This is a genomic window from Varibaculum massiliense, assembly GCF_900106855.1.
GTDB lineage: Bacteria > Actinomycetota > Actinomycetes > Actinomycetales > Actinomycetaceae > Varibaculum > Varibaculum massiliense.
This window is the reverse complement of the sequence record NZ_FNWI01000004.1, coordinates 807,401-865,071: the sequence shown is the minus strand read 5'-3', so window position 1 is coordinate 865,071 and position 57,671 is coordinate 807,401. Positions and strand designations below refer to the sequence as shown.

Sequence of the window (57,671 nt, the reverse complement as noted above, 5' to 3'; positions counted from 1 at the left end):
CGTCCTCCACCGAACCGGTCTGCACAATCTTTCCGCCCTCCAGCAAGGTAACGTGGGTGCAAATCTCGCGGACTACGCTCATCTCGTGGGTAATAATCACCACGGTTACACCCAGACGGTCATGCACATCCTTAATTAAATGCAGAATCTGTTGAGTGGATTCAGTATCCAAAGCGCTGGTGGGCTCATCGCACAGTAACACTTGCGGCTCATCGGCCAGCGCCCGGGCGACCCCTACTCGCTGCTGTTGCCCCCCGGAAAGCTGAGAAGGATAAGAGGAACCCCGGTCATGCAGTCCCACCAAATCCAGGAGTCTTTGCACCCGCTCGTGGCGATCTCCGCGTTTTTGCCCTGCCAAATACAGGGGGTAGGCAATATTCCCGGCGGCAGTACGCGAATCCAGCAGATTAGCTGCCTGGAATACCATCCCGATAGAGCGGCGTGCCTCGCGCAAATGCTTTTCAGAAAGGGTGGAAAGATTTTGTCCTGCCACCAGGATTTCCCCGGAAGTTGGATGCTCCAAGGCAGTTAGGCAACGAATCAGCGTAGATTTTCCGGCGCCCGATTGCCCCACGATACCGTGGATTTCTCCGGCACCAATTTTTAGGGAGATGCCGTCGAGGGCGTGCAGTTTGTCCTGCTTTTTGCGGGGATAAATTTTATAGACGTCCCGCAGCTCAATCAGCGGATTTTCCGCTTTAGCGTTGCTCATAAGTTCCTTCCCATCGGTCCTGGCATTAGCACCGTCTTATCGGTTGCTGCAGCGCGCGAGCCAGGTCTCTGCACTGCTCTTGATGGCTATGTTCAGATTAAAGCCCCGAAAAGCAAAACGTCAATTTTTGAGACGGCTTGTAGTTGCTCTCACGTTTTCGTTAGCATGAGGGTATGGAAGAAACAGCGATCAAATCGATTCAGTGGTGGTGGCTCGCCTAGGCGGGTCCTTTCTTTCAGGCATTTGTAGAACCCGCCAAGTGGCGGGTATTTTTTTGTCTCCCGCCAGCGGAAACTGTATTAATAGAAGTGATATTTCATTGAGGAGCAAAAGATGACTGATAACCCAAGAATCCAGCCTTTAGGATTTCCAATCGATAGCCACATCCCTTCTCGCTGGTACAACCTGGCTGCGGATTTCCCGGAGCCGATGCCTCCCTACCTGAATCCGCAGACCCGGGAGCCAATCACCGCGAAAGACTTGGAACCGCTATTTGCTCCCGGTCTCATCGAACTAGAGATGAGTAAGGAACGCTATATCGAGATTCCCCAGCGGGTCCGGGAACTCTATACCAATTTCCGTCCCGCACCGCTTTATCGTGCCCACAACCTTGAGCAAAAATTAGGTACTAAATGTCGTATCTACTACAAATATGAAGGTAATTCACCGGCCGGTTCCCATAAGCCCAACTCGGCGTTAGCGCAGGCTTATTACAACGCGGTGGCCGGGATTAAACGGCTCACCACCGAGACTGGGGCTGGGCAGTGGGGTGCCTCCCTGGCGATGGCCTGCGCCATGCTGGGAATGGAATGTGAAGTTTGGCAGGTACGTTCCTCCTATGATCAAAAACCCTATCGGCGCATGCAGATGGAGACTTACGGCGCAAAATGTTGGAGTTCGCCCTCCGATCGCACCGAGGCAGGCCGCCGGATCCAAGCCGAAAACCCCGATACCTCCGGTTCTCTAGGGATGGCAATTTCGGAGGCAGTGGAATCTGCAGTTTCGGATCCGCAGGCGCACTACGCTTTGGGCTCGGTAATGAATCAGGTGATTATCCACCAGACGGTAATCGGGCTGGAATCGCAAGCCCAACTGGCGAAAGCCGGCGAATCCGGCGCGGACTTCATTTTCGGGTGTGCCGGAGGCGGCTCTAACCTGGGCGGTCTGGCTACTCCCTTCATCGGCGAGAATCTGCGCGAAGGCAAGAATGCGCGGGTAGTGGCCTGTGAACCGGCTGCCTGCCCCTCGCTGACGCAAGGCGAATACCGCTACGACTTCGGGGATATGTCGGGGCTGACGCCGCTAATGAAGATGTACACCCTGGGGCACGAGTTCGTTCCGGATCCGATTCATGCTGGTGGTCTGCGTTATCACGGGATGGCGCCGATGGTTTCGCACGCCTACCACCTGGGATTGATGGAAGCGCGCGCCTATCCGCAAGAAGAAACCTTTGCGGCCGGCCTCGAGTTCGCTCGCGCCGAGGGGATTATTCCCGCCCCCGAATCTACTCACGCGGTAGCCGGCGCGCTGGACTTCATTCGCTCCGGGGAGGCTCGTGACGGCCAGGTACTCTTGATCGGACTGTCTGGTAACGGGGTACTAGATTTGGCGGCCTACCACCAGGTGCTAGAGAAGTAACTGAACTTTCGGTAGAGGCGGCGAGGTTTTCCTCGCCGCCTCTAGCATTTTGGGGCTAATGCATGGGTTAACCCAGCTTGGTTCCTGGCTCCTTTATTTGCGCCAGGTGCGGTTTTCTTTATCGGCGGCGCTGGCGGCGTTCTGTAGGGCGCGGAAATCTAGCTAACCGCGCACAACAGTGGCAATGGTTTGCAAAATAATCCGGAAATCACCCAGCAAAGACCGTGAACGTACATAATCGGCATACATTTTGGTCTTCTTAGGAATCAATACCTGGGTGTAGTAGCGTTCCGGGTCAGTGGCACTGGCTAACTCATCGGCCTCATTACGATAAACAATCGACGCCGGGTCAGTGATTCCGGGACGCACCGAAAGAATCAGTGTTTTCCTGTCCTGCGGCCACTGCTCCACATATTCGGGTACCTCCGGACGCGGTCCCACCAGTGACATCGATCCTTGAGCTACATCAATGAGTTGCGCTAACTCGTCAATCTTGGTTTTCCGCAGAACCCGGCCCACCCTGGTTACTCGCGGATCACCGCTGGCAGAGATATTTTTCTTCGGTTTTTCATTGCGCATAGTGCGAAATTTGTGGATATGGAAGGGAACCCCGAAACGCCCGATCCTTTCTTGTCGGAAAAATACCGGACCGGCCGAATCAAGTTTGATAGCCAGCGCGGTCACCGCAAATACGGGACTGAGCACTATCAATGCCGCCGCCGCAATAGCGCGGTCAATAACCTCTTTAGTGTCCACAGATTTTTCCCTTGCGTCTGCCGGAAACATTATTTAGTCATCCTAGACAAAATTTCTTTAGCGGTTTCCTGCACGTATTCTACCTGAGCATCGTCTAACACCGTGTTTAGAGGTAGCGTGACCTCGTGACAGTACGCCTCGTAAGCATTCGGGAAATCGTAAATCTTGAACCCCAGGTCACGATAGGCGGTCAGCATCGGCAGTGGTTTGTAGTGTACATTGCACGAGATTCCCCGGTTAAACATTTCTTCAATGAACTGGTTACGCTCCGCAAGCCCCAAGGTGTCCAGGGAAAGTAAATAGAGGTGACCGGAACTATTCCAGCTGCGTCCTTGGGCATCGGTACCACTATGAGCCAGCGCCGTCACCGGCAGATCAGCCAGTGCCTGGGAGTAGGAATCAATAATCTGGTGGCGGCGCGCTATCATCTGCGGATAGCGCTGCAACTGGGAATACCCCAAAGCCGCCAGGGTGTCGGGCATATTCTCTTTATAGCCAGGGAAAAGGACATCGTATTCCCAACCGGAGCTATTGGTTTTTTCTAGCGCCGATTTTGACTGCCCATGCAAAGTGTTGAGTTTGACGAAGTGTTCTACCTGATCGGACAGCGGATTTTCTGTGCGCCAGGTCAGGGCGCCGCCCTCGGCAGTAGTTAGATTCTTGACTGCATGGAAAGAAAAAGCGGTGAAATCGCCGGCTTGCCCCGAATGCATCCCATATCCGGTAGCTCCCAGAGAATGTGCGCCGTCAATAATCAGGGCGATGCGTCCTAAGGTTTCTTGGAGGGCATTGCTCGGGTGGAAAAGTGGCTGGGCATCCTCAATCGCTTCATAAATCGGTGCAGTATCAACCATCCGTCCCGCTAAATCTACGAGGATAATCGCTTTCGTGTTCTTGGTGATAGCCGCCCGAATGCGCTTAGCAGAAGGAAAGTAGTCGCCTGGTTCCACATCTACCATCACGATTTTTGCCCCTACGTGAGCAACCACAGAGGCCGAGGCGGTATAGGTGTAGGCGGGAACGATTACCTCATCACCGGGGCCAATCCCCAAAAACCGCAGGGCATTCTTAAGACCAGCAGTTGCCGAATTAAGCAGCATGGTTCCGGCGGTTCCTGAAAACTCCGTCAGTGCTTTGCGGAACTTTTCCCCCACCGGACCGGAGGTGATCCAACCTGAGCGCAGTACCTCTACTACTGCCTCAATATCTTGTTCCCGAATGTCAGGAGGAGAAAATGGTACTTTCATTTTTTAGCCTTTCGGTCAGCAAGCAATCCTGCTGCCATTATCTCACTAATATGTTTCTTCCTTTACCCGCGGCATTGTCTTTAGGTAGTTACTGAGTAAACGCTAGAATGGCTTTAGGTTTTATGAAAAGGCAGAAAAGAGGATACGTGTTTATTCCTACGTGGCTGCGACGCTGTATTTTACTGGCGACGGATATTCTCAGTTGGGTTTTGGCGGTAGTTATTATTGCTTGGCTCAGGTTTGATTTCACCTTGAGCGCGCTTGATGAGCAAGCGATTCTGGTTTTCGCGGTGGTAGCGGTGGTGGTGCAAGCAGCTGCCGGTTTAGCATCGAAACACTACATGAACCGCTACTGGATTGCCTCGTTCGAAGAGGTAGTCAGCTTAGGGGTCATCGTGGTAGCGGCAGCGCTGGTTGGTGCATTATTTACCCTGGTGTATCCCGGTCGTTTCGTCAGTATTGTGGTGGCGGTAGCCAGCCCGGCCTTGGGGCTATTAATTATGAGCAGCGCGCGAGTTTTTTGGCGGCTTTTCAAAAAGGCACGCAGGAACGGGGTTGAGGATCCGGAGCCGGTGATTATTATCGGTGCGGGGATTGCTGGGGAACAGCTGATCAATCAAATGCAGGTAGATTCCCAGTCTCCTTATATTCCGGTGGCCTTGATAGATGATGCCTCTGCGAAACGGAATTTGCGGCTGCGCGGGGTTCCGGTTCGTGGCAAACGCCAGGATTTAGCGGAAATCGCGAAAAAACTAGGGGTAACTACCGCGATTTTCTCTATAAATGCCGAGCACCCCGATCCAGCAGATTCCAGTGTGAAGTTGCGGGATGTAAAAAGTGAGTACTCGCAGCTGGCGAAAGATGCCGGGTTGAAACTGCTAGTAGCTCCGCAAGTAGGGGAGATGCTAGATGGGAAAGTTGATTTAAGCAATATTCGCCAGATGAACGTGACCGACCTGTTGGGGCGGCGGGAAATCAAGACTAACCTAAAGCAAATTGCCGGCTATGTGACAGGTAAGCGAGTGCTGGTAACTGGTGCGGGGGGCTCCATTGGTTCCGAGATTTGCCGTCAGGTGAAAGCCTTGAACCCGGCAGAATTGGTGCTACTAGACCGGGATGAATCCGAGTTACACGCTATGCAGCTGGATCTTTATGGCTCTGGGATGCTGGATACCCCCGATTTCGCCCTCTGCGACATTCGGGATAGGGAGGCGCTGCGCGCGATTTTTGAAACCCACCATCCGGAAGTCATTTTCCATACCGCCGCACTCAAACATTTACCGATGCTGGAGCAATACCCGGACGAGGGTTGGAAAACCAATGTTTTGGGATCGAAGAACGTGGTAGAGCTGGCAGTGGAGTACGGGGTTACTAACCTGGTAAATATCTCTACTGATAAAGCTGCTGAACCCACTACAGTGTTGGGGCGTTCTAAACGCATGGCAGAGCGGATAGTGGCACACTATTCTCAGCAGGTGGCTGACAAGGGCTGGCGCTACGTTAGCGTACGTTTCGGCAATGTTTTGGGTTCGCGCGGCTCGGTACTTTGGACTTTTACCTCCCAGATTGAGAAGGGGGGACCGATCACCATTACGCATCCGGATGTGGAACGTTTCTTTATGACCATTCCGGAAGCATGCGCCCTAGTGATTCAAGCGGGAGCGATTGGCCGACCCGGTGAGGTGCTGGTACTAGATATGGGCGAGCCGGTGAAAATCATTGACGTGGCGAGGCGCATGATTGAAATGAGCGGGAAGGATATTGAAATCAAGATTACCGGGATGCGTCCCGGGGAAAAGCTATCCGAAGTGTTGCATTTTGAGGCCGAAAAGGATGAGCGGCCCTTCCATCCGCTAATTTCGCATACCACTGTCCCTGAAATCTCTCCGGAAGCCTTAATGACAGAGCACGATTTCGTGACCGCAAAAGATCAGGTGCTTTACTAATAGTTGCGGCTAGAAGAAGATTATTTTAGGTAAATTTATTTTCTCGTTTTAGTGGAGAGTCGTACGGGCTGGAATCGGTAATCGAAATTAATAGAAATGACTGAGGAGAATGGCAAGATGGGAAATTTGGGGGTAGCTAAGACGCGTCCGGTGAGTGCCGATGAACTGCGTAAGATGCAACAAAAGTCTTGGGAGATTTACCAATATTTTGCGGATTTTTGTAATCAACATGGGCTGCGTTTTTATGGTTGCGGAGGCTGCGTGATTGGCGTGGCTCGCGATGGGAAATTTATTCCCTGGGATGACGATGTAGATGTTTATATGCCCCGTCCTGATTACGAGCGTCTTGCAAGTCTCTGGAATCGAGAGGCAGATACGGAGCGTTTTAGCTATGTTCGTACCGGCGCTAATACTCATACCGGGGATGTAATGGCAAAAATATGTGACAACTTCACCACCCTGGTTACTCCCTATCAAATTGATAAAAAAATTCCCCAGGGATTGACCATCGATATTTTTCCCCTAGATGGTGCGCCGCAGCCAAAGAGTTTAGCTTGGTGGTGGCAGATGCTGATGGGACTCATTTTCAATCTTTACAACGTGGCTGAGGTGCCGAAAAACCACGGCAAAGTAGTGGCACTAATAGCTAAGGTAGCCTTAGCGCTAGTGCCTCATCCCCGCTGGCGATATAAGCTTTGGCGGACTTGCGAGAAGCAAATGAGCAAGTGGGATTATGACAGCCACGAATGGTCTGCAACGATTTGTGACGGCCCGAAGGAAATGTTTACCCCGTTCCAGCGGAAATGGTTTGGTCGGGGAATCGATATGCCATTGGAAGTTGCGGAAACACAACAGCAGTACCGAGTGCCCGATGACTATGATACTTATTTGCGTGCCGAGTACGGTGACGGATACCTGACCCCGCCTCCTGCCGACGAGCAGCAACCCAAGCATGCAGTTTATTTCATGGATTTGGATACCCCCTGTCATAAATATATGACCAACGGGCGTTTTGATCCTCGAAAAGCAGGAATGAGCTACTAAAAGAAACGATTTCAATGCAGCATGACAGCAGTGAGCCGCTAGTTTCTGTGGTTGTTCCGGTTTATAACGTAGAAAAATACCTGCGTACCTGTCTTGATTCCGTGTTAGCACAAAGCTACAAAAACCTGCAGGTAGTAGTGGTAAATGACGGTTCTGTTGATTCCTCTCTGGCAATAGCAGAAAGTTACACTGATCCGCGACTGGAAGTGGTGAGCAAACCTAATGGCGGACTTTCTAGCGCGCGAAATTTTGGTTTAGCCCGGGCTCGTGGGGATTATCTTTGCTTCGTCGATTCCGATGATTCCTTGCATCCAGATTTTGTGCGGCAACTGATGGAAGGGATTTCAAAGCTGCAAGCTGATTTAGCGATTTGTGGTCTGGCTAGATTTTCTGATGATAGTGAACTATCCATTATGAATCAGCCTGGTAAAGAAGCAAGATGGTGCCTATTTTCCCAAAAGGAAGCGATAACGCAGCTGTATGGGGGCGCGGTTTTGCAACAGCTTACGGTGGCAGTATCTAAACTGTATCCGCGGCGAATCTATAAAAATCTGCATTTTCCTGAAGGGCGTCTCCATGAAGACGTGGCGGTAGCACTTCCGGTGATGTTGCAATCCAAACGGGTTGCGCTCACTCGCGCACCGTTTTATCACTATCGCTGTAACGAGTCCTCAATAATGACTACTCCATCCTGGAAGCATATAGACGGGATAGATTTTTACGAAGAACACCATAAGTTGTTGAGTGACCTGCAGCTCCCGCAAGCGGAACTCGCGCTTCTGGCTGCGTTTAAAGCTGGCATCAATTGCCTGGTGGAGTACTCTGCTGATCCCAGTTACCGCCAAGATTCTCGCTACCGTTCTTTGCAAAAACGAGTACAGAAACTGGCCAGACGGGTACCTCTAAAAGGACTGCGGAAAATAGATGCTGCCACGCTAGTGACGGCACGCATAAATATCGCGGTAGCCACGGTTATTTATCGATTTGCCTTACGAATAAAGTAAGTAGCTGGGGTGTCAGGATCACAGCCCAGCTTTTGATTTCTTCCAGTATTTAGCTACTGCAACCACTCGGTAAATAAGAATAATCATTTCGGTGCAGAAGGTTAGAAGCACCACCGAGTAGATATTCAGGAAACCGAGGACGAAGGTTATGCAGAGTGCAAAGACGTGAAAAATAGAAGCCACGATTACCGATTGGTTAACTGCTTTTGCACCTCCCAGGGGACTGAGGGTAGGGAACCCTAGAAGGTAGACCGGTAAAGTAATAAACAGGATAAGCATCATCAGACGTAATACTTTTCCAGCATCACGGAACTGAGCCCCAAAAAACCAAGAACACATAGGCTCGGCGATAATCGCAACCACTATGCAGCCCAACGCCACCACCGGCATTAACGAGAGCAGTATTTTCTTTAGGAGTTTGAAGTCGCGGTTGCGCACCATATAGGGGTAGAGGCTGTCGGATACTGGTCCCATAGTTTGTTTCATTACCCCCAGCAGTTTGTCGGCGGCGGTGTAGACACCGATGGGGATGCTGGCTACCGGATAGACGAAGCCAAGTAGGAAGATATTGGTAGCGGTATAGATGGTGCTAGCAACTCGGGATAAGAAAAACCAAGTAGACTCTTTTAGAATTTGCCAGGCAAAACCGAGACCGGGCCAGCGCATTTTGTAGCCGAGCTTAAAATACATGTGCCCATATACGTATCCGGCTGCGAGGAGGTTACCTCCCAGATTTAAGGCGGGAACCATCCAGTAGTCTTCGGGTTTATGCATAAAAACAAAAATCCCGATGGTGAAGAGAGCGCGTAAGGAAACCGAGGCGATGGTGATGGTTTGCATTTCTTCGATACCACGGTAGAAGAAATCAAGCATAAAGCTGGCAGAGGAAACCGAGAGGAAACATAGCAGGTAGAACCAAGGATCTGAACTCATCTTCTGCCAGAAAAACGCCATGGGGGCGAGAACTGCCAGGCTGAGGAGAGTAAGAAGTAGTTTATCTAGGGTTACCGCTCCTACCACTTTTTCGACATAGGTTTTATTATCGCGATTTCCCGCGATAGAGGCAGTGGCAGAAAGTAAGAACCCGAATTCGATAAATACGCTGAAGTATGCCATCACCGCCATTGCCCACCCGATTTTTCCGTAGAGCTCGGCGCCCAGCACTCGGGTTTGATAGGGAACAGTGATGAAAGAAAAGAAATATCCGGAGAACACTAAGACATAAAGAAAAATCGTATTCTTAAGCAGCCGCTTCTTATTGGTTTTCCCGGTTTCACTAGTAGTGGCAGCTGAATCGATAGTTTGAGGTTCGGAGCTCGAACTAGCAGGAACATCGCTGGGAACAGTGTTGTCGCTGGAAACAGGCTTAGCACTGCCGGGAGTGCCTTTATTTTCTATCTCCACGCTTCTCCTTAGAATTTGCTGTTTCAGACTTAATGTCTACAAGTAAAGCATGGTAAAACAATATTTAGTAACGGACAAACCGCGCGAGCGGCATAGTTATTGTTACCCGAAACTGAGATAGCAACTAGGTTTCTTAGGGGAGCCTGCTTCTTCGTTTCTGACCTCTTACCTAAAAGTGCTCCAGATGGGGAGGGAGTCAGTGTCCCCGACCTAAAATTTTTCGCATCACGGTTTCCGCGTAGGAAAGCATTAGCAGCCCCAGATAGGAGTGGCGCTGAGCTAAAGCGGCATATAAGCGGTAACGGATTCCGCCTTTCTGTAGGTAAGGATTCTTTACCCAGTTAGGATAGTCTGCGACAAAGCGTAAGAATAGTTTTCGCGCCTGACTGCGGGTTACTTTTAAGGGATAAAATTTCATCGCGCAGGAAATGATTACTTCGACAATGTAGACATATTCGATTTCTTGAGGATGCCTACCCGTAGTAAGTTTACGGATCTGTTCAAAGGCTTGAAAAGATGCTTCCAGGGAAGAGTTAGAGTCATCAGTTATCAAAGAACCTGCGTGAATCTGGTAGCAGTATAGACTCTCTGGTAAGTAAGCAACTTTATCTGCCCAGGCCAGTGCAGTTTTGGTAAGCACCGTATCTTCGTGCCGAACGCCGGTTCCGAATCCCAGACCGTGCTTACGCAGAAAATCGCGGCGATAGACTTTCCCGCAAGTCCCTCCCCGGGCAAATGCCAGTGCGTAATCGGTGCTTACGTAATCAAGTTGTGCCGGGGATTCAGGGAGAACGGTATAAGAATGTTCTTTTCCCCCATCGATGATACTGAAGTCGAAAAGCAATACATCACAAGGTGTTTCAGTTACGGCATCCGTAAGTTTTTCGAAGGTACCGGGCATAAACTCATCATCAGAATCCAGAAATACCAGATAGTCGCCGCTAGCTGCAGAAATGCCGGTATTCCTAGCTCCGCCGGGGCCTACATTTTCAGTTAATGTAATTAGCTGCCAATCGTTGCGCTTGGCTGCCTTGTCTAACAAGCAATGTTCTTCCGGTGAAGATGCATCATCGACAATAATTACCTCAACTTCTGTATGTTCTTCTTCCCGGGGCTTTTGCTGCTCAAATAATGTTTTTTCTAGGCGTGGTAAGAACTTTGCCGAGTTATAAAAAGGAACGATTACGCTTAACCTCATATTGTCAGTATCTCATAGGAAATACTCTCTGCTTTGAAGCGAAAACCTTTCTCTGCGGTAAACTCTAGTTGTCTTTAATAAGTAAAGTGGAAGCTTATTTACCGGAGTGAGAATGTGAACGAATCATTAGCGAATAATGGAGTCGCGGTGCAGTCAAAGCCGAGGATGAGTGAAGCTTTCCGTAGCGTCCTTCTGAACCCTGTGTATTGTGTAAGTTCCTACCTGGTTTATTTGCTGCTGCGACAAATAGCGGTTTTAGGGGATTTTTTAGGTCCCCTACAGTATCCACTTGTGCTCTGGGCATATGTCTTGATTGGTTATTATCTATTAAAGGATCGAACCTTTTTTCAAGCCCCTTGGATAAAAGTACTGGTGCTGCTGTTGCCGGCTGCGCTAATCACTTTAGCCGTCAACTATGCGGTAAACCCGGTAACTCAAATAAAATCCGGGATTCTGCTTGCAGTTTCAGTGTTATTAGTTTATCCGCTGGGAGCCCATATAGCCCGCAGTTCCAAACCGCATAGGGAGCTTGCCAAGGTATTGCTGCCCGCACAAATAATTACCGGATTACAGGCACTCACTTCGGTCACGATGGTTGCCGTAGGCTTCACTTTTATGGATAAATTGGCGGGTGCTAGTCGTCATCTCGGGGCGCAATCTTTTACCTATGAGGCCGGGAACAGGGTATTCATTGTTTTCGGTATGAACGTGGACTCTAATCATGCTGCATTATTTGGGCTAGTCAGTATGTTTGTTACTACCTGGGCGTTGATTTATCGGGAAAAAATCTTCTTTACTACGCGGGGTAAAAAAAGATACCGGATTTTGTACTGGATAAATTTAGTTCTGCTGGTTATTGCCACTGCTGGTTGTAATTCTCGGGGTGCTCGCTTATCCCTATTAATCACCCTGGCAGTGATTGGCCTTTGCCTATTCGTGTTTTATTATCGGCGCAGCGAGTATCTACAAAAGAAATCCAAAGCTCTGCTGGTGGTGTGGGTAATCCTTGTCGGAGGCTTGGGCTACACTGGGGTAAATGCCACCATAGACACCCTGATAGAGGGAGAAATTGCCTATTATGCGCAAGTTTTTAAACTAATTCATCCTGACGGATCAAAGAAAACCAGTTCTGATTGGAAGATGGTAGATGACATTAGTATGCTTCGCGTAAATAAAGGTGATTCCACTAAATCAGCGCGTGTTTATATCTGGGAAGAAACATTTGACCTTTGGAAGGGGCACCGGGTAGTAGGTATTGGCCCCTATAACACTGTGGAATACGCGAAAGCGGAACATTTACCGAGTGAGCAAAAAATGTTAGAGCGGGGCTACTACGTGCATAACTCCTATCTGGATGTTTTAATCAGCTACGGGGCTCTCGGATTTGGAATCTACGTGGTATTTTTCTTAGGCTGCCTGGTTAGCTATGGAAAAGCCTTAAAGCAGCGTCACCCCGATTGGTCCGATTTCTTCTTGGGAATGACCTGGCTGACTATTATGAGTGGGGTCACGTTTCTGACTGATTCGTTCTTGGGATTGGATTACTTATTTGGGATTCTGCTGATTATCATGAGTTATCTAATAGTGCGCCCAAGTTCAGAACCGATGCGAATTCCAGTAATCACGTTGCGGGAAGCGAAACTGCTTTCTGAGCGCTAATACCGCAGAGCAGGGGGGGTAGCGTGAAATGATGGCTTCGTGTGCTCGCGTCTCTTGTCTAGTAAGTAACCAGGTGCCGGCGAAGCTAGAATTCTTCCTAGCTATCGTCCCCAGGGCTTAGGTGACCCGCCTGAGCATGGGAGTCGCGTTACTTGACGCGCTCATATGTCAGTTAGAAATTGTTTATAATCCCTGTTTTCGAACATTGACTCTACAAGGGTAGTTGGAAAAGCTACTCGAGTGTCGAGGTAAGTAGCTTTCCTTTAGTGCGATTTAAAAACTCTACATAGTTAAAATCGTCAAGCCACCGGGATAAGGACAGTTTCCTTTTGGTGGTAAAAAGTTTTCCCGGTTGATAACCTGGCAAGTCATATACCGGAAGATGTACAACTTCAGTGCCTTTACCGGTTACCGAATGCTTACTGGTAACTATAACTTTATGGGAATAGGGAGCGGCGCGAAAAAGTTCCGGAATAGGGCTGCTTTCTGCAATGGGCTGAGAACACTCAAAAATCATGCATATGTTTTCTAAGTTTATTCGCCTTGAACGCTCCTCCCATTTTTTCTTCGCAATTTCAAAGCTGGGGTAATGCTGAAAGTAAAGCTTTATCGCGGGTAAATCCGCAGATTTTGGAGTTAATAACCCCAGGGGATAACTGATTCCCTCCTCAAAAATCTCACGTAGTTCTGCTCCCTGTTGTGGGGAATACTCAAGGATATTAGCCGCATAGGTGAAGAAATCTTCAGTCGAAAACCAAAGGTTCACGGTAGGGGAAAGAAAACGTAAACCACAGTCATGATAGATGACTCCCGCAATACAGTTATTGGAAATAATGCTTACTTCCCGATTTACAAGCTGCCGGTTTTTATATAAATGCCAGCGCAGTTGCAGTTTACTCTTCAAACTGTGCAGGGAATCAAGATTCACCCTCGCCCTCCTCGGAATGTCTCTTTTAGCCCCTCTAATATTCCCTTCCAGGTGCCGATGCCGTAGGCAATATGGAGGGCGGGGAAAATCAAGGGTAAGCTGGCAGCTTTACTGGTGGGCGGGTTAACTTTCGGAAGAGATGCCGCACTTAAAACCAGGTCGGCGGGTCCATAGCTGGCGGCTAGCAGCCGCAGCGGTAGCTTAATTCCCCGTAGTCGCAGCGCGATTCCCGCGGCAATTGCAAATACAAAAGCCCCCGGCACCAGGTGATATACCTCGATACATCCGGGTTGTATAAAAAGCGTCCTCCCGATCCAGTAGCCGTTATTGTACTTTTGCCTAATCATGGCAAGCAGTGAAGGACGAATTATTTGCTCAGAATAGATCCGGGAATCAAACCGAATCTTATATCCGGCCTTTCGAATCCGGTAGGAGTAGTCGTTGTCTTCCGTACGGGTAAGTTTCTCGTTAAAAGGCCCCACTGCATCTATCACTGATCTGCGGTATCCCGGATGGAACACTGATTTTACGTACTGAGGTGCGTTTGAGTCAGATTTTGAGTTACCTCGATATTTCGCAATCGAGGCCCCGAACATAGATTCTTCGACGGTATGCAATACCTGTTGCCAGGCCGTGGCATTCTTGGGAGTGATAGTAGGGCGTGGACCACCAGCTACTGCCTCTCCTTCTGCGAGAACCGCTACGATTTGACTCAAAAAATTATTTGGGATGCGGGCGTGAGCGTCTAGGCGAACCATTATCTCCCCGCTAGCGGCGTTAAGAAATACGTTCCATCCTCTGGGTGCGGTCTTACCCGGGTTGGGGAGGATTGTCGCCGATTCAAAGTCGGTTGCCCGCGTGGCAAAGTCCTTCATAATCCGGGGGGTGGCATCTTCAGATCCGCTATCTACCAGCACCACTTGGATGAGGTGGTGTGGGTAGTCTTGAGCCTTGATGCAAGAGAGCATATCGGGAAGATAATCTTCTTCATTTAACGCAACAATGCCCACAGATATAAGGGGGTTACTGAGAGACTCAAAAGTTTTCATGCTACTTCCGGGGTAGGACGTGGATAGGGTCAGTACTGTATATAGTATCCTCGCTTAGTGCATCGTTTCCGCGAAGGGAGCGAATTTTCCCAAGTGTAGCTGGGGTCGGGGACTATCCAATTTTCGCCGTAGTAAAGTTTCATAAAATCCTCGGCGTTTGCCGGTATGGGAACCATAACTCCCGCCAGGTCTATCTCACGTTTGCCGGTGATGTGGGGGGCCATACTCAAGCTCACAGAAAATTCGTGCTCCTGACTATAGGAACTATCGGGGAAACGATTAAATAAATAGCACCCGTACCCCTCTGGTTTCTCTTCGAGAACAAAAATGTCAAAATTGACTCCATTGCGTTCCCAGCTGCATTCTGCAGTCTTTCCCTCCACTTGGTAGTCGTGGTGGTGGCGATAGCCGGCTGCAGAAAGTGCGTTCTTAACTTCTTCAATCCCGGCTTCAGGCTTAGGGCATAGATAAAAGTCCATATCTAGATCATGGGATATGAACTGATGATTGCGGAGGGCGCCTAGGCAGGTCCCGTATGCTAAGTACCATTCGGCATCGAGTTTACGCATCACATCTTGGAAGTCGGCCAATACTTTAGCGCCATCGCTTGTAAGGGCAGCATTGGCTAAACGTTCTTCACGCTGATGCTTGACATCGTATAGGCGTTGGTAGAGGTCGCGGGTTAACCAGGAGGTGCGAAGCCAGCGTTTTACGCTTGCAATCATGTCGCATAGCCTTTCGTAGTGCTACGGCTGTAAAAAGAGCCGAGAAGTTCCTGCTAGTTACTATTGCCTAGTATAACTTTCCGGATCCACGTGCCAGGTTCCACCCTCATCTACGCAGACAAACGAGTAGTTCTTGTTCCCGGAAGTAACCAGTACCGACACTCCGCGTCCATCGCTAGTGTAACCGCTATTGCGAAATTGTAATTTTGAAAGATTCTTTGCGGGGTCGGGAACCGCTGATTCTTGATAGGTGCTTTCGCATTCTTGCCCCAGGGATTCTAAGCGATTAACCGTTGAAGTGGTGATAGTTTTGCAAAGCGTTGCGGTGTCCTGGGAAGCAAAGGCTTTCAGGTAGAGCATTACCGCTCCCTGCGGAGTTTTTTGGTCAGCGTTAACTTTGGAACTAGGCAGAGTCTTGGCAGTAGACTTTGCGGAGGCTTTTGGCTGCTCAGATTTTGCATCCGGGGTAGCTGGAGCACTAGTGTTGGCGTGCCCGCGGCTGGCGCTGGTGCTGGTGTCGACGCTATTACTAGGAGCTTCCCGTGGCTGGACGGGGGAGCAGGCGCTTAAGGTAACGGCTGCGATTGCAATTAAAAATAACCACTTCTTCACTGCGGCTTCCTCTATCTAAAAATTGGCTAAGGGTTGTCGGCAAGTTGCCGTTGCCGATGGCATAATTTTATTTGTAGGAAAGGGGTATCCCGTATTCCTGCAGCTTTGCAGCAGTTTCCTGATCAAACGCCCCGGTAGGGTTGATTTGCAGTAAATTTTGAACTTTGATCATTCCAGCTTTGCTGCCTACTCCGTAACCTCCATCGGGGGTGTAGGGAGTCTGCGCGGGGAAGTAATATTTGAGTATCTTTTGCAGCGCCATTACCCGAGAATTCCATTGCCACTGCCCCAAGGGAGTGTTCAGAGTTTGATTAAGTTCCTCGGGTGGGGCAGAAATGGTGAGTGGCACTCCCAAGCTTCGCAACTGGTCAGCCGTGGCTTTATCTACAAAACCGGTTTCCGGCAATCCGAAATGCTTCTGCACCGCCTTTACTCCGGCTTCGGTCTTGGCTCCGAATCCGCCATCCGGCCAGCAGGGGAAACTCTCCGGGAAATACTTACGCAGACCCTGTTGCAAAGTGGTCACCGCCGAGTTCCACACCCCGTGGTTTAGGGCGGTAGTTGATTTAGCGGAGTTAAACATCCCCGCCTCGATTCCATTCTTTCGGAAAAGTTCCGTAGTTTTGGGACCTACGCCTCCGTCTGGGTAGATTCCGTTAGCGCGTTGAACTGCTTTAACTGCCGCTTCGGTCTTGGCTCCGAATCCGCCATCCGGTTGGAATTGAGCATATTGCGGGAATTTCTTGACCAGTGCCCGCTGTACTTGCAGGACATCATCATTCCAGGCGCCCCTCCAAAGGGTGCTTCGCAGATAAATCGGTTTGGGGTCTGCTACCGCCACCAGGGAAATAGGAATCCCGGCCTGGCGAAGCTGCTGCGCGGTAGCCTCATCAATGGTTCCGCTTTCGGAAAGCCCCTTGGATTTTTGGAATGCTTTTACGAAAGCGGCACTCTTAGAACCATAAAGCCAATCTATACCTGCTGAATACCACTGCGGGAATAATGCTTTCGCGCCTATTTGCAGCGTGGTTACGGTATCGCTACGCGCTCCCCATCCCAAGGTGCCGTAATAGCTGTGGGGGGTGAACACATATACCGGGAAACCTTTACGCAGCAGGGTATAGGAAGTCTCTTGGTTAACCACCCCGCTGGGATAGAGACCGTTCTCACTTTGGAACTGTTTCACTATCTCGGTGGTCTTAGCCCCGTATCCGCCGTCCGGGGTAAAGAGTGGGTAACTGGGTACCGCTAAAAGCATGGCTGCTTGCAGTTTCTTTACAGTGTCGTTCCACATGCCGCTCTTGAGATCGGTATTGGAAATTACGGGCGAAAGGGCTTTTATTTGCGCCTGGGTAACTGTGCGTTTTGAGGCTGCGCGGGGACTGCCAAACCATGATTTGTACAGGTAATAAAAATTGCGGTTTCCATAAGAACTGCAGGAGTTCCCGGTTCCTAGTCCCGCTTGCAAGGCAGCCGCGTTCGGCTGGTAGGGGGTGTAGTTGTAAAGGCCGGCGGTGGCGGCGTTACGCATATAGACCTTACTTCCCCCGCAAGCAGAGCTGGGGTTGTATCCTACCCATGAGGTTTTCCCGGATCTAAAGTTATAGTAGTTGGGGTATTTCTTATAGATATTGAACTGTTTTGCAGCGTGATAAAGCTGGTTACCTACTCCAAAATACTGTGCGTCACAGGGTGCAGTGTCGGGGCAGCCATATCCCAAGGCAGTTCTAAACGCATTCGCACCAGTACGAGAGTTGTACCAGGCCGGTGAAGTTACCAGACCGTTTTCTTTTTCCAAAGTTACCAGCAGAACTTTGGCGGAGATTTTACAAGCGCTCGACACTCGATAAATCATTTCCGCTGCCGATAGGTTGCTGCCTCCGGTAACTGCTGAGGGGCAAGACCCGGCAGAAAAAGAAGCAAGATTACCGCGATAATTTTTTAAGCACCTCGAGCCATTGCAATACTTTCCCTTGTTATTTAGGAAGGTTTGAATCTGGGAGACGCTCATGTTTCCCTGCGTATAGAAGTTGGCATCCGAGATAATATATCCGGCCTGCCAATCGGTGATTGGAGCTGCCTCCGCCCTTTGAGGTGCAGTTATGGCTGTTAGGCCATTAAAGGTAATACAGGTGGCAATGAGAGCCAAGATTGCCAGTGCGCGCTTGCCAAATCTGTTGCTGCAGGTAAACATGCTCTTATTGTTACAGATGTTAAAGTTGTTGTCTAACTGTGTTAGAGACAAGCCGGATGAGTGCCCGGGAAAAAGAGCACCCATTCGGTAGGATTGGGGAATCAGAAACCGAGTAAAAGCTATTGATGGATAGAAAGCTGGTTCTATGCAGGCACTTATTTTGGCGGCAGGAATGGGCTCCCGCCTGAAAGATCTTACTGCAAATAACACCAAGTGCATGGTGAAAGTCAATGGGGTAACCATGATTGAGCGGATGCTACATCAGCTTGATGCTAAGGCACTTTCGAAAATAGTTATTGTGACTGGGTACGAAGGGCAAAAGCTCATTGACTATATCTCAACTTTAGATATTTCTACCCCAATAGAGTTCGTCGATAACCCGATTTACGACCAGACCAATAACATCTACTCTTTGTGGCTAGCCAAAGATAAACTGCTGGAAGAGGACACTCTGCTGCTAGAGTCGGATCTGATTTTCGAGGATCGGGTGCTAGACGATCTTCTTGAGGACCCCCGGAAAACTTTAGCGCTGGTTGATAAATACGAGTCCTGGATGGATGGAACAGTCGTCAAACTAGATGAGGATGACAATATTTCTGCCTTCGTGCCCGGCAAGAAATTTGTTTACCGAGACATAGATTCTTACTACAAAACTGTCAATATTTATAAGTTCTCTAAAGAGTTCTCTACCACGCATTATGTTCCCTTCCTAGATGCCTATACTCAGGCTCTGGGGTGCAATGAATACTATGAGCAGGTCTTGCGGGTTATTACTCTGCTGGATGATCCGGGGATAAAAGCCAAACGCCTAGATGGGCAAAAGTGGTACGAGATTGATGATGTGCAGGATCTTGATATCGCGTCCTCGATATTCCATCCAGATACCGCCCAGCGCAAGAAACTATTTGAATCCCGCTACGGCGGATATTGGCGTTACCCCAAGATGCTGGACTACTGCTATCTGGTCAATCCCTATTTCCCTCCGCAACGGATGAAGGACGAGATCCGGGCGAACTTTGATTCCTTGCTGGCCGACTACCCTTCCGGGATGGGGGTCAACTCTTTACTGGCGGCCAAGAATTTTGGTTTACGGCCTGAACAAGTAGTGGTTGGAAACGGGGCAGCAGAGCTAATTAAATCTCTAATGGCGCAGCTGCCGATGCCCTACGGAGTAGTTAGACCCACCTTCGAGGAATACCCCAATCGCTGCCCGGAAAAGCCGGTCATTTACCAGGCAGACAATCCGGATTTTTCTTACACCGCAGATGACTTAATAGAGTTTTTTGGACGTAGTGAACAAGGTAAAACCGACAACGGAGAGCGGGTAAAAGCCCTGATTGTTATTAACCCTGACAATCCTTCGGGTAACTTCATCCCCCAGGCAGATGCGCTCCGCCTGGCAGATTGGGCAGAAGAAAACGGGATAACTCTAGTTCTTGACGAAAGTTTCATTGACTTTGCTGAAGGTCAAGACAATTCACTGCTGAGCCAAGAAATCCTGGATTCCCATCCGCACCTGTTCATTATGAAATCCATTTCCAAGAGTTACGGGGTTGCCGGCTTGCGTCTAGGGATTTTAGCGAGTTCGGATACGGCCGCTATCGCAGGCTTTAAGAAAGACGTGTCGATCTGGAACATAAACTCTTTTGCCGAGTTCTATCTGCAAATAGAGGAAAAATACCAGAAAGATTATGCGGTGGCTTTAGAGAAAATAAAAGCGGTTAGGGCGAAGTTCGTAGAAGATCTGAACCAGCTCAGCTATCTGCGGGTAATCCCTTCGCAAGCCAACTTTGTGACTGCGGAGGTGCTGGCGCCCCACAGTTCAAAGGAACTTACTATTGTCTGTCTGGAAAACGATCTGATTATAAAAGACCTCTCTGAAAAAGAGGGTTTTGATGGGAAACAGTACATTCGGCTAGCGGTTCGTTCCACCCAGGACAATGCCCGCTTGCTGGAAGTATTACGCTCAATCGACCAGTAAAAATCGCCGATAGTAACTCACGAAACAGTAGGAAAAGAGCAGGGAAAATGAAGTTAATTGGGCATAAAGAGATTGAGGGACTACATCTAGATCCCGCCGTTATGTGGGATTGGGTTGATGATGCTTTACGGCATAAATCTGAGATGCTTATGCCCGCCAAAATAAGTATTAACCCCGGAGAAGATCGTTTCTGGAACACTATGCCAATAGTGATGCCCACTTTTGGAATTGGGGGAGTTAAGCTAGTCAATCGCTATCCTGATCGCAGCCCAGCGTTAGACGCAAAAATTCTGCTCTACTCGACTGAAACTGGCAAACCACTCGCCTTAATCGACGGTAATTACATAACTACTATGCGTACCGGGGCAGTAGCTGTTCACAGTGCCGACATACTTGCAATTCCGGGATATCAATCAGTTGTCATGGTGGGGTTAGGAAACACCGCCCGCGCAGCGATGCTAGTTTTAGCTCACCGACACCCAGACCGGGAGTTTGACGTTAGGTTAGTCAAATACAAAAATCAACACGAACTTTTTTCCGAACGCTTTAGTAGTTATCCAAATTTACATTTTTCCTATTATGATTCCCTAGAAGAGGCAGTAGCCGGCGCAAAAGTAGTATTTTCAGCGGTTACTGTTTTTCATGAGGATGTAGTACCCCCGGAGGTATTCGAGCCTGGTACTACCCTGATTCCTATTCACACTCGAGGGTTTACTCAGGCGGATCTAGTTTTTGACCGCATATATGGTGACGAGTTGAGCCAAATAGAGCATTTTAAATATTTCAAGCGGTTCCCAAACTTCGCCGAGGTAGCAGAAGTTTTAACCAAGAAAAAACCGGGCAGAACCAGCGCGGAGGAAAGGATCTTGGTTTACAACATTGGAATCGTCGCTCACGACCTTTATTTTGCGAATAAAATCTTGGAGCTAATGCCGGATGCTCCCCAGGTAAGCCTGAGTGAACCAGAAGGAAAGTTCTGGGTGTGATATTGCGCGGTGAAGCTCCCCAAGAAGGCATTTTTCTTACAATTTGTTAATCTCATGTGTTAGGCTTCGCAGGCAAAGCCCCAAGTAAAAGGACGAGTTCTATGTCTAAAGTTGTTCGCAGATACTTCCGGCTGATAGTGCTGCTGCTGGCTGCTGTGCTAGTGGTGCCTCTTTCATCCCAGGCTGCTTATGCATCTGAAAGTGTAGGTACTGTCAATACTGGTATTAATAAGCAAGTCATTAGGGCGGAAGATTCCTCTCCGACTAGTGGCGATGCCCAAAAGTCCGATGATGTGGTTAATAGCGAAGCAAAGCCGGAAAGCTCCCAGCCGAGTGACAACGCTGAAAATCAGGAGCAAAATGAAACCGATTCTGAGCCTTCGACCATGGAGCGCTCGTCTGTCGCTGCCAACGGACCGACCATTTTTGTGTCTCGGGTGCTCTGGTCCGGTGAATGGAGCAACGATGTTAGAACCATGCAACTGGGATTGGCGCACTACTATCCCGAATGTGTTAATTTCACTCCCGACAGCGGGTTTGGTGCGAAAACTCAGGCAGCTGTGAAGTGCGTGCAGCGCAAATTGGGGGTCTATCCCGATGGTGGGTTTGGATTTACGACGACTTTAAAAATGCGTCAGGCGGGGGTACCAGCTGCGATAGTCGGTAAAATAAACATTAACTTTAATCTGGTGCAGGGACAGACTAACAGCGTGTATGTTCGCAACCTGCAAACTTGGATGATGGTGAAGTATCCAGATGAATGTACCATCGTATGACCAGATACTACTTTTGGTGCCGGAACTGCAAGATGCGTACGTAATATTCGGCAAAAACTGGGTCTGTCCGCTAGTGAAGTCGCTGATAGAGTCTTTGCCGATGCCGTCCGTGAGGATTCCGCAGCAGAGATTGTTATCAAAGATGCGCCAGAGCCGAGTCCTAACCATTGGACCAGTGCTACCATGTGGTCTGGTTCTCGCGTAAACAGTGTACGCGTGTTACAGCAAGGACTAAATAAATATTTTCCGCAATATGCTGGGTTTTGGGTTGATGGCATCTTTGGGGGGAGAACAGCTTCTGCGGTGAAAGCTTTCCAGAGGGATCATGGAATCTATCCAGACGGAGGCGTAGGGATGACAACCGCGAAAGCCCTGCGAGCAGCGGGAATACCGGTCTGGGTAATTCCAGCTACCAGGTTCATAAGCGTTATGGGCTATGGTTCCAGCGGTTACAAAGTTGAAGCGGTACAAACAGCGCTTACCTACCTGAATCCGTCGTACTGCACGTTTACCCCGGATGGGTCATTCGGGTGGGGAACCCAAGAATGTGTCAAGAACTTCCAGAGAGCCAATGGTATTTACCCTGATGGGAAAGTTGGATACTCGACGACGAGGGCATTAAGAGCCAAGGGAATGTACTTTGACTACGTTGGCTCAGGTGATGCTCAATTGGACGCCACCCTAGAGTCCATAGTTGCGCGCTATGGCTCCCTGTCCAGCGCCTATTCCTATGTGGTAAACAACTACCGCTATATTGGCGCACACGGAAAGTCACATCCTGGCGGTGGTAACTGGGATATTCAATATGCCAAGAGTTTCTTCGCCAACGGTGGGGGTAACTGTTACAGCTTTGCCGCCGGTTACAAGTGGATAGCCCGGGCATTGGGGTATTCGTCAGCGCGGATTCGCCTCGGATACGTGGCGAACGCGCGGGCTCCCCACGGCTGGAATGAAATCGATATCTCGGGCACGACCTATATTTTCGATACCGACGAGGACATGGCCTACAAGCGCTCCAAAGGTGGCTGGGCGTTCTATTACAAGACTTACTGGAATGCTCCAATCTACTACTGGGACGCCAATAAGAGAGCCCTTAACTAGTGGTTTTTAGCACCGTTCTTTTCATATCTTTCTTCTTACCGACGGTTTTTATCCTCACGCTGATAATTCCGTCGGTAAGGGGAAAGAATGCAGTGCTGATACTAGCCAGCCTCCTATTCTATTCCTACGGGGAACCCATCTATGTATTGCTAATGCTGGTTTCCTGTCTGGCGAACTGGGCTTTGGCATTAGCGCTGGACACCAGGAAAAAAGAGGAGGCAGCGCCGGCGGGGCGCAAAGCCATCTTGACGCTGGCGCTGGTCCTCAACCTAGGAGTGCTAGGGTTCTTCAAATATGCAGGGATGTTCGTAGGAACTATCGACTCCTTGCTGGGTCTCGACCTAAAGATTGGGGCAGTGGCTCTACCAATCGGGATATCTTTTTATACCTTCCAGGCGCTCTCCTACGTAATCGATGTGTATCGCGGAAAAATCTCCGCCGCCCGGGATCCCTTCGTAGTGATGCTCTATATCTCGTTCTTTCCGCAACTCATTGCGGGACCAATCGTGCGTTACCGGCACATCGAAGAACAGATTGCGCAGCGTTCAGTCACTCTGAACGGAGTGGCTTGTGGGATGCGCAGATTCGTAGTCGGGCTCAGTAAAAAGGTGATAATCGCTGACTCCTTGGCTGTAGTAGTCGATGGAATCTATGGGAACCAATCCGGGGAAGTAGATTTTTACGCAGCCTGGTTAGCAGCTATCTGCTACGCCCTCCAGATTTACTTTGATTTTTCCGGCTACTCCGATATGGCTATCGGAATGGCGGCAATGTTCGGTTTCCGATTCCAAGAAAACTTCACCTACCCCTATATCTCTCGCACAATGCAAGAGTTTTGGCGGCGCTGGCACATTTCCCTATCCACTTGGTTCCTGGAATACCTCTATATTCCTTTAGGTGGCAACCGCAAAGGCGGAGCGCGAACAGTTATCAACAAGTTCACGGTGTTCCTGCTCTGCGGTCTGTGGCACGGTGCCGCCTGGACCTTCGTGGCCTGGGGGCTAATCCACGGGATATTTTTAATGCTCGAAGAAATAGTTCCGCTAAAGAAACTTCCACACTGGGCAGGTCACCTCTACACCATGTTCGTGGTGGTGGCATCGTTCGTAGTCTTCAGAGCAGATAGCTTTACCCAAGCTCTGCAAATGTACGCGAATATGTTTGGTTTCAACACCAAATCCACCGTGGGAGCCGGATCTCTGGCGCTCTCTTACCTAGACCCTTGGACCATAACTATTTTCTTTACTGCCCTAATAGCTATGCTTCCTGTTACTCAAGTCCTGGCTACGCAAGCGAGACTCTGGAAGAAAATGGGGGTCACTAACCCCTCCTCGAGCTTTACTCCGGCGACTGTAGATACCCGGGTGTGGAACCTGGGTCTAACCCTGGTGCTGCTAGCAGCCAACCTGCTGATCTTGTCAGCCGGCGGCTACCATCCCTTTATTTATTTCAGGTTCTAGGAGGTGCAGGAAGTAACTATGACTGAAAACAGCCCTAAATCCCAGGAAAAAAATACCCCGGTAGCACGGCGGGCAAAGAACAGCCTGATGCTAACCTTTGTGACCCTCGGTTTGTGCCTGATGCTGATTCCCGCAGTTTCACACCTGCTCCCTATCAAAAAATGGCAAGAGCCCTCGCAAGAAGCAAAAGTTGCGGCGCCCTCCCTAACTAAGTCTTCCGGAGAGCTAAATATCAACTATTTACAAGATGCCGGCACTTACCTGGAAAAAACTTTTCCCTTTAGAGGTGAGATGATCGCTGCTGCCGCCACCTTGAAAAGCGGGATCTTCTCGTCCTCCCTTACCGATCAGGTGGTTATCGGAAAAGATGGTTACCTGTTTTACGCAGATTCGCTCAATGACTATCGGGGAGTAAATCGACTTTCTTCGCGCGGAATCGACAATGCGGCCACCAACCTAAAGATTCTGGGTGACCAGGCGCAGGGCATCAAGTTTGCGGTGGCGTTAGCGCCCAATAAGAACACCCTTTATGGACAGTTCATGCCCAATCGGTTCCGGGCAGGAGATTTTGAACAATCTAACTTAAATCGTTTGCAAAACAGATTAGGTTCCCTGGGGGTTCCCTATGTGGATCTCACGAAAAAGCTAAAAAGCAGTAAGGAAGTCCTTTATCAAAAAACCGACACTCACTGGAGTTACAAGGGAGCATATAGCGGTGCCGACTATCTGCTAGACCAGTTGCAGGTGGAGAACCTGGCTAAAAATCCCCAGTGGAAACTGGGTGAGGGATTCGTAGGCGATATAGAGAGAATGCAGGATCCCACCTCCACGGTGAGCGAACCGAACTGGCGGGCGGAAGGAATAAATGACCTTCAGGATTTTCAGGGCAATACCTGGAAATACCTGGACGATAAGCCGGATACCACCGCGGATCTTTTCGAAACCAGAGGACAGGGGAAAGAGAATCTTTTTATGTTCCGGGACTCTTTCGGCAACTCGCTGGTACCGGTACTTTCGCCGAGTTTTGCTAGTGCCCACTATTCCAAGCTGATTCCCTACGATGCTACCTATGCTTTCTCCTTAGAACCAGACATCTTGGTGGTAGAACGAGCCGAAAGGTTGATTCCATTTTTCGCTACGGAACCGCCGGCGATGGCTAGTCCCCCAAGTACGCTTGCTCCCTATAAATTGGTTGATACTGGTGGTAAGAACAAGGTTAGTATCAAGAAAAATGGGATATTCAAGGTGATCGATGGAACTATTCCCGCCCGGCAACGACAAGCTGATGTAGAAGTTTTTGCGAGGGTGAGGACGCCGGGGAAGGATTCCCGGGAATCCCAGGTGCAAGATTACCGCGGATACAGACGGTCGGTTACTAACGGTTCTCACCGAATCGTTAATGACTTTGGGTATAGGTTCTACCTTCCAGAAGCCGAGGTTCCTAAAGGTGCGGATGTCAAAATCTATGCGGTGAGTAAAAATTTTGGGCTGGAGGCTAGGGAAATAGCTAAAGTACAGGGAAAATAGTAACTAAATGTAGATGAATTGGGAGAGCCGGTAGGACACTTTCCCAAAATGTTGGATAATCAAAAATTGAGTTTAGGGACGTTTAGAAAGGCTAGAAATGGTGTCTATGCTAAAAAATAGCGCGAAAAAAATTGTTTTGGTGTTGAGCGCTTTAGGGCTAATGCTTGCTTTTAGTGGATGCTCCGCCAGTGATTCCAAGAAAGCAAAAGCTCCCCAAGAGGAACAGACCGCCAGCGTAGTTATTGGCAAGACCGGTAAAGGCGCAATTAAGGCCCTAATCAGGAACAAAACCGGTAAATCCATCAAAGAAGTTTCTATTCGGCAATCAGGTGAGGGCGAGTTCTCTAAACTAGATTTTTCTAAAGGTTCAGAATTTATGAACAAAAAGCTAGCTGAACTAAATATTCCCGCAAAGTACAAGAAAGACACCAAAGATGCAGTGGAAAAAGATGGCGATCCGAATGCGGCGAAAGTAAATGAGCGGCATCTTATTGATTTGTCGCTTAGCTTTTCTAAAGATGAAAAGCATGAGGTTAATCAGCTTCCGATTGAAACCTTGACGACTTTAGAGAAATCGGAACTGCACTTTGATGCTGAATCTGATTTGGTTTATTTCGCGGGCGAAACCAAGAAGGGCGAAAAGTTTAACACTCTAGAATCTCAGAAGGCTCTAAAAGCGGCGGCAGAAAAAGCTCAAGCCGATAAGGAAGCAGCAGAGAAGGAAGCTGCAGAGAAAGCCGCGGCAGAAAAAGCTGCAGCGGAACAGGCAGCAGCTGAGCAGGCTGCAGCGCAGAAGAGTGCGCAGCAGCCTAGAACTCAGAATTACAACCCGCCTGCTCAGAAGCAGCAATCGCAACCCAGCAATGTTCAACCTCAAAGCAGCAATGTTCAACAGGATTCCAACCCCTGCGCGGGTGAAGGCGATCCCGGTTGGCGATGATTTGGGTCTATCTGGTGGCAGGGCGCTGAATATGGCGACCTTGCACCGGGTGCTAGAGAAGTAACCGAACTTTCGGTAGAGGCGGCGGGGTTTTCCTCGCCGCCTCTAGCATTTTGGGGCTAATACAGGGGTTAACGCCAGTTTGGGCTAATACAGGGGGTTAACGCCAGTTTGGTTCCTGGCTCCTTTATTCCTTTATTTGCGCCAGGTGCGCTTTTCTTTATCGAGGGAGCGCGCAGCTTCTTGGAGGGAGCGGCGGTCAAGTTTTCCGCTGGGGAGCAGCGGGAAGTTTGACACGATGGCGGCGGCGCGCGGTAGATGTGAAGCCGGTAGACTTCCGCGCAACGCCGCGCGCAGCTGCGAACCCAGGTGCGCCGGATCTAGGTTTTCCGAATCCAGGTCGTGCGATGCCAGCGCGGTGCCGGCGAGTGTTGGTTTTGCAAACACCGCACACAGAACCTGTCCCCATTCCTCATCGGGCAGACCGCAAAACTCTATCCCCGCAAATCCCGCATCTTCCGCCGCCCGCGCTACCAGGGGTAGGGAGATATTTTCCCCACCAGAAATAATGGTGTCATCTAAGCGACCGAGCACCTCCAGGCGAGCCGAACTGGACGAATCAATGATGTCTACCGTTCCCTCTCGGGGCGGTTTATTGGGGTTTAAATCCTCGCTGCCGTGCGCAAGCGAAGTTTTCTTGCTGGTTTTTTGTTGGCGGCTTCGGTTGCTGGTTGGGTCTGTGAGCGGGGAGCTGGTGGTTTGCAGGTTACTCGCTTCAAACGCCGAGAGAGCACCATCTCCAGTTCTCGCGCTCGCGTCCTCGTCCTCAAAAATAATTCTGCCGGCATCATTGGTGGCCAGCCAGGTTATCCCCGAAAGTTCGCGGATTTCCGGGTCGGATTCTGCCTCCAAATAGCCGCTCATCAAAGTGGGGGTAGACAGCCAAATCCTGCCCTCGTTGACACCGACTTTGACTCCCGGCAGGGGAACACCGTCATAGACGCAGCCCCCGCAAGTTTCGGTCATCCCGTAGGTGGTGACCAGGTTCAACCCCTGCTCGCGCCCGGAATTTAGCAGCGAAGGTGAGATGCGCGCTCCGCCTACCAGGATTGCGGAGCAAAGATGCAGAGCCGCAAGGGTTTCTGGATCGGCGAGGGCGCGGGTCAGCTGAGTCGGAACTAGCGATAGGTAAATCGGGACCCCCGCCGAGAGAATGTTTTGCAGTGCCTGCCTCAGGCGAGAAAGCTTAAAACCGCCGGTCATATCGATAGTTACCGGCTCGGTTCCCCCCGCATAAGCGCGGGCAATCACTTGGAAACCGGCGATATGATCCCGAGGAAGTGCCGACACCCAAATACCATTTTCCCCCAGACGCTGCGCGGTTGCCTGATGGGAGGCGCGCAAAGCCGCCAACGAAAGCCCCACCAGGCGCCCTCCGGGTTTCGTAGACCCCGAGGTGGAAAGGATGAAACTTACCTGGTCGGGCAGGCGCTGCAGACGTAATGCTTGCTGGCGCGCCCAAGAGCGGGACAGCTGCTCGGTGCGCGCCGGGAAAAATATCGGGTGGTAATCTGCCAGGATCCGCAGCGCAAAAAAAGGTTTCGCCGGTCCGGCAACTGCCGATAAATCAAGAGTGGGTAGGGAGGTAAATTTGTCCGGCCAGAGGGCGGCGCGTAGCGCGGTAAAGAATAAGGTATCGCGCGCAGGATTATCGGATACTGGCAAGAAAATCAGCGGCCGCGGGCGCGAGGCCGAATCCGTGGTTTTTCCTTCTTGTCTTTCCTCTACGTTCGGTTCGCTTTGCAACCAGATAATCTGCGGAGCATTTTCTTCTTTGTCAATCTGGAAATCTTTATTGCTATTACCGCTTTGAGGAGCTAAAACTTCGCTGGCTGCCCGAGCGTCCGTGCTCGGTGAGGGAACAATGCGCAAAGCCAACCTCCGAAAATAGCCGTCAGCGCCCAGTCTATCGCCAGTTCCTGCGATCCCAATTCAAGCGCAAGGAAAGAAGTTTTCCTCCCATAGGCGTCCGCGCACAGGGGCGGATTTTGCCTCGCGCCCCGAAATCCGGAAAATGCTCTGGCATTTTCACGGATTTAAGACCCGAAGCCTACCCCTCGGCATAAATCCGCCCCCGCACGCTCAGTGCGCATCTTCCGGCAGCTTTTTCCCCTGCGCCCCTTACGCAAGCGGTACCAGCGAGCGTGGAGCCTAGGTTTTATCCGAGTGGGTGCGGTGGGCATAAGAATTCGGAAAACGCCGCTACGTTTTCCGAATTTCTTGGGCGGGAGGAAAAACCTAGGCTCCGCGCGGAATAATGCGGGAGGAAAAACTTCTCTCCCCGCGCACAGAATAGGGAAGAAAAACCTAGGCTGTGCGTAGAAAAGACAATCCAAGGAAATCGGGTAGCTGCGCTCGCGGTAGGGTGGGGGTATGAGCCAGCTTGCATATATTTCTGACACTTTCGACGCGCAACGGTGGATTCCGGTTCCCGGCTTTGAAAAGCTAACCGACCTCACCTTTCATCGGGCAGTGGTGAAAGCGGGAAGTGTGGGTACTGCCGCGTCCGCGCCCTCGTCCGAATTGAAAAAGCCGCAAAAGCCGTATAAGCCGGGGCGGGATCGCTATGAAGTAACCGATCTAGCGGCCACCGAATTGGCTGATTGCGGGGAAAACGGGAAGAAACTGCCGGTTTTGCGGATTGCCTTCGACCGCCCGCAGGTGCGCAATGCTTTCCGTCCGCATACCGTAGATGAGCTGCTGGCTTGCCTGGAATATGCGCGCAGCGCCGCGGATGTGGCGGCGGTAATCCTCACTGGGAACGGGCCTAGCGATTCTGATGGAGGATACAGCTTTTGTTCCGGTGGTGACCAGCGGATTCGTGACCGGGGTGGGTATCGCTACGAACAACAGGGCGCCGATCCGGATGCGGAAGTTTCCCAGCGCCGCCAAAATATAGATCTGGCGCGGACTGGGCGCCTACACATCCTGGAAGTCCAGCGTCTGATTCGTTCGATGCCGAAACCGGTAATCGCCGTGGTTCCCGGGTGGGCTGCCGGGGGTGGACATTCCCTGGTGGTGGTGTGTGATTTGGCGCTGGCCAGCATGGAGCATGCCCGCTTCAAACAAACCGATGCTAACGTGGGCTCCTTTGATGCTGGATACGGTTCGGCACTGTTGGCGCGACAGGTGGGGGATAAACGCGCGCGGCAAATCTTTTATCTGGCGAACACTTATGATGCCCAGCAGGCTGCAGATTGGGGAGTGGTCAACGCGGCAGTGCCTCACCAGCAGCTAGAAACCGTGGCGCTAGAGTGGGCGCTGACTATTGCCCGTAAATCCCCACAGGCAATCCGGATGTTAAAATATGCGTTTAACCTGGCAGATGATGGTTTGCTCGGACAACAGTTATTCGCGGGGGAGGCTACTCGTCTGGCATACACTACCGATGAAGCCGAGGAGGGGCGGCGCGCCTTCCTGGAGCATCGGGAACCGGATTGGTCAACTTTCCCCTACTACTATTAGGCTTTTCTGGGTCAATAGACCCACAATAGGAAACAGAAGAATCAAAACGGAAAGCGGTAAACGAAAATTATTGTTTACGTAAGTGAAACGCTAATACGAGGTTTTAAGGGAAAGTAATGGCAGGAAACATCAGCACTCCGATGCTAGTTGAGGTACCGACTCCGCAGGTCATCGCCCTCAGTGAACTTTTTGAGAACTCCGAGTTTCCCTCGATTGAAATTGACCAGGCACTGGTGTACTCCTTGCCGCTCGTCAACCGTTTCCGCAGGATAATCGTGCGTGAGGGGGTGCTGCTGCGCTCGGGGAACCGCTGGGGAGAGTTCGCGCCCTTCTGGGATTATGGACCACATGAATCCAAGCGGTGGCTGTGGTCAGCGGTTAATGCCCTGACTGAAGAGCTGCCAGCTCCGGTGCGAGGGAGCGTCCCCGTGAACGTGACCGTGCCGGTAGTTTCCTCCACCCGCGCCGGCCAAATCGTAGAGCAAAGCGGCGGTTGCCGGACAGCAAAAGTTAAAGTCGCAGACCGCGGCACTGAACTTGCCGATGACGTTGAGCGGGTTAAAGCGGTGCGCGCCGCCCTCGAAAATCAATTCGGCGGGGACTACCGAATCCGGGTAGACGCTAATGGCGCGTGGAACCTGGCAGAAGCCAAAACCGCGATTGCAGCCCTAGATGAAGCAGCCGGGGGGCTGGAATACGTGGAACAACCTTGCAAGAGCGCAGAAGATTTGTTGGAGTTACGCGCCGCGACCTCGGTGCCGCTCGCAGTTGATGAACTGATTCGCCGCTCCCCAGATCCGCTTTCTGACTTGCCGGCAGGCTGCGCCGATGTGATGGTGGTGAAAATCCAGCCCCTGGGGGGCGTCTCCTCAGTCATAGATTTGGCGAAAAAAGCTAATGAACGTGGCATGGACGTGGTGGTTTCTTCCGCAGTCGATAGCGCGGTGGGGATTGGACTGGGGGTGCGCGCCGCCGCCGCGATGGCGCAGCTCCCGCATGCCTGTGGCCTGGCCACCAGCCAGCTACTCAAATCTGATGTTTCTCGCCAGCCCTGGCAGGTGCGGGACGGTGAGCTAAAGGTGCAGGAAGTGGAAATAAATACTGACTTAATTGGTACCCCCGACAATGATGATCGCCATGACCTGGTTAAACGTTGGGGGCAGCGGATGCGTGATGTGGCGGAGGTAGCTAGTAGGTGAATGCCCTTTCTTTTCCCTCCATCCCCTCCGACCTCTCCCAAAATAATCAAAACCTGGATCTAGCCGGAGGAAACCGGGAATCTACCACCGCTTTGGCGCGGCTAGCGGTCAGCGAATTAGTGCGCGCCGGGGTGCGCGATTTCGTGATTTCCCCCGGTTCCCGGTCTGCGCCCCTCACATACACTGTGGCAGCGTTAGCGCAGGCAGGGGTAGTGCGCGCCCACGTGCGTCTGGATGAACGTTCCGCAGCTTTCTTCGCCCTGGGGCTGGCGAAATCCGGAATATATCAGCGTGGGGACGCGGGCTATAGACCGGTAGCGCTGGTAGTAACTTCGGGAACGGCAGTCGCCGAGTTACATTCGGGAATGCTAGAAGCCTTCCACTGTGGAATCCCGGTGGTTGCTTTGACCGCTGATCGCCCTCGAAGTGCCCGCGGAAGAGGTGCGAATCAAACTACCTGGCAGCAGGGGATTTTTGGACCAGCTTGTCCGGTGGCGCTAGATATAGATGCCAGCGAGGACGACTTAGAAACGGTAAAAGAAAGTCTCACCGATGCTTTTGACGAGGCGTGGGGTGCGGGCGCTAAAGCACGTGGGCAGCTATGTCCGATACAGCTGAATTTATGTTTCGCGCCGCCTTTAGTTAGTGCCAGCAGTTGGCAGATTCCTGCCGAGCTGCAAGCTCTTTCCTCTGGTAAAAGTGCGACCACGCCCTCCTGGACAAATTCCCTAAACACGCAGGTAGTATCCGAGGGGGCGAAAGAAGCTCCCCGAAAAACCGCAAAAACCGTGGTGGTCTTAGCGGATCAATGTCCCCCTCAGGTGGCACAGGCGGCACAACGGTGGGGGCTTCCGGTGTTGGCGGAGCCGACAGTTACCCTGAAACCGGGAAACGTGGTGCAGATTGCGCACGCGCCGCAGGTACTCTCCGCGCTCGCTGACGAAGTTGAACAGGTGATTATAGCTGGTCATGCGACTTTGTCGCGTCCGGTTACCTCCCTGTTGTCCCGGGAGGACATCCCGATTTACCGCCTACCTAGCCTGGGGGCGGCAACTAACCTGACTGGAAAATATATTGACACCACTGCCTCGCAGGTAGATACGGTTTTCCCGGAGACCTCTAGCTCGAGGTGGCTGGCACGTTGGCGCCGCAGCGCGCAAGCAGTTGAGCGCGCCTACCGTAGCTGTGTAGATCGCCGCGCGGTCACGGTTTGGCAAAACGCCAACTATGCGGCGCTTGATTCCCGTGACTTTCCGCACGTAGCAGCGGATACCCAGGTTCCCACCTCGGAAGTAATAAAAAACCATGTTTTTGCCACCTCCGGTGAAGGGGGACAAGGCGCGAGCGAAGTTGCCCATCGCCTGCGCATGCCCTCGCCTGAAGGTACCCCGGAGATGGGGGATAACCTGCGGGAACTGGAAATGGGGATAGATCCTTTTGCTCTCGCCCGGATTTACGAGGACGTCTATGAGGAGTGGGTTAACCGTGACCCCGATTCGAAACGAGAAAGCGGAACGAAGGCTGTTAATGCTCATAGCGGCACGGATAGCGTCCGGGATGCCGGGGGTGCAGGGAGCGTTGATAGCGTGCTGGTGCAACCGGACGGGAAAAAGGTGACCGCTGCCGGCGCGCCCCCGCTGACGATGCTCGGTGCCTCCAACACGATTCGCGCTTTCGATTTAGCGACGCGCGGGGATCGCGGGATTACCTATTGTGCTAATCGGGGACTTTCTGGCATTGATGGAAATATTGCGACTGCCCTGGGACTAGCTGCTGGCACCGGGCGCGCGGTGCGGTTAATTGCGGGGGATTTGACCTGTCTGCATGATTTGACCGGGTTGCTAACCGGGCAGTTAGAGGATACGCCCACCGTGCAGGTTATGGTGCTTAACGATGGGGGAGGACGCATTTTCGCTACCCTGGAACACGGACAGACCGGTAACTCGGAAGCCTTTAAGCGCTACTTCTTGACGCCCCAAAGTTTCGACCTGTCTGCGCTGGCCGCCGGTCTCGGATGGGATTACCGCTGCGCCCAGGATATAGAAGAACTGAAAGCGATTCTTTGCGAGGATCCGCGCCGGGAAATCGTGGAAATAAACGCTTATTTACCGGATTTGCGTTCTCGCCGCGCCTCCCTAGAATCTGAAATCCTTCGAGAGTTAGCTACCCTCTAGATGTGCCTTTACGCTTGGAGAGCGTGGCTTTCTGGCAGTTAGGCGATTCGCGACCGGTAGTAGGATTGGGCTCCTTGTCTGCTCATTCCGAGTATCCCGCCGATTGCTTGCCAGGTCATTCCCGCTTGTCGGGCTTTAGCTACCGCTTGGGTGAGTTCGGTTTCGGCTTGTTCTTTACGGTCTCTAGCTACCTGGATATCCCGGAAGGTGTCGGCTTCCCAAATTCCCCGCGCGGATTCCATAATTTCGGCTGGGTCGGTTTGGGCAAACTTTGCGGCATATTCTTCGTCAGTGAGCTTGGTTTTAGTGGTCATTGCTGTTCCTTACTGAAAGAATTTGGTTCTAGCGGTCATGGCGTGAAAGCAGTCTCCGTCCCGATTGGTAAGGACTTCGATTATGTGTCCGTCGGGGGTAGGTCCGAGGAAAAGGGTTACTCCTTCGTCGAGGTCGAGGATGCGCCAAGCGTTGCGGATAGCGTGGCTGATTTCTGCTTGTGTGTATCCGTGTTTGAAAGCGCTTACCTTAAACCTCACAACGCAAGTTTACTTGACAAAAGTTAAGGGCGTCAAGGAATCTTGCTTTTTTCTGGCGGGTTTCCGGGGCAGTTAGCTGGGCTCCGTCTTTCGCAACGAAATTAATACCCTGGTGAGAATACTTGTTAGATTGCTCTGACAAGTAGCGCTCAAGCAGGGCTTCTATACCATTATAACGTCTGACAAACAGAATGAGCAGCGATATTTTGAGTATTAACCCATTAACCCAATAGTTGTGGGTAAAAGAATTTTAGGCAGCCAGACAAAGTCTGGCTGCCTAAATTATTTAGTATTTATGCCTAAAAGTTAGCCTTCCTCCGGCGCGAGACTAGCAGCGCTGCTCCGGCAGCTGTCATTAGGACAGACATGGGGATTGCCATTAAGGAATGGCTGCCGGTTACCGGCGTTTGCGTGTTCCCGTGTGGCTTCTTCTTGGCTGGTACTACTCCTTTGGATCCAGGGCTTACTGAAGGGGTAGAAGTCTGAGGAGGAGTGGGTACGTTGGGCTTAGGAGCAGGACCCGGCTGATCTCCTGGGTTATCCGGTTGTGAAGGTTCCGGGTTTTCAGGCGTCGCGGGGGTGTCCGCGGTCCACTTCGCATATACGGTTGTGTCTTGACCTAGGGTAACTTTGTCCATTTTTTGCGTAAGCGCTTCATCGGCGTACCAGCCTTCAAATTTGAAACCCTCTTTGGTGGGCATGTAAGCGGCCAGGTCAATATCCGTGTTTTCAGGTTCGGTGACCGGCTGGATAGCGCTGCCACCGTTGGTATTAAAGGTCAGGGTGTGATTGGCAGGGATCCGCGTTAAATCAAAGGTTGCTGTCTTAGTTGCAACATCGTACTCAACGGCGGTTTCGCCGGTTTCGAGTTTAATGTTGCCTGCCGTTAAGCCGTCAAAATCGTAACCAGCTTTCGCGCTGAAAGTGATTTTAACGCGATATTTAAAATCGTGGGTAAAGGTACCGGTGGCCTCTGTCCAAGCAGCTGCATTCGGATCAGACTGGAAAAACTTCTTGGATTCAACGTTTACTTTGTCGGTTTGCGAACCAACCTGCACGCTAGTGGGAGTTTGCCCGGAGGCGTAGCCAATTAAGCTGAATTGCACTGCGGCGATGTGGTTACCTGCCGGCGCTGGCGCAGCTGGATCTTCTGCCCAGGCGTTCGTGGCGGAACCGGCAAAAAATACCGTCGCCATCGTCAAAAGTGTTGCCGCTAGCAACGCAAGTAAGCGGATGGACCGTTTGCTTTCGTTCATCTATTATCCCTTCGATTTAGTAGGTGAAAATTTCTGGGGTAACCCTTTTTAGTGAAATAAAAATACCTGACAAGAAAGTAGCCTGTAAAGTCTAAAAGTTTTTCAAGATAAAAAATATAAAAATCTATTTACCTAGTGCTATGGGTATTTATTGCCGCAAATAGTGGTGAAGATATCTTCTATAAATTTTACCTAGACGGCGATCAGTTAGGTCGTAAGACCTATGGGGTTTTTAAGAGTTTCACGTGTTCACAAAATGCGAACCTAGTGAAATCTTGGGTGGTATTGGCTAGCGCAATTTGGAAGCGAATTTTACCTCTGCCCAGAGTCGCTAACGACGTTCCCGGCGCTAAACCTCGTTTATGCCTGGAGCGCGCGGAGCATCGGCGACATTTTAGTTTCGGTTTCGGCCAATTCGCGCTGCGGATCAGAATCTCCCATAATCCCCGCCCCTGCAATCAGGCGGTAGGTGTCGGCGCGGGCAGGGTCGCGCTCGGCGCAACGCAAAGCAATTGCCCATTCGCCCTCGCCGGCGGCATCCATCCATCCAATCGGGGCGGCGTAACGGCGCCTATCCATGGCTTCTAGCTCTGCCAAGCGTTCAGCGGCAACTTCGCGCGGTTTTCCGCAAACCGCCGCGGTGGGATGCAGCGCTGCTGCCGCCCGCAGGGAAGTAACTGCCTGTTCTGCCAGGTTCTCGGCGGTAATATCGGTTGCCAAATGAGTAACGTACCCCAGGTGCAGCAGGCGGGGAGCAGGAACCTCTAAATCTAAGTTCAATTCAGTTAGCGACTCCTCGGCGCTTTGAACTGCCAACCGGTGCTCAAGTCGCTCTTTAGGGTCGCTTAGCAGGCGTTGCTCCTGGGAGGGAACGTCCGAACCCGCGAGGACGCGGCACAGCAGCTTCCCCTCGTTTACGCTAGCCAGCATCTCGGGGCTGGCTCCCACCAGGTCGCCAATCGCATAAGTCCAGCAAGTGGGGTATTTGTCTGCTAAATATCTGGTGACTCGCGCTAAAGAAACATCCCGGTCAAAACGTAGTTCTTTATCTCGGGCAAGCACGATTTTTTCTGCTCGTCCGGCGCGGATTTCTGTTGTCGCGCGTTCGACTGCCGCCTTCCAGGCGTCTGGCTGTAAATGCGGGTAGGTTTCGTGAGTTACCTGCGCCGGATTGGAAGGGGAAAGTGGGGATGGTTGAGGAGCGAGCGCTGCTTTCGACTTAGCGTTTTCCGGTGTATTCCCCTGGCGTCCTCGGAAATCTGCTTGCCCCTCCTGCCAACGAGCCTGCCATAGCCAGGTATTACCGCCACTGGCGACTACCGCTAAAGCTGGAACTAGCAGCAACGATGGGGTAGCGGGCGTAAACCCAAAACTCCCCAAAACCAGTGGCCAAGTTATTTTTCCCGGTTTTGAGCAGCGAATATTTTCTGGTTTTGAGCAGCAGTTTTTCGCCGCTCCTGCCTGCCATGCCCCGGCAGCTGCAGCAAAATTCTTATCCTCGCCACCAGAAGTCTCCTGAGCGTGTTCGCATAAATTCCGCCATGCTTCCTCGGCGGCCGTAAATCTGTTTTCCCCGCTAAAGTGCGCCTGCCAAGCTACACCTAAACCCGCTAGCCTAATCCGTTCCCCGCTCCAAACCGTAAGGGTGCTGCGCTCAGCTGCGGCAGACGAAAGCAAATGCTGATTTTGCTCTAAAAGCCTATTTACCTGCTCAAAGTCGCAATCATCATCGCTCAGCCGGGATACGCGATATTGCAAAACTCCGCTCGCGGACAGGCTAGATGAACACACGATTTCCCATAATAAGCCAGGAACCAAGCGGACACTAACCTGCCAGCCTCGCCGCGTGCTCCGCGGTGTCCTCCGCACCCTATTTCTTTCGCCCAAAAATAAATACCTGTTGCTTGCGAAAAATTGTAAGTGCTTGCAATCGCTAATTCTCGGCAGCATAATTGAAAAGAAAAAAGGGGAACTATGGCCAACACATCTGCGGTTTATGCCCGCATCGATACCAGATTGAAAGAGCAAGCTGAAAGGATTTTGACGCAATTAGGAATTAGTCCTTCAGCGGCGATTCAGATGCTGTATAGCCAAGTAGTTATGCAGCAAGGGATTCCTTTTACTCCCCGGATTTCTTATCCGGTTCCGGTTGCTATCGGGGGAATGTCTCGTGAGGAAATCGACCGCGAACTCGCCAAGGGTATTGCCTCAAAGCAGCAGCAGGGGTTAACTCCTGACGAAGTCGATCAGGCTCTAGCGGCAGAGTTTAATTTATGAGCACCAGATTTACGGTGTCTTACACCCGCGCGGCCTACAACGATTTGCGCGGGATTTCTTCTTATATTTCCAATTCGCTGCTTGCACCCGAGTCGGCTAAGAGGCAAACCGAAAACATTCGGGAACAGATACGAGATTTAGATACATTGCCCCTGCGCTACCCGCCTGTTGGGTGGGAGCCGTGGCGCAGTATGGGGATACGTAGAGTTGCAGCGGGTAAATACGTTATTTTTTACGAAGTAGATGAAAATCAAGAAAAAGTCGAAGTGATCCGTGTGGTTTATAGTGGTAGAAATCTCGAGGAAATTGCGAAAGATGTGAGCGAATAGCTGCGATTACACAGTTGCCCGAAGCTAAATAGCGAGATGTAGTTATAACAATCCCCTCTCCCCTGGAAACAGAAATACCTTCCCGGTCTACTCATCAGCGGGGGGCAATAGATTGGGAAGGGGATCGGGGGAGGTAGGGAGGGCGCTATTATTCAGGGAGGACGCAGGAATCGACCCACGCCCCCCCCAACCACCCATGCCCACCGGAGAAACCGCCCCGAATCCTAGCTTTACTCATGGAATCAGTCACAAAAGGGCTTTTATTTGCTAATCCGGTTTGACCAGCAACAGGGTGGCTGGCTAATTTTAATCATGGTGCCCGCGATACCGGGCCCCGAACTAGTCAGATTTTCTGGCACGGGCTCTTCTCCGTTGAGCTCCGGACGTTAAGGGTAAGTCAGTTAGGCGCGATCCGCTGACCACCTAGGCAAGCATCCTGTGCAGCCTTAACCTGGCGGGCCGGCCCCGGCGGTGCAGTATGCCCGTTTCTGGGGGCGATATTTCGGTACCGCGTGGCAAGTGTTTCGACATTAAGTAACAGGAGAAGTAGTGCCTACCATCCAACAGTTGGTCCGCAAAGGACGCTCAACTAAGAAGGCGAAGAGTAAAACTCGCGCGCTAAAGGGCTCGCCCCAGCGCCGCGGCGTTTGCACTCGTGTTTACACCACCACCCCGAAGAAGCCGAACTCGGCATTGCGGAAAGTGGCGCGTGTTCGCCTATCCAGCGGCATTGAAGTGACCGCTTACATCCCCGGCGAGGGACATAATCTGCAAGAACACTCCATCGTGCTGGTGCGCGGTGGGCGTGTAAAGGATCTGCCCGGTGTGCGTTTCCACATCGTGCGCGGCGCGCTAGACACCCAGGGTGTGCGTGACCGCGGCCAGGGTCGGTCGAAGTACGGCGCGAAGAAGGAGAAGAAGTAGTATGCCTCGTAAAGGTCCAGCTCCCAAGCGCCCTTTGGCGGTTGATCCGGTTTACAACTCGACTATCGTCACTCAGTTGGTCAATCGGGTGCTGCTAGACGGCAAGAAAGCATTGGCGGAACGTATTGTTTACGGCGCGCTCGAGGGCGTGCGGGAACGTACCGAACAAGAACCGGTAAGCGTGTTAAAGCGCGCCCTGGAAAATGTTCGCCCCGCTCTAGAGGTGCGTTCTCGCCGCGTCGGTGGCGCCACCTACCAGGTGCCAGTGGAGGTACGCCCCGCACGGGCGACCACTTTGGCGCTGCGCTGGTTGGTTGACTTTTCTCGGCAGCGCCGCGAAAAGACCATGACCGAACGCCTCATGAACGAAATTATGGATGCTTCCAACGGCCTGGGTGCTGCGGTGAAGCGTCGTGAAGATATGCACAAGATGGCGGAGTCCAACAAGGCTTTCGCTCATTACCGCTGGTAACTCTAACCGGAAGGAACGATTGTGGCATTAGAAGTGCTTGCTGACCTATCTAAGGTTCGCAACATCGGCATCATGGCTCACATTGATGCTGGTAAAACCACTGTAACCGAACGCATCCTGTACTACACGGGCATCAACTACAAGATGGGCGAAACCCACGATGGTGCCGGAACCATGGACTGGATGGAACAGGAGAAGGAACGCGGTATTACCATTACCTCCGCGGCGACCACCTGTTTTTGGCATGACCAACAGATCAACATCATTGATACCCCTGGTCACGTTGACTTCACTGTAGAGGTAGAACGCTCCCTGCGCGTCCTCGATGGTGCCGTGGCCGTATTCGACGGTAAAGAGGGCGTGGAACCGCAGTCTGAAACCGTATGGCGTCAGGCCGACAAGTATGACGTTCCCCGAATCTGCTTCGTCAACAAGATGGACAAACTGGGTGCCGATTTCTACTATTCGGTAAAGACCATTGAGGATCGCCTGCACGCGAAGCCGGTAGTGATGGTTCTGCCGATTGGGGCAGAGGCCGAGTTCAAGGGAATCGTTGACCTGCTCGATATGCGGGCAGTTTACTTCCCGGAGACTTTCAGCGCCGAGCAGGCCGCGGCGGCCAATAAGAAGGGCGCGAAAGTATCCGAGGGTGACCCCACTTTGGGTGCAGTCCTCGAATACGGTGAAATCCCCGCTGACCTCCAAGATCGCGCGGAAGAATACCGCGAGAAACTGATTGACGCGGCGGCGGAAGCCAATGATGAATTGATGGAGGCTTACCTAGAAAACGGCGAGCTGACGAACGATCAGATTATTGCCGGTATCCGCGAACTCACTTTGAGAAGCGAAATCTACCCGGTGTTTGCAGGCAGCGCGTTCAAGAACAAGGGTGTACAGCCAGTTCTGGATGGCGTTTTGCGTTACCTACCTTCCCCACTGGATGTGCCGCCTCTGGAAGGACACAGCCCCAATAACGAGGAAGAAGAAATTCTTTGTCCTCCGGACGAGAACGCCCATTTCGCGGCGCTGGCATTTAAGATTGCCGCGCACCCGTTCTACGGCAAGCTAACTTATGTTCGGATTTACTCCGGACATATTAAGGCGGGTTCCCCGCTGCTTAACGCGACTAAGGGACGGCGCGAACGCGTCGGCAAGATTTTCCAGATGCACTCCAATAAGGAAAATCCGATTGAGGTCGCGCATGCTGGAAACATTTACGCTTTCGTGGGATTGAAGGACACCACCACTGGCGACACCTTGTGTGAGAACGACCAGCCGGTAGTTCTGGAATCAATGAACTTCCCAGATCCGGTTATTCACGTGGCGATCGAGCCCAAGACCAAGGCTGACCAAGAGAAGCTAGGCATTGCGATTCAGCGCCTGGCGGAAGAAGACCCGACCTTTACCGTGCGTCTAGATGACGAGACTGGCCAGACCGTGATTGGCGGTATGGGCGAGCTGCACCTGGATGTGCTAGTTGACCGGATGAAACGCGAGTTCCACGTGGAAGCTAACGTGGGTGCGCCCATGGTTGCGTACCGCGAAACCATCCGCAAGACGGTCGAGGATGTGGAGTACACCCACAAGAAACAGACCGGTGGTTCCGGCCAGTTCGCAAAGGTACTGGTCACTTTCGAGCCGCTCCCCGCGGATGCGGAAGAACCGTACGAGTTTGTTAACAAGATTACCGGCGGACGTATTCCTCGCGAATACATTCCTTCGGTTGACCAGGGCATTCGTGAAGCCATGGAGGGGGGCGTTTTGGCTGGTTACCCGCTAACCGGTATCAAGGCGACTTTGACGGATGGTGCTTACCATGACGTTGACTCTTCGGAAATGGCTTTCAAGATTGCCGGTAACATGGTTTTGAGGGAGGGCGCTCGCCGCGCTAAGCCCACTTTGCTGGAGCCGATTATGGCCGTTGAGGTTCGGACTCCGGAAGAGTATATGGGCGACGTGATGGGCGATCTTTCCTCTCGCCGCGGATTCATTCAGTCCATGGACGATGTCAATGGAGTGAAGGAAGTCCGGGCAAAGGTTCCGCTGTCGGAAATGTTCGGGTATGTGGGCGACTTGCGTTCAAAGACGCAGGGTCGCGCCGTTTACACGATGCAGTTTGACAGCTACGATGAGGTCCCCCGCTCAGTTGCTGAGGAAATCATTGCTAAGACCCGAGGCGAATAGCCCTCGCGGGTACCTTTTAATTTATTAAAAATCACAGAAAAACCCGTAGGAGATCATTCGCGTTGGGTGTTAACCTTTACTTTGACAACCAAGCGATAGATAACTACCCGAGTCCAGGAGGACATTAAGTGGCTAAGGCTAAGTACGAGCGGACTAAACCGCACGTTAACATTGGTACTATTGGGCACGTTGACCACGGCAAGACCACCTTGACCGCGGCTATCACCAAAGTGCTGCACGACACCTATCCGGAACTGAACGATTTCACTCCTTTCGAGGACGTAGACAACGCTCCGGAAGAACGTGAACGCGGGATTACCATTAACGTTTCCCACGTGGAATACCAGACCGAGAAGCGTCACTACGCACACGTAGACGCCCCCGGTCACGCTGACTACATCAAGAACATGATTACCGGCGCAGCTCAGATGGACGGCGCAATCCTCGTGGTTGCCGCAACTGACGGTCCCATGGCGCAGACCCGTGAGCACGTACTGCTCGCTCGCCAGGTGGGCGTGCCTGCCATCCTGGTTGCACTGAACAAGTGCGACATGGTTGACGATGAAGAAATGCTGGAACTGGTTGAGGAAGAATGCCGCGACCTGCTGTCCAGCCAGGACTTCGATGGCGACAACGCCCCGGTAATCCAGGTTTCTGCTTTGAAGGCGCTGGAAGGCGACGAGAAGTGGGTTGGTCAGATTCGGAAGCTGATGGAAGCGGTTGACGAATACATTCCGGAACCGGTTCGTGATCTGGATAAGCCGTTCTTGATGCCGATTGAGGACGTCTTCACCATTACCGGTCGTGGCACCGTAGTTACCGGTCGTGTAGAGCGTGGTAAGCTTCCGCTCAACTCCGAGGTGGAAATCCTGGGTATTCGCGAGCCGCAGAAGACCACCGTTACCGGTATCGAGACCTTCCACAAGTCGATGGATACCGCTGAAGCTGGTGACAACACCGGTCTGTTGCTGCGTGGCACCAAGCGTGAAGACGTAGAGCGTGGCCAGGTAGTAGTTGAGCCCGGCTCGATTACCACTCACACCAAGTTCGAGGGTCAGGTCTACATCCTGAAGAAGGACGAGGGTGGTCGCCACAAGAGCTTCTACTCTGGCTACCGTCCCCAGTTCTACTTCCGTACCACCGACGTTACCGGCGTTATCACCCTGCCCGAGGGCAAGGAAATGGTTATGCCCGGTGACACCACCGAAATCTCGGTGGAGCTCATTCAGCCGATCGCTATGGAAATCGGTCTGGGCTTCGCTATTCGTGAAGGTGGCCGCACCGTTGGTTCTGGTCGTGTAACCAAGATTGATCTGTAAACTAAACTTTTAGTTTAATCGCGCCCCGAGAGTTACCTCTCGGGGCGCGACTTTTTTAATCATCTCACTATTTGAATATTCTGGACGTAATCTTAAAAAATACTTGACGGGTTAATGGGCTTTAACCTAAGATATTTTTCAAAGGTATCTCACTCGCCCCTCCCTGGGGTTAAAACTCCGGGGGGGGGGGCGTAGTTTTTACTAGGATTGTTAGGTGCAACGTGGCAGGACATAAGCGATATCAAAAGCTGACCGCGGTGCTGACCCTCTTAGGTCTGGTGCTCGCGTTGATTCCCGTGGCGGTATTGGCGCTGCCCAAAGCGCAGGCAGAACCCGCTGACCCGGCTCACCCCATCATTGGGAGTGCGGATGACCCTTGGCCATCAGATCCCAACCGGGAAGAGGAATCAAAGGATATCAAGAGTGCCGGTTCTGTTGCCTTAGTTTTCGAGTTTGGCAATGCGTATGGCTACCAATCAATGGGTGGCGTTATTCCCAGAAGTAATATCAGAGATTGCCCGGCTAACCCTAATAGCGATAACCCGCAAGATTGGCCAGGCAGAGCCAATGTTGATGGTCTATGTAGGAACTGGGGGCAGAATAAAGAACTTGAGAAAGTCATTACTTCTTTAAAGGGGTCGCCACTGTCCATTGGTATCTATCACTATGCCCGGAAGATGGATAAGAACGATGGCATCAATGGTCCTGACTTGAAAGCTACCTCGCTAGCTGACCAGGCGGGTTTCGATAAAGTTATTAATAAAATCCGTTCACTAGATGCTTCCGATGGATACGGAGGGGCAAGATCCCAAACCTGGTTCGGTGGTAACAGTGAATGGGGGCTGGGTAAGCTCTATCGGGATATGTACCAATATCAGGAGCAGCAAAAGAAAGAACACGCTGACGATCCTAATTTCGTACCGCGGCCGCTCTACTCCAAAATCATTATCATGTCGGTTTCCGATCCCCACTGGCGTCTGGAAAAAAATACTTGGTGGGATTCCCGTAAGGGTCGCTGGGTGACTTACCACGATAAAGAAGGCAACTTTGTGGTCGACTCCGATAATTTGGATACGGACGACGCTCACGGGTACCACTGGAATAATCCCGATGATTTAGAGCGGAACCCTGGTCGCCTGGCCATGCTAGATGTGGTGCGGATGATTCGCGGTTTGGGCGCAGATATCCGCACTGTAGGTATGGGGTACTGGATTAAAAGATGGGGACCGTCTCGTACCTATTTCATGCGTTATTTGACTGGTGATGATCCCTACTATCCCAACCAGTACTCTTCCACCGATAACTATCAATATATTGATTTTCCTGATGATAGAGGTGACCCCAATCCTAGCTGGTTTGGAACTGGGGGCGAATACTTCCGGGGGAAATACTCAAAGGACGGGATTGCTAACGGCACCTATGCAAAGACTATGCGACGGTGGTTGACGGAAGACACCCACTTTTCGCTAACATCTGACCTGGTAGACCAAGATTTTCGCTATGCGAAGCCCAATGCTGGACAAAAGATTGATTTTACTCCCCTCAGCACCACTGTTAATCCGCAGAACTATTTAACAGGTTCCGATGGGCGTGTGGTGTTAAACCTCAACAAAGCGAATATGTCCAAAGGGGTGGAGATTAGGCGACCTGTCAGAAGCAACGATTCTGTGCTTACCAAGTTCCAGCAAAAAAATGTGCGCTGTGGCGGTATGGACAGAGACAGCGGGGATTTCATTAAGTTTACCCCGGATGAACTTGCTCCTGATGCAGCTGGAAAAGTCGGCTTTAAAATCACTGCAGACCAGATCAAAAAATACTATTCGATTAAGTGTGCTACATACTCGCGTCCGCTGCAGAAGATGATCTACAAAAAGAAGGCCAGCGCAAATGCGCAGATTCGGTACATAGTGGGCGGGTATCCCGATGCGAATAATAAGTTTACCAAAGGTGACGGTGCCAGCTACACCATTACTTGGAGCTGTAAAGACCCTCTGGGGGAAGATCCAAATGCCGTGGTTGGCACCCCGGGTACCACTACGCGGCAGATTAAGGGATTAGACCTGGTTGCGAATCTGGAGCCTGATATTGACCTAACCGCGAATGGTGCGGTACCGGTAGGTACCCAGTGCACTATCACGGAAGACATAAAGATGCCTCAAGGGTATACCTATGACCAGGCTAATGCCTATTTTGGTTCTAAGAGTGTATTTACGGGAACTAACTTCCGGGTGGATGAGAATCAGACACAGAAGATTATGGATCCTGCCGGCCTGCAGTCGATAAAAAATGTCATTGTAGGGAATATTACGCTTTACGATCCGCAGACAGCCACTAAAGATAACTCAGAGCTGACATCGGAAACTATCTACGATTCCTTGCGCGCTTCTATCCGGGTCAAGTTTAACTTTGCGAACTCGAAGAATGACCCGGCACTGGCAGCAAGAATTGCGCAAAAGAAATTGCCGGAAAAGGTGCCGTTGTACTACAACTGCCGCTTCATGCCCGACCCCACTAAACCCCCGGAATTACCCGAGAAGAATACCGGATCATATCCGGGCTATGTAGGAGCTACCTGGGTAGGGGTAAAGACTGATGGCACTGCCGAGCTAGTGTTAGGCAAAGATGCAGCTGGAAAAGATGCTTGGCCGGTAGGTGCCCACTGTTTGTTCTCTACTACTCCGCCAAACCAGAACATCAGTGGACCTGATTTGGATGTGGGGGAACCGGTAAAGATTGATGGCGTGATTACCAAAGACAGCTATAATTCCAATGTCTGTGCGGAGGACGCGAAAGCTAAACTTCCAGCTTCGCAGGCTAAGAACTGTAGGAATAACTATTTCTGGGTACACTCTCCCGGCGAAAGCGTTATTAACATAACCGAAGATTTGCAGCGCCTACAGGGCAAGTTGCGGGTAACGAAAGAACTAGATGGTCCCGCGGCTACTTTGGGAATTGGTAAAAGATTCCCCATGAATCTGACCTGTAAGGATCCGGAAGTAAATACCACTGTGCCGATTGCAGGGCAAGACATCTATAAGTTCGGGGTTACCAGCACTGAATCCGAATTGGTGGAAAAAGTTCCTGCCGGTCTTAGCTGCGACCTAACCGAGGAAGCGATAGGTGCTAATACCGCCGTTTCCAATGCCCGGTTGCAATTGCCCACGATTCCTCCGGTAAAGATAACAGATACTACGATAGAAACTCCGGTTACCGTTAAAAACACTCTTGACTACAAAGAGGTTGATTTAACTATTAACCATCAGGTTGCATATAAGCAGCCAGAACCAGCTCCGGGCATGAAAAACAATTTAGAGAGCAAGGATAACCTAGTTAGCGTTTCCTGTCAGTTACCTGGTGATTCAAAGACAATAAGTAAAACCGCGACTATCACTGGAAATGGCAGCGTAAGAGTGCCAGAGATTCCAGCAGGCTCCGTTTGCGACTTGCAATCTGTGCCCCAAGGAGTTGAGGGACTGGGAGTCAAGTACGAGGCTCCTTCCCAGAGCGTGACAATTGGGGAAAATGGAGCTACCGCGAATTTGACTACGACCTATTCGCTGCCAAGCGCGGGTGAAATTTCGGTACAGGGTCTAGTGAAATCCCGACCCCAGTATGACGCTCTGAAGATTCCCGATTCTTTGGATGCGACGGTCGAGTGTGAAAAACCGGGAGCAAACCCAACGCAGGTACCCATCACGATTGATTTGAAAGGTGGCACCAGTACGACTGTTCCCTCCAACGACATCGCTGAAGGTGCAAGTTGTACAGTTAAAGCCGATCTCGATGATTTAGAGGGGAAAATTGAGTGGAAGTGGTCAAATCAAGACGATTTAGCACAAGCTCAAGACAGCCCCATTGCTTACCAGTTTACTGCTCCTGTCGGAAATAACAGTGCTAACGCTGTTATTCGACTGTGGGCCAAGACCAAGACCGCCACGGTAAATCTGGCTGCTAACTCCACTATGTGGACTTCCAAGAGTGCCGATGACACTACCACCAAAATTCAGGTGCCGAAGGAATGGCGTGAAGCCGTACTGGGGATTGATAGCAATCCCGCTAAGACCACCAAGGTGTCAATGGGCGTTACCTGCACCCTAGGTAGTGGTGCTAATCAGTCCACTGCTAACTTCGCGGTTAACGTTTCCAATGATGGTACCGCGAGTCCTTTAGAAGTACCTGCCAATTGGGACTGTACGGCTAACACCAGTGATTCGGCATTGAAGATAACTGGAACTACTTTGCAACCAGTCGTTTGGACTGGTCCAGGCGCCCCCTCCAACAGTGACGAATATAGTTATCAGTGGAAATCAGCTGCGGATCAAACCATCTCTTTGCAGCGTGACTATCGCCTGCAACTGGCTTCTTTCAACTTTAAGAAGAAAGTTGGTGGCGAGGGGGTAGCCATTATCTCCGGCGGTAAACAGTTCAAAATGAACTGGAGCTGTAGTTTGAACGGGAAGCCGATTCCTATTCCTGGTCTCCGTACAATTACTGTCGATACCGATGCTCCCGCCACCTTTGGTGATGACCTGGCTGATAGGCTGCAAGAGCGCAATCTGCACCCCAGTGTCAGTACCCAAATGGGTCGTTTCACCCAGGGTGAATGGCATGTGGTTGATGCTCTGCCGGCAGGTGCAGTCTGTACTGTCAGCGAGGACATGGCAACGGCACAGGTAAGACAAACATTATTGGATCACTATTGGGAAATCACCCCCGGTTACCGTTCCCGAGAACCAGCGAGTCCCTGTGAAGAAGCCTCCAACAAGTGTCGCCCCGCAAATGAAGGTACCACGATTAAAGCGCAGGTACTTTTGCCCCGGGACCAACCAGCTCGGAACAATATCTACAAAGCCGGCTACGGCAACGTTGATGCAAAGGATGCCCATGGCAAGCGGATTAATCCGATAATCCCCGACACCTTGCCAGAGAACTTTGCCGGCACCATGGTTCCTTGGAATAACTATACCTTTGAAAAAACCCAGGTGAAAGTGAGTTTGACTAACAGTGGTAATGGGGCGCCCTTAGCTAAAGGCAAGACTTTTAAAGCGCGACTCTATTGTGCACCCCCGTCCCTAATCGGAGGTTCGGAGGTTTTCGAAAACGAAGCCGAATTCCAGGAAGCGGTCGCCGCCCAGAGTATTAACGTGGACTTGACCTTTGAAGAAAGTGCTACCAATCCTGGTGTGTGGCAGGATGCCATCGGATCACAGATGGTTCCGGTGGGCTATAGCTGCGTGCTGGCGGAAGCAAAGTTCCCCGAGTTAGACGCTCAGGTGACTACCACGATTGCCAAAGATTCCTCTCAACCCACTGATACTGCCGGTGAAGATGGTTTGACCGCTCTCTTTAAAACCAAGAAGGAGAATAAACAACTTAAAAAGAAGGATGATGAAAAGGAAATCTTGGGCTTTATCGTGCATGGCGATTTAGTGGGACTAGACAGTAACCGACAGCAGAAACAATCTATTTTCACCATCGATAACAAGTTTGATCGTCCGGCTGCGAAACTTAAAGTGAAGCAGGTGGTGACCAAAGATGATACTGCTACGCAAAAGTCCTTTGGTAAAGCCCTGGTTGACAATAACGATGTTGGCTACACGCTTCACTATGAATGTACCGATAAGTATCTCCGAGATGAACAGGGTAAACCGCTGGTATATCAGGACTCTAAGGTGCTAGCAGCGGACAGCGAAATTAACCTGTTCTCGGCTGAAGGCGCAGGAGGAGCCTTTGTGCCTGCTACTTCCCAGTGTGTTTTCTGGCATGTAAATCAAGATCACAAAGATCCGATAGCGAAGTACCAGAGTAAATTGTTATTGCAACCCACTGCCACGGTAGAAACCTCGGGGGCAGAAACTCAATTCGAGTCTGTTCCTAACCAGTTGGTACCAGATCCTTTGAAAGTTGTTCCCGCAAACTTGGATACCACAGGTGAGAATGAAACTACTCTTACCTTCGAGGACACTTATTTCATTCCCTTCGTGATTTATGAAATAGGTACGGCAGTTGAGGGCGATCGCCGGGACGAAGCGTTGCCGAAGGATACTACCAAGTACCAGTACTCCTACTCGTGTGAAGCTCCAGCGGGTCTACCTCTACCTAATGAGTACCCCGATGGGTACCCGAAGGTAGAAGGAACAACTGACGAGGCGGTACGCGCTACCTTTGTTCCGCTAAAGAAAGTAATCGGGGGCAGTAAATGCAAAGTTACTGGCACTAAAGCTGTATCGGCTCAGCCCCACCTGAAACTGGCAGCCAACTGGGTGCCTTGGGATCAGAATGTGAATGTTCTGGGAATAGTCCTGGATGACACCGTCAAGTTCACGGGAAATGAAAGAGGCGAGGTTACCGGCAAGACCCAGCTCACGACATCGCCCTTCGAGGTTACTTTGGAGCAAAATAACCGACGCGGCGTAGTACTGTATTCCGTTTTCAACAACGGAACCAAAGTGCGTATCTATAAAGCTAAGTCTCCCCAGGGAGAGGTCGTACCCGATGCTACCTTCTCCCTGTATGCAACAAAGGCCGGGGGAACCGCCCAGAATCCGACAGTAGAGCCCGGGGATCAAATAGATTTGGTGCCAGTTGAGGGTAAACCGGGCGTGTATGAATCGAAGACCGAGCTAGCTCCGGGTACCTACCTGATGGGTAACACCAGTGCCGGTAAGAATGCAGGCGAAAGGTTCCCCTTCGCTTGGAAGTTTGACATTACCGTAAATCCCGCTAACCAGCCGGCTGAGCAAGACACCAAGGTCACCCTCAGTAAGGAAACTGGCAGTTCTGGTCTAGTTGCCGCCTATGCGCCCACCGAGGAAGTCAAGGCCTGGCAGATCGAATTGGCGGATGTAAAGTTCGGGAAACTACCCCTGACCGGTGGCTATTTACCCTGGTTGTGGCTACTGGGAATCTCCCTGGTGGCCGCTTCGGCAGCCGTGATGTGGCATAGGAGGCGCGAATGAAAATAATTCACCGCGCGTGCCTGCCACGTCTACCTGCGGGGTGGATGCTTGCTGCCTGGAGACAGTCTTTAGCTCGTGAAAGATTTTTCCGGTCCGGCAGTGACCCTGGGTTAACAGGGGGTAACGCGCAAAGATCTTAAAACAAAGAAGCTAAGAAAATTTTCCAACGTAAACAATCAAAAAACATAAATGAGGTAAAAATGTTTTCTAACACAAAGAAATTTGTTCGGAGGGGGATGGCTACAGCTGCCGCCTTGGGCATGGCTGCCCTGGGTCTGGTAGCAGTGGGTGCTCCAGGCGCCAGCGCTGCCCCCGCGATTGATGCCAGCAAAGATTACACGATTTCGGTAGAGCCCCAGATTGGTCAAACCGGAACTACTGCCGATGGTAAGAGCGGCAAGTTTGACGCCAACAAGAAACTGCCCTCGGGTACTTTCAAGCTGGAAAAAGGTGACTACGATGTAACCACCACCGCCGGGTACAATGCAGCCACCAAGGCGACCCCCGCCACGTTCAAAGCGGCAGCCTCGCCAGCTCCAGAAACGAAGGAGTTGGGCAGCGATGGTAAGACTTCGTTTACCGTCAAGCCCGGTTTGTATCGTTTGACCCAAACTGTGGCTCCTACCGGATATAAAGCGGCACTCCCGTCCTTGATTCTGATTCCGATGACGGATGAGAACGGCAATTGGATGGATACCGTGACCGTTTACCCCAAGAACGGCTCTGCCGGGAAGATTACCAAGAAAGACATCACCGATAAAGACCAGATAGTTAAACCTGGTTCCGAGATGAAGTTCGAGATTGAGGCTCCGATTCCTACCTTGACCGACAAAGATAACGGCGACAAGTTCAAGAGCTATAAAATCACCGATACCCCCTCGGGGCCACTGAAGGTTGATAAGACCAATTCTAAGATCGAAAAAGCGGTAATTGTTGACGGTAACTCCGAGTTGGAAACTCTGGCTGAAAACACCGATTACACGATTATTGAAAATCCTTACGGTATTCAGCTGACTGCGACTGGCTTAGCTAAGCTAGACAACCATCCCGGCAAGACCGTTAAAGTCACTTTGACCGGTAAAGTTGCCCCCAAAGGTGACGCCATTTGGAACGAGGACCCCAGCAAATGGGTAATTGTGAACAAGGCAGACTACAAGTACGAATCGAAGAACGGCGAAAACGGCGGCAGTGAAACTGGCGGCGAAGACCAGCCAACTGTTCCCATGGCTAAACTGCAGATTAACAACAAGGACAAGACAACCGATATTAACGATAAGGAAGCCGTGTTTGATGTTTACGCCTGCGACTCCGCAGCCACTGGCGATCCTTCTACCACAGGCACCGCCGTGCTTACCGGACTAAAAGCAGGTCAAATATCTGAAGAACCGCTAGCTGCACGTGATGGCGGGCTCTGCGTGGTACAGACCAAGGCACCTAAAGGTTACGAAAAAGGTAGCGCCGTAGTTAAATTTGATTTCGATAAAACCACGGTTAAAACCGCTGCCGATGCTAAGAAGCCGGTAGTGGTCGAGTACCAGAACACCCTGAAGAGCTCGGACATTCTGTCTAAGCTGCCGCTAACCGGTGGAGCGGGCATTGTCCTCTTCCTGATTGTGGCAGCCGGATTGCTGGGCGGAGCATACTACTATGCTCGTCGTAATCGGGTACGCGCATAACTAAAATAAAGTGTCGGGGAGCAACCCTGCTCCCCGACACTAAATAGCAAGGCGAATCTTGGGGAAGAAAGAGAAAAGCAGCGGAGCGAGTACGCAGCGTGAAGGCAAAGCCCAACGCAGCCGCGGCTCCACTCTGATTCCCGTAATCCTGGCGTTGGCGGGTATTGCGGTGTTGTTATACCCCGTAGTGGCAACCCAATGGAACAATGCCCGCCAACTCCAGATCGCCTACGAATACTCAAAAGCAGAAAAATATCTTGATAGGCCGCAGCTGACTGAATCCTTCAAGGCAGCCCAAGCGTATAACCGACATACTCCGGGTGCTCCCATCCTGGATCCCTGGTTGGCGAGGGTAGCCAAAGACAACAACCCCTATCAGGTGTATCTAAAACAACTAAATATCGTCCCGGAAATGGGGCGGCTGGTAATCCCGGGAATCAAAGTAGATTTACCTATCTACCACGGTTCCCAGCCAGACACCCTAGAACGCGGAATCGGGCATCTGTACGGATCCTCACTCCCGGTGGGGGGCAAAGGAACGCACGCGGTACTTACTGGGCATAGCGGGCTGTCAACAGCCACTTTGCTCGATAACCTCACCAAGGTGAAAAAAGGTGACGCTATTTATGTGCAGGTAGCGGGGCAAAAGCTCAAATATCAGGTGCGTTGGATTCGGGTAGTCCGCCCCAACCAGGTGAAAAGCCTGCAGCGGCAAGAAGGCAAAGACCTTTTAACCGTCCTCACCTGCACGCCCTACGGAATCAACAGTCACCGGTTGTTGGTGACCGGGGAGCGGGTACCGATGGATAAGACCGATCCCTTCGCCGGAGCCGGAAAGTTGGAGTGGCCGTGGTGGATGGGAGCCATAATTTTTGTGGCCTGCCTAGCCGCTCTACTGCTCGGTTGGTGGCTGTGGAAACAGCGTCGCCGCGGCCAGGACGAAGAAGAAAATAAGAACACATCCGGGGAATCACCCCCGACTGCCAGTGGCGGAATCCCCGCCACCGACGCCGAGATGACTACTCATTACCCGCCACGAAAAGCAAGGAGGACACAGTGAACAGCATGCGACGCAAGCTGAAAGCAGGCTTGGGGATGCTGGCCGCACTAATGCTTGCCCTGGTACCAACCTCGGCGATGGCCTCACCGCAATCGGATCAACCAGTAGTAGTGGGTGATATTACCGGTCTCGACCCGACCAGTTTCAACCCGGCGCGCCTCGGACAGCTACATATAAGCAAGACTGCTGCCAATCCCTATGATGACCCCAAACCGGGAGCCTTGCCGAACGGTCCGGCAGGGGGACAGGTTATTCAGATTAACCGGGTCAAGGGGGTAGATTTACCTACCGCCGACTGGACGCAACTGCAAAAGATGACAGTTAAGCAGGCTGAGGCCAAAGGCTTAGAACCCGCAAAAACTATGACTACCGATGACGCGGGCAACGTGACCTTCACTAACCTGCCGGTGGGACTCTACCTGGTGAGTGATCAAAAACCGGCAGACACCACCCATAAATATGGTCGCATCAAGCCGTTCCTGATTACTATGCCCTCCGGCAATCCTGACCTGCACGTATGGACTTTCAATATCTCGGTTGCCCCCAAGATGATGGCGGAGCAAACTCCGGCGCCATCTACACCGCCGCCCGCCAAGCCGCACATGCCCAAGACCGGTGTTTACGTGGTGCCGTTCCTGATCGCAGCGGGCGTACTCTTTAGCACCGGCATCCTGGTTGCCGCCGCGCGGCGCCGTCGCCAAGACGAAGAAACCCCCCGCTGTCGCTAATTAATTCCGCCGTAACCTAAAAAATCCATCCCCCGTGCGGTATCCAAGCTCGCGCGGGGGATTTTCGCGCGTGTGGGCAGATTTTGCCTCACGCCCCGAAATCCGGAAAATGCTCTGGCATTTTCACGAATTTAAATCCCGAAGCCTACCCCTCGGCATAAATCCGTCCGCACGCGCTCAAAATATGTAAGGTACGCCGACCTATTGACTCTGGATCAAATATTAGCCATAATTTTGCTAAGTAAAGAAGGGAAATGTCAATGCCTGCATTTACAATGGGTCTAGCGGAAGCTAAAAATAATTTTTCCCGGGTCACGGCAGAAGTGAACAGGACGGGGAAACCCCTCACCATTTTGAAGAATAATCGGCCGTGGGTAATTATCCAACCGGCACACGCTGCGACCGAAGTAGCCGACGTTGCAGTCGACTTCATGGATGAATATGCCGATGTATTCCAAGAACTGGCCAAATGAACGGATTTGCGTTTTCGCAGCAGGATGTCCTCGCTATTCATGCCGCGACACGCCCGGATGCGGGGACGTGGGGTCATTCACATGAGTGCAGCTTGAAAGGGTTCTGGCGAGCGCGTTAAAGTAGTTTACTGGCTCTAGTTGAAAGGTGCGCTCTGCGTACCCGCTCTCCTAGCGCCCGGCAGCAAGAACGCAGGAATCGATTCGTGCCTGGTGAAACAGTTCGCCAGGGATCACGCAGATCACCTCCCTAAACTTTTTAGGGATTCTTGCGCTTGCAACCGGCTAAGTTCGCCCTCGCGACCTTAGCGCAAGCAAGGGAGGAAATCCCCTGGCAGGCCCGGGATAAACACCGGGGAAACATCTACGGAAGAAGAAGAGGTAGACGGAATGGCGGGACAGAAAATCCGCATCCGGCTGAAGTCGTATGACCACCAGGTCATTGACTCGTCCGCGAAAAAGATCGTGGAAACGGTCCAGCGCGCGGGCGCCACAGTGGTAGGCCCAGTACCTTTGCCGACCGAAAAGAACACGTTCACCGTGATTCGGTCGCCACACAAGTACAAGGACAGTCGTGAGCAGTTCGAGATGCGTACGCACAAACGGCTCATCGATATTGTCGACCCGACGCCTAAGGCAGTCGATTCGCTAATGCGTCTCGATTTGCCTGCTGACGTAAACATCGAGATCAAACTCTAAGGAAAATAATTATGACCACGCAGACCCAGCCGGCTGCCGCAGTACCCACTCGGGCACTTCTCGGCCGCAAGCTAGGCATGACGCAGGTTTGGGACGAGGACGGAAAAGTCGTTCCCATCACCGTCGTGCAGGTCGACAAGAACGTGGTGACGCAGGTTCGTGACCAAGAAACCGATGGCTACACCGCCATTCAAATCGGTTTCGGGCAGATTGACCAGCGCAAAGTCACCAAGCCCCTTGCCGGCCATTTCAATAAAGCAGGCGTCAGTCCCCGTCGCCACCTGGTAGAGGTGCGCACCAACGGAGATGACGAATTTACTCTTGGCCAGGAACTTGCTGCCGACATTTTTGAAGTCGGCCAGAAAGTGGATGTTACCGGAAAAACCAAAGGTAAAGGTTTCGCCGGGGTTATGAAACGCCACGGCTTTGCCGGCGTTTCCGCATCCCACGGTGCTCACCGTAACCACCGCAAACCTGGTTCCATCGGCGCTTGCGCCACCCCCGGACGCGTATTCAAAGGCCTACGCATGGCCGGGCGCATGGGTGGGGAACGCAGGACCATCCAGAATCTTAAAGTTCAGGCAATCGATGCCGAAAAGGGCATTGTCCTGGTTACCGGCGCTATTCCCGGTCCTAAGGGCGGCATTGTTCTGATTCGTAGTGCAGTGAAAGGTGCGTAACTATGACTAATCTTTCGCTAAACGTAACTGATCCCGCTGGCAAGAAAGTAGGCAGCGTTGACCTGCCCGCCAGCATTTTTGATCGGTATCCCAATATTGCTTTGATGCACCAGGTAGTTAACGCCCAGCTCGCGGCAGCTCGTCAGGGTACTCACTCTACGAAGACCCGTGGTCAGGTGCGTGGCGGCGGCAAGAAGCCGTGGCGTCAGAAAGGCACCGGTCGGGCTCGTCAGGGCTCGATTCGCGCGCCCCAGTGGCGTGGTGGCGGCGTCGTACATGGCCCGCACCCGCGCGATTACTCCCAGCGCACCCCCAAGAAGATGAAGGCCGCGGCTCTGGCTTGCGCCCTCTCTGATCGGGTCCGCAAGGATCGTATGCATCTCGTGTCCCAGTTGGTTGCCGGGGAAACCCCCTCCACCAAGGCGGGTCGCGAACACATTGAATCCCTGGTAGATCAGCGCTACGTCCTGGTAGTGCTGACTCGCTCGGAAGAAGAACAGGTATTGTCGGTGCGCAACCTGCCGCAGGTTCACCTGCTAATGGTTGACCAGCTCAACACCTACGACGTACTCAACAACGAGGACGTTATCTTCACCGAGGCCGCGATTCGCCAGTTCATCGCCGATAAGACCGGACAGGAGGCGTAAAGCAATGGCACTCGAGGTTACTAAGAACCCGCGGGATATTATTTACCGCCCGATCGTCTCGGAAAAAGCCTATGGTCTAATGGATCAGGGGAAATACACTTTCGAGGTAGACCCCAAAGCCAATAAGACCGAGATTCGGATTGCCATCGAAAAAATCTTCGATGTGAAAGTAAAGAACGTAAACACGATTGCGCGCAAAGGTAAGCGGGTACGTACTCGCACCGGATATGGCAAGCGGAAAGATGGCAAACGCGCCATTATTACCCTCGCCGAAGGCACAATCGATATCTTCAACGAAGCGTCTGCGTAAGGGGTGAACAAGTAATGGGTATTCGTAAATACAAGCCGACTACTCCCGGGCGTCGCTTCGCATCGGTTTCCGATTTCGCGGAAATCACCCGTGACCATCCGGAGAAGTCTCTGCTGCGTCCTATCCACAAAACTGGTGGACGTAACAACGACGGCCGTATCACTTCCCGCCGGCGTGGCGGGGGGCATAAGCGCCGTTACCGCGTGATTGATTTCCGTCGTCACGACAAAGATGGGGTGCCCGCAAAGGTTGCCCACATCGAATATGATCCGAACCGCAGCGCCAATATCGCTCTTTTGCACTATGCGGATGGCGACAAGCGTTACATCATCGCCCCCAATAAACTGCATCAGGGCGACCGCATCGAACAGGGGCCGACTGCTGATATTAAGCCCGGCAACTGCTTGCCGCTAACCAACATTCCCTTGGGTACTGTGATTCACGCGGTAGAGATGCGTCCTGGTGGGGGAGCCAAGATCGCTCGTAGCGCTGGAGTTTCCGTGCAGCTAGTGGCGAAAGAAGGCAAATACGCCCAGTTGCGTATGCCCTCCGGGGAAATCCGGAATGTAGAGGCTGCTTGCCGCGCCACCATCGGCGAGGTTGGCAACTCTGACCACGGCAATATCACTTGGGGTAAGGCCGGACGGATGCGCTGGAAGGGGAATCGTCCCAAGGTACGTGGTGTGGTTATGAACCCGGTTGATCACCCGCACGGTGGCGGCGAAGGTCGTACCTCCGGTGGTCGTCACCCGGTTAGCCCCTGGGGTAAGCCCGAGGGTCGTACCCGCCGTCCGAATAAAGCCAGCGATCGCCTGATTGTGCGTCGTCGCCGGACCGGCAAGAAGCGTTAGGTAGGAGATAAATCATGGCACGTAGCCTAAAGAAGGGTCCTTTCGTCGACGACCATTTGATGAAAAAAGTCGACGCTCTGAATGACGCCAATAAAAAGTCGGTTATCAAGACCTGGTCACGCCGCTCTATGATTACCCCCGATTTTATTGGGCACACTATCGCGGTACACGACGGACGCAAACACGTTCCGGTGTACGTCACCGAAAACATGGTTGGTCACAAGCTGGGCGAATTTGCGCCCACTCGTACCTTCCGCGGACATGACAAGGACGACCGAAAGGCACGCCGTCGTTAGGCGCGCCCGAAGAGAAAGAAGGCAAAGATGGAAGGCATGGCGAAAGCGCGTTTCGTACGCTCTACGCCGCAGAAGTCGCGTCGCGTCGTGAACATGATTCGCGGCAAGAACGCCCTCGAGGCCTACGACATCCTGCGTTTCGCTCCTCAGGCGGTCGCAACTGATGTTCGCAAGGTGCTTCGCAGCGCAATGTACAACGCCGCCGCTAAAGCAGAT

The 57,671-nt window shown here is 51.8% G+C and carries 48 protein-coding genes (2 of these 48 running past the window's edge); 33 read left to right on the top strand and 15 right to left on the bottom strand.

Going from position 1 to position 57,671, the window contains the following annotated elements; genetic code table 11:
• On the bottom strand, positions 1-712 hold the 5' portion of the coding sequence (locus tag BQ5456_RS03865; RefSeq protein WP_083378344.1) for a methionine ABC transporter ATP-binding protein. The gene continues 311 nt to the left of window position 1, outside the view; 712 of the gene's 1,023 nt are visible here — the first part of the coding sequence; it begins with the start codon at positions 710-712; its stop codon lies beyond the left edge, outside the window.
• 333 nt (positions 713-1,045) lie between these two features.
• Between BQ5456_RS03865 and BQ5456_RS03860 the strand changes: the two genes are divergently transcribed.
• Positions 1,046-2,350 carry a TrpB-like pyridoxal phosphate-dependent enzyme gene (locus BQ5456_RS03860; RefSeq protein WP_071128839.1) on the top strand — a complete coding sequence of 435 codons (1,305 nt, stop codon included), beginning with the start codon at positions 1,046-1,048 and terminating at the stop codon, positions 2,348-2,350.
• A 162-nt stretch (positions 2,351-2,512) separates the two neighbouring features.
• Here the strand turns inward: BQ5456_RS03860 and BQ5456_RS03855 are convergent, their stop codons facing one another.
• Both BQ5456_RS03855 and BQ5456_RS03850 read right to left on the bottom strand, forming a co-directional pair.
• Positions 2,513-3,106 carry a sugar transferase gene (locus BQ5456_RS03855; RefSeq protein ID WP_235858528.1) on the bottom strand — a complete coding sequence of 198 codons (594 nt, stop codon included), beginning with the start codon at positions 3,104-3,106 and terminating at the stop codon, positions 2,513-2,515.
• 29 nt (positions 3,107-3,135) lie between these two features.
• Positions 3,136-4,353, bottom strand: a complete 1,218-nt coding sequence (locus BQ5456_RS03850) for a DegT/DnrJ/EryC1/StrS family aminotransferase (RefSeq protein ID WP_071128838.1) — start codon at positions 4,351-4,353, stop codon at positions 3,136-3,138.
• A gap of 122 nt (positions 4,354-4,475) precedes the next feature.
• Here BQ5456_RS03850 and BQ5456_RS03845 point away from each other — a divergent pair, with 122 nt between their 5' ends.
• From BQ5456_RS03845 to BQ5456_RS03835, 3 genes are all read left to right on the top strand, one after another.
• On the top strand, positions 4,476-6,299 hold the full coding sequence (locus BQ5456_RS03845) for a polysaccharide biosynthesis protein (RefSeq protein WP_159428751.1): 1,824 nt from the start codon (positions 4,476-4,478) through the stop codon (positions 6,297-6,299).
• 96 nt (positions 6,300-6,395) lie between these two features.
• Positions 6,396-7,343, top strand: a complete 948-nt coding sequence (locus tag BQ5456_RS03840; protein WP_083378341.1) for a LicD family protein — start codon at positions 6,396-6,398, stop codon at positions 7,341-7,343.
• 14 nt (positions 7,344-7,357) lie between these two features.
• Positions 7,358-8,347 carry a glycosyltransferase gene (locus BQ5456_RS03835; RefSeq protein ID WP_071128835.1) on the top strand — a complete coding sequence of 330 codons (990 nt, stop codon included), beginning with the start codon at positions 7,358-7,360 and terminating at the stop codon, positions 8,345-8,347.
• Between the two features lie 18 nt (positions 8,348-8,365).
• Here the strand turns inward: BQ5456_RS03835 and BQ5456_RS03830 are convergent, their stop codons facing one another.
• Together BQ5456_RS03830 and BQ5456_RS03825 are read right to left on the bottom strand one after the other, a co-directional pair.
• Positions 8,366-9,751 (bottom strand): oligosaccharide flippase family protein, encoded by a 1,386-nt coding sequence (locus BQ5456_RS03830; protein WP_071128834.1) that lies wholly within the window; start codon positions 9,749-9,751, stop codon positions 8,366-8,368.
• Between the two features lie 196 nt (positions 9,752-9,947).
• A complete protein-coding gene (locus BQ5456_RS03825) occupies positions 9,948-10,949 on the bottom strand; it encodes a glycosyltransferase family 2 protein (RefSeq protein WP_071128833.1) in 1,002 nt (333 codons plus the stop codon).
• A 291-nt stretch (positions 10,950-11,240) separates the two neighbouring features.
• Between BQ5456_RS03825 and BQ5456_RS03820 the strand changes: the two genes are divergently transcribed.
• Complete coding sequence (locus tag BQ5456_RS03820; protein ID WP_205407849.1) at positions 11,241-12,608, top strand: O-antigen ligase family protein; 1,368 nt, start codon at positions 11,241-11,243, stop codon at positions 12,606-12,608.
• Between the two features lie 232 nt (positions 12,609-12,840).
• Here BQ5456_RS03820 and BQ5456_RS03815 read toward each other — a convergent pair whose 3' ends face one another.
• The 5 genes from BQ5456_RS03815 to BQ5456_RS03795 form a co-directional block, all read right to left on the bottom strand.
• On the bottom strand, positions 12,841-13,536 hold the full coding sequence (locus BQ5456_RS03815) for a DUF1919 domain-containing protein (RefSeq protein WP_071128831.1): 696 nt from the start codon (positions 13,534-13,536) through the stop codon (positions 12,841-12,843).
• Positions 13,533-14,585, bottom strand: a complete 1,053-nt coding sequence (locus tag BQ5456_RS03810) for a glycosyltransferase family 2 protein (protein ID WP_071128830.1) — start codon at positions 14,583-14,585, stop codon at positions 13,533-13,535. The genes BQ5456_RS03815 and BQ5456_RS03810 overlap by 4 nt, the downstream gene beginning before the upstream one ends.
• Before the next feature lie 29 nt (positions 14,586-14,614).
• A complete protein-coding gene (locus BQ5456_RS03805) occupies positions 14,615-15,310 on the bottom strand; it encodes a LicD family protein (RefSeq protein WP_071128829.1) in 696 nt (231 codons plus the stop codon).
• Between the two features lie 60 nt (positions 15,311-15,370).
• Positions 15,371-15,922, bottom strand: coding sequence for a hypothetical protein (locus BQ5456_RS03800; RefSeq protein ID WP_071128828.1), 552 nt, complete (start codon positions 15,920-15,922; stop codon positions 15,371-15,373).
• Positions 15,923-15,989: 67 nt separating this feature from the next.
• Entirely contained in the window at positions 15,990-18,116 is a 2,127-nt protein-coding gene (locus BQ5456_RS03795; protein WP_071128827.1) for a peptidoglycan-binding domain-containing protein, read from the bottom strand.
• A 145-nt stretch (positions 18,117-18,261) separates the two neighbouring features.
• Between BQ5456_RS03795 and BQ5456_RS03790 the strand changes: the two genes are divergently transcribed.
• The 7 genes from BQ5456_RS03790 (at position 18,262) to BQ5456_RS03760 (ending at position 26,887) form a co-directional block, all read left to right on the top strand.
• A complete protein-coding gene (locus tag BQ5456_RS03790; protein ID WP_071128826.1) occupies positions 18,262-20,097 on the top strand; it encodes an aminotransferase class I/II-fold pyridoxal phosphate-dependent enzyme in 1,836 nt (611 codons plus the stop codon).
• A gap of 47 nt (positions 20,098-20,144) precedes the next feature.
• Positions 20,145-21,083, top strand: coding sequence for an ornithine cyclodeaminase (locus BQ5456_RS03785; RefSeq protein WP_071128825.1), 939 nt, complete (start codon positions 20,145-20,147; stop codon positions 21,081-21,083).
• Between the two features lie 101 nt (positions 21,084-21,184).
• Positions 21,185-21,859 carry a peptidoglycan-binding domain-containing protein gene (locus BQ5456_RS03780; protein WP_071128824.1) on the top strand — a complete coding sequence of 225 codons (675 nt, stop codon included), beginning with the start codon at positions 21,185-21,187 and terminating at the stop codon, positions 21,857-21,859.
• 216 nt (positions 21,860-22,075) lie between these two features.
• Complete coding sequence (locus BQ5456_RS03775; protein ID WP_159428750.1) at positions 22,076-22,960, top strand: peptidoglycan-binding domain-containing protein; 885 nt, start codon at positions 22,076-22,078, stop codon at positions 22,958-22,960.
• A gap of 92 nt (positions 22,961-23,052) precedes the next feature.
• Positions 23,053-24,420 carry an MBOAT family O-acyltransferase gene (locus BQ5456_RS03770; RefSeq protein WP_205407848.1) on the top strand — a complete coding sequence of 456 codons (1,368 nt, stop codon included), beginning with the start codon at positions 23,053-23,055 and terminating at the stop codon, positions 24,418-24,420.
• Between the two features lie 18 nt (positions 24,421-24,438).
• Positions 24,439-25,947, top strand: coding sequence for an alginate O-acetyltransferase AlgX-related protein (locus tag BQ5456_RS03765; RefSeq protein WP_071128821.1), 1,509 nt, complete (start codon positions 24,439-24,441; stop codon positions 25,945-25,947).
• A 100-nt stretch (positions 25,948-26,047) separates the two neighbouring features.
• The gene (locus BQ5456_RS03760) at positions 26,048-26,887 is read left to right on the top strand and encodes a hypothetical protein (protein WP_205407847.1); all 840 of its coding nucleotides are present in this window, start codon (positions 26,048-26,050) and stop codon (positions 26,885-26,887) included.
• A 195-nt stretch (positions 26,888-27,082) separates the two neighbouring features.
• On the opposite strand, the gene BQ5456_RS03755 is transcribed toward BQ5456_RS03760, so the two are convergent.
• Positions 27,083-28,825 carry an AMP-binding protein gene (locus BQ5456_RS03755; RefSeq protein WP_159428749.1) on the bottom strand — a complete coding sequence of 581 codons (1,743 nt, stop codon included), beginning with the start codon at positions 28,823-28,825 and terminating at the stop codon, positions 27,083-27,085.
• Positions 28,826-29,320: 495 nt separating this feature from the next.
• On the opposite strand from BQ5456_RS03755, the gene BQ5456_RS03750 reads away from it, so the two are divergent.
• The 3 genes from BQ5456_RS03750 to BQ5456_RS03740 all read left to right on the top strand — a co-directional run bounded on the left by BQ5456_RS03750 (position 29,321) and on the right by BQ5456_RS03740 (position 33,785).
• Entirely contained in the window at positions 29,321-30,412 is a 1,092-nt protein-coding gene (locus BQ5456_RS03750) for a 1,4-dihydroxy-2-naphthoyl-CoA synthase (protein ID WP_083378334.1), read from the top strand.
• Between the two features lie 116 nt (positions 30,413-30,528).
• Positions 30,529-31,611, top strand: a complete 1,083-nt coding sequence (locus tag BQ5456_RS03745) for an o-succinylbenzoate synthase (protein WP_205407846.1) — start codon at positions 30,529-30,531, stop codon at positions 31,609-31,611.
• Positions 31,608-33,785 carry a thiamine pyrophosphate-binding protein gene (locus BQ5456_RS03740; RefSeq protein WP_071128818.1) on the top strand — a complete coding sequence of 726 codons (2,178 nt, stop codon included), beginning with the start codon at positions 31,608-31,610 and terminating at the stop codon, positions 33,783-33,785. Before BQ5456_RS03745 ends, BQ5456_RS03740 begins: the two co-directional genes overlap by 4 nt.
• 38 nt (positions 33,786-33,823) lie before the next feature.
• Here BQ5456_RS03740 and BQ5456_RS03735 read toward each other — a convergent pair whose 3' ends face one another.
• From BQ5456_RS03735 to BQ5456_RS03720, 4 genes are all read right to left on the bottom strand, one after another.
• Complete coding sequence (locus tag BQ5456_RS03735) at positions 33,824-34,099, bottom strand: hypothetical protein (RefSeq protein WP_071128817.1); 276 nt, start codon at positions 34,097-34,099, stop codon at positions 33,824-33,826.
• 9 nt (positions 34,100-34,108) lie between these two features.
• Positions 34,109-34,318: a hypothetical protein gene (locus BQ5456_RS10085; protein ID WP_083378333.1), complete on the bottom strand. Its 210-nt coding sequence runs from the start codon at positions 34,316-34,318 to the stop codon at positions 34,109-34,111.
• Positions 34,319-34,617: 299 nt separating this feature from the next.
• Positions 34,618-35,574 carry an InlB B-repeat-containing protein gene (locus BQ5456_RS03725; protein WP_071128815.1) on the bottom strand — a complete coding sequence of 319 codons (957 nt, stop codon included), beginning with the start codon at positions 35,572-35,574 and terminating at the stop codon, positions 34,618-34,620.
• Between the two features lie 360 nt (positions 35,575-35,934).
• Positions 35,935-37,365: an isochorismate synthase gene (locus BQ5456_RS03720; RefSeq protein WP_071128814.1), complete on the bottom strand. Its 1,431-nt coding sequence runs from the start codon at positions 37,363-37,365 to the stop codon at positions 35,935-35,937.
• A 183-nt stretch (positions 37,366-37,548) separates the two neighbouring features.
• Between BQ5456_RS03720 and BQ5456_RS03715 the strand changes: the two genes are divergently transcribed.
• The 18 genes from BQ5456_RS03715 to rplV all read left to right on the top strand — a co-directional run.
• A complete protein-coding gene (locus BQ5456_RS03715) occupies positions 37,549-37,851 on the top strand; it encodes a type II toxin-antitoxin system RelB/DinJ family antitoxin (protein WP_071128813.1) in 303 nt (100 codons plus the stop codon).
• Positions 37,848-38,180 carry a type II toxin-antitoxin system RelE/ParE family toxin gene (locus BQ5456_RS03710; protein WP_071128812.1) on the top strand — a complete coding sequence of 111 codons (333 nt, stop codon included), beginning with the start codon at positions 37,848-37,850 and terminating at the stop codon, positions 38,178-38,180. Before BQ5456_RS03715 ends, BQ5456_RS03710 begins: the two co-directional genes overlap by 4 nt.
• Positions 38,181-38,729: 549 nt before the next feature.
• Entirely contained in the window at positions 38,730-39,104 is a 375-nt protein-coding gene (gene rpsL, locus BQ5456_RS03705; RefSeq protein ID WP_022864284.1) for a 30S ribosomal protein S12, read from the top strand.
• A 1-nt stretch (position 39,105) separates the two neighbouring features.
• Positions 39,106-39,576: a 30S ribosomal protein S7 gene (gene rpsG / locus BQ5456_RS03700; RefSeq protein ID WP_071128811.1), complete on the top strand. Its 471-nt coding sequence runs from the start codon at positions 39,106-39,108 to the stop codon at positions 39,574-39,576.
• Between the two features lie 21 nt (positions 39,577-39,597).
• Entirely contained in the window at positions 39,598-41,760 is a 2,163-nt protein-coding gene (fusA, locus tag BQ5456_RS03695) for an elongation factor G (protein WP_071128810.1), read from the top strand.
• A gap of 128 nt (positions 41,761-41,888) precedes the next feature.
• Complete coding sequence (tuf, locus tag BQ5456_RS03690) at positions 41,889-43,079, top strand: elongation factor Tu (protein ID WP_071128809.1); 1,191 nt, start codon at positions 41,889-41,891, stop codon at positions 43,077-43,079.
• A gap of 221 nt (positions 43,080-43,300) precedes the next feature.
• On the top strand, positions 43,301-50,038 hold the full coding sequence (locus BQ5456_RS03685) for a DUF5979 domain-containing protein (protein ID WP_071128808.1): 6,738 nt from the start codon (positions 43,301-43,303) through the stop codon (positions 50,036-50,038).
• A gap of 200 nt (positions 50,039-50,238) precedes the next feature.
• Entirely contained in the window at positions 50,239-51,714 is a 1,476-nt protein-coding gene (locus BQ5456_RS03680) for a SpaH/EbpB family LPXTG-anchored major pilin (protein ID WP_143037014.1), read from the top strand.
• Positions 51,715-51,772: 58 nt separating this feature from the next.
• Positions 51,773-52,774, top strand: a complete 1,002-nt coding sequence (locus BQ5456_RS03675) for a class C sortase (RefSeq protein ID WP_071128806.1) — start codon at positions 51,773-51,775, stop codon at positions 52,772-52,774.
• Between the two features lie 5 nt (positions 52,775-52,779).
• Positions 52,780-53,502 (top strand): pilin N-terminal domain-containing protein, encoded by a 723-nt coding sequence (locus BQ5456_RS03670; protein WP_235858581.1) that lies wholly within the window; start codon positions 52,780-52,782, stop codon positions 53,500-53,502.
• A gap of 260 nt (positions 53,503-53,762) precedes the next feature.
• A complete protein-coding gene (locus tag BQ5456_RS03665) occupies positions 53,763-53,975 on the top strand; it encodes a type II toxin-antitoxin system prevent-host-death family antitoxin (protein WP_071128804.1) in 213 nt (70 codons plus the stop codon).
• A gap of 387 nt (positions 53,976-54,362) precedes the next feature.
• Entirely contained in the window at positions 54,363-54,671 is a 309-nt protein-coding gene (gene rpsJ / locus BQ5456_RS03660; protein WP_022864279.1) for a 30S ribosomal protein S10, read from the top strand.
• Between the two features lie 11 nt (positions 54,672-54,682).
• Positions 54,683-55,351 carry a 50S ribosomal protein L3 gene (gene rplC, locus BQ5456_RS03655; RefSeq protein WP_071128803.1) on the top strand — a complete coding sequence of 223 codons (669 nt, stop codon included), beginning with the start codon at positions 54,683-54,685 and terminating at the stop codon, positions 55,349-55,351.
• A 2-nt stretch (positions 55,352-55,353) separates the two neighbouring features.
• Positions 55,354-55,998 carry a 50S ribosomal protein L4 gene (gene rplD / locus BQ5456_RS03650; RefSeq protein ID WP_071128802.1) on the top strand — a complete coding sequence of 215 codons (645 nt, stop codon included), beginning with the start codon at positions 55,354-55,356 and terminating at the stop codon, positions 55,996-55,998.
• Positions 55,999-56,002: 4 nt separating this feature from the next.
• Entirely contained in the window at positions 56,003-56,308 is a 306-nt protein-coding gene (gene rplW, locus BQ5456_RS03645) for a 50S ribosomal protein L23 (protein WP_022864276.1), read from the top strand.
• A gap of 14 nt (positions 56,309-56,322) precedes the next feature.
• On the top strand, positions 56,323-57,159 hold the full coding sequence (gene rplB, locus BQ5456_RS03640; protein WP_071128801.1) for a 50S ribosomal protein L2: 837 nt from the start codon (positions 56,323-56,325) through the stop codon (positions 57,157-57,159).
• Between the two features lie 14 nt (positions 57,160-57,173).
• Positions 57,174-57,455, top strand: a complete 282-nt coding sequence (gene rpsS / locus BQ5456_RS03635) for a 30S ribosomal protein S19 (protein ID WP_022864274.1) — start codon at positions 57,174-57,176, stop codon at positions 57,453-57,455.
• Between the two features lie 27 nt (positions 57,456-57,482).
• Positions 57,483-57,671 carry the 5' portion of a 50S ribosomal protein L22 gene (rplV, locus tag BQ5456_RS03630; RefSeq protein ID WP_071128800.1) on the top strand. It continues 180 nt past the right edge of the window, so 189 of the gene's 369 nt are visible here — the first part of the coding sequence; it begins with the start codon at positions 57,483-57,485; the stop codon falls past the right edge of the window.

What these genes read in the sequence shown, in the direction of transcription:
- BQ5456_RS03780 (WP_071128824.1), top strand. Translation starts at nt 21,185, where the DNA reads ATGTCTAAAGTTGTTCGCAGATACTTCCGGCTGATAGTGCTGCTGCTG.
- rplW (WP_022864276.1), top strand. Translation starts at nt 56,003, where the DNA reads ATGGCACTCGAGGTTACTAAGAACCCGCGGGATATTATTTACCGCCCG.
- BQ5456_RS03840 (WP_083378341.1), top strand. Translation starts at nt 6,396, where the DNA reads ATGACTGAGGAGAATGGCAAGATGGGAAATTTGGGGGTAGCTAAGACG.
- BQ5456_RS03810 (WP_071128830.1), bottom strand. Translation starts at nt 14,585, where the DNA reads ATGAAAACTTTTGAGTCTCTCAGTAACCCCCTTATATCTGTGGGCATT.
- BQ5456_RS03765 (WP_071128821.1), top strand. Translation starts at nt 24,439, where the DNA reads ATGACTGAAAACAGCCCTAAATCCCAGGAAAAAAATACCCCGGTAGCA.
- BQ5456_RS03710 (WP_071128812.1), top strand. Translation starts at nt 37,848, where the DNA reads ATGAGCACCAGATTTACGGTGTCTTACACCCGCGCGGCCTACAACGAT.
- BQ5456_RS03825 (WP_071128833.1), bottom strand. Translation starts at nt 10,949, where the DNA reads ATGAGGTTAAGCGTAATCGTTCCTTTTTATAACTCGGCAAAGTTCTTA.
- BQ5456_RS03725 (WP_071128815.1), bottom strand. Translation starts at nt 35,574, where the DNA reads ATGAACGAAAGCAAACGGTCCATCCGCTTACTTGCGTTGCTAGCGGCA.
- BQ5456_RS03805 (WP_071128829.1), bottom strand. Translation starts at nt 15,310, where the DNA reads ATGATTGCAAGCGTAAAACGCTGGCTTCGCACCTCCTGGTTAACCCGC.
- rplC (WP_071128803.1), top strand. Translation starts at nt 54,683, where the DNA reads ATGACCACGCAGACCCAGCCGGCTGCCGCAGTACCCACTCGGGCACTT.
- BQ5456_RS03670 (WP_235858581.1), top strand. Translation starts at nt 52,780, where the DNA reads ATGCGACGCAAGCTGAAAGCAGGCTTGGGGATGCTGGCCGCACTAATG.
- BQ5456_RS03860 (WP_071128839.1), top strand. Translation starts at nt 1,046, where the DNA reads ATGACTGATAACCCAAGAATCCAGCCTTTAGGATTTCCAATCGATAGC.
- rplB (WP_071128801.1), top strand. Translation starts at nt 56,323, where the DNA reads ATGGGTATTCGTAAATACAAGCCGACTACTCCCGGGCGTCGCTTCGCA.
- BQ5456_RS03665 (WP_071128804.1), top strand. Translation starts at nt 53,763, where the DNA reads ATGCCTGCATTTACAATGGGTCTAGCGGAAGCTAAAAATAATTTTTCC.
- BQ5456_RS03750 (WP_083378334.1), top strand. Translation starts at nt 29,321, where the DNA reads ATGAGCCAGCTTGCATATATTTCTGACACTTTCGACGCGCAACGGTGG.
- BQ5456_RS03735 (WP_071128817.1), bottom strand. Translation starts at nt 34,099, where the DNA reads ATGACCACTAAAACCAAGCTCACTGACGAAGAATATGCCGCAAAGTTT.
- BQ5456_RS03715 (WP_071128813.1), top strand. Translation starts at nt 37,549, where the DNA reads ATGGCCAACACATCTGCGGTTTATGCCCGCATCGATACCAGATTGAAA.
- BQ5456_RS03850 (WP_071128838.1), bottom strand. Translation starts at nt 4,353, where the DNA reads ATGAAAGTACCATTTTCTCCTCCTGACATTCGGGAACAAGATATTGAG.
- BQ5456_RS03680 (WP_143037014.1), top strand. Translation starts at nt 50,239, where the DNA reads ATGTTTTCTAACACAAAGAAATTTGTTCGGAGGGGGATGGCTACAGCT.
- BQ5456_RS03745 (WP_205407846.1), top strand. Translation starts at nt 30,529, where the DNA reads ATGGCAGGAAACATCAGCACTCCGATGCTAGTTGAGGTACCGACTCCG.
- rpsS (WP_022864274.1), top strand. Translation starts at nt 57,174, where the DNA reads ATGGCACGTAGCCTAAAGAAGGGTCCTTTCGTCGACGACCATTTGATG.
- BQ5456_RS03835 (WP_071128835.1), top strand. Translation starts at nt 7,358, where the DNA reads ATGCAGCATGACAGCAGTGAGCCGCTAGTTTCTGTGGTTGTTCCGGTT.
- BQ5456_RS03785 (WP_071128825.1), top strand. Translation starts at nt 20,145, where the DNA reads ATGAAGTTAATTGGGCATAAAGAGATTGAGGGACTACATCTAGATCCC.
- rpsJ (WP_022864279.1), top strand. Translation starts at nt 54,363, where the DNA reads ATGGCGGGACAGAAAATCCGCATCCGGCTGAAGTCGTATGACCACCAG.
- BQ5456_RS03790 (WP_071128826.1), top strand. Translation starts at nt 18,262, where the DNA reads ATGCAGGCACTTATTTTGGCGGCAGGAATGGGCTCCCGCCTGAAAGAT.
- BQ5456_RS03795 (WP_071128827.1), bottom strand. Translation starts at nt 18,116, where the DNA reads ATGTTTACCTGCAGCAACAGATTTGGCAAGCGCGCACTGGCAATCTTG.
- rpsG (WP_071128811.1), top strand. Translation starts at nt 39,106, where the DNA reads ATGCCTCGTAAAGGTCCAGCTCCCAAGCGCCCTTTGGCGGTTGATCCG.
- BQ5456_RS03845 (WP_159428751.1), top strand. Translation starts at nt 4,476, where the DNA reads ATGAAAAGGCAGAAAAGAGGATACGTGTTTATTCCTACGTGGCTGCGA.
- rplD (WP_071128802.1), top strand. Translation starts at nt 55,354, where the DNA reads ATGACTAATCTTTCGCTAAACGTAACTGATCCCGCTGGCAAGAAAGTA.